General features: G+C 65.2%; 53 protein-coding genes and 1 tRNA gene (2 of these 54 running past the window's edge). 30 read left to right on the top strand and 24 right to left on the bottom strand.

Features of this window, described 5'->3' with window-relative positions:
- The 12 genes from K254_RS0109335 to K254_RS25300 form a co-directional block, all read left to right on the top strand.
- A protein-coding gene (locus tag K254_RS0109335; RefSeq protein ID WP_035749170.1) for a pyruvate, water dikinase regulatory protein crosses the window boundary here: on the top strand, positions 1–82 show its end. It extends 734 nt beyond the left edge of the window; only the last 82 of its 816 coding nucleotides appear in the window; its start codon lies off the left edge, out of view; its stop codon occupies positions 80–82.
- A gap of 142 nt (positions 83–224) precedes the next feature.
- Positions 225–2,612 (top strand): phosphoenolpyruvate synthase, encoded by a 2,388-nt coding sequence (gene ppsA / locus K254_RS0109330; RefSeq protein WP_026555138.1) that lies wholly within the window; start codon positions 225–227, stop codon positions 2,610–2,612.
- A gap of 73 nt (positions 2,613–2,685) precedes the next feature.
- On the top strand, positions 2,686–3,708 hold the full coding sequence (locus tag K254_RS22610; protein WP_051389016.1) for a LysR family transcriptional regulator: 1,023 nt from the start codon (positions 2,686–2,688) through the stop codon (positions 3,706–3,708).
- A gap of 152 nt (positions 3,709–3,860) precedes the next feature.
- Complete coding sequence (locus tag K254_RS22605; RefSeq protein WP_196810902.1) at positions 3,861–5,246, top strand: MFS transporter; 1,386 nt, start codon at positions 3,861–3,863, stop codon at positions 5,244–5,246.
- On the top strand, positions 5,246–6,454 hold the full coding sequence (locus tag K254_RS0109315; RefSeq protein ID WP_026555137.1) for a CaiB/BaiF CoA transferase family protein: 1,209 nt from the start codon (positions 5,246–5,248) through the stop codon (positions 6,452–6,454). Before K254_RS22605 ends, K254_RS0109315 begins: the two co-directional genes overlap by 1 nt.
- A gap of 38 nt (positions 6,455–6,492) precedes the next feature.
- On the top strand, positions 6,493–7,641 hold the full coding sequence (locus tag K254_RS0109310) for an acyl-CoA dehydrogenase family protein (RefSeq protein ID WP_026555136.1): 1,149 nt from the start codon (positions 6,493–6,495) through the stop codon (positions 7,639–7,641).
- A gap of 50 nt (positions 7,642–7,691) precedes the next feature.
- Positions 7,692–8,459, top strand: a complete 768-nt coding sequence (locus K254_RS0109305) for an SDR family NAD(P)-dependent oxidoreductase (RefSeq protein ID WP_026555135.1) — start codon at positions 7,692–7,694, stop codon at positions 8,457–8,459.
- A 38-nt stretch (positions 8,460–8,497) separates the two neighbouring features.
- On the top strand, positions 8,498–9,661 hold the full coding sequence (locus tag K254_RS0109300; RefSeq protein ID WP_026555134.1) for a thiolase family protein: 1,164 nt from the start codon (positions 8,498–8,500) through the stop codon (positions 9,659–9,661).
- Between the two features lie 39 nt (positions 9,662–9,700).
- Positions 9,701–10,510, top strand: a complete 810-nt coding sequence (locus K254_RS0109295; RefSeq protein WP_051389015.1) for a crotonase/enoyl-CoA hydratase family protein — start codon at positions 9,701–9,703, stop codon at positions 10,508–10,510.
- Positions 10,511–10,663: 153 nt separating this feature from the next.
- Entirely contained in the window at positions 10,664–11,440 is a 777-nt protein-coding gene (locus tag K254_RS0109290) for an electron transfer flavoprotein subunit beta/FixA family protein (RefSeq protein ID WP_026555132.1), read from the top strand.
- 11 nt (positions 11,441–11,451) lie between these two features.
- On the top strand, positions 11,452–12,435 hold the full coding sequence (locus tag K254_RS0109285) for an electron transfer flavoprotein subunit alpha/FixB family protein (protein WP_026555131.1): 984 nt from the start codon (positions 11,452–11,454) through the stop codon (positions 12,433–12,435).
- A 569-nt stretch (positions 12,436–13,004) separates the two neighbouring features.
- On the top strand, positions 13,005–14,300 hold the full coding sequence (locus K254_RS25300; RefSeq protein ID WP_231391799.1) for a cytochrome b/b6 domain-containing protein: 1,296 nt from the start codon (positions 13,005–13,007) through the stop codon (positions 14,298–14,300).
- A 129-nt stretch (positions 14,301–14,429) separates the two neighbouring features.
- Here K254_RS25300 and K254_RS0109275 read toward each other — a convergent pair whose 3' ends face one another.
- Both K254_RS0109275 and K254_RS22600 read right to left on the bottom strand, forming a co-directional pair.
- Entirely contained in the window at positions 14,430–14,681 is a 252-nt protein-coding gene (locus K254_RS0109275) for a hypothetical protein (RefSeq protein ID WP_026555129.1), read from the bottom strand.
- 236 nt (positions 14,682–14,917) lie between these two features.
- Positions 14,918–16,429, bottom strand: a complete 1,512-nt coding sequence (locus K254_RS22600) for an NCS1 family nucleobase:cation symporter-1 (RefSeq protein ID WP_081709986.1) — start codon at positions 16,427–16,429, stop codon at positions 14,918–14,920.
- A 252-nt stretch (positions 16,430–16,681) separates the two neighbouring features.
- On the opposite strand from K254_RS22600, the gene K254_RS0109265 reads away from it, so the two are divergent.
- A complete protein-coding gene (locus K254_RS0109265) occupies positions 16,682–17,593 on the top strand; it encodes an MSMEG_6728 family protein (RefSeq protein WP_026555128.1) in 912 nt (303 codons plus the stop codon).
- Positions 17,594–17,613: 20 nt separating this feature from the next.
- Here the strand turns inward: K254_RS0109265 and K254_RS0109260 are convergent, their stop codons facing one another.
- Positions 17,614–18,399, bottom strand: a complete 786-nt coding sequence (locus K254_RS0109260; RefSeq protein ID WP_026555127.1) for an isocitrate lyase/PEP mutase family protein — start codon at positions 18,397–18,399, stop codon at positions 17,614–17,616.
- 143 nt (positions 18,400–18,542) lie between these two features.
- Here K254_RS0109260 and K254_RS0109255 point away from each other — a divergent pair, with 143 nt between their 5' ends.
- Positions 18,543–18,821 carry a hypothetical protein gene (locus K254_RS0109255; RefSeq protein ID WP_026555126.1) on the top strand — a complete coding sequence of 93 codons (279 nt, stop codon included), beginning with the start codon at positions 18,543–18,545 and terminating at the stop codon, positions 18,819–18,821.
- A 179-nt stretch (positions 18,822–19,000) separates the two neighbouring features.
- On the opposite strand, the gene K254_RS0109250 is transcribed toward K254_RS0109255, so the two are convergent.
- The 5 genes from K254_RS0109250 to K254_RS22590 form a co-directional block, all read right to left on the bottom strand.
- The gene (locus K254_RS0109250) at positions 19,001–19,963 is read right to left on the bottom strand and encodes a ribokinase (protein WP_026555125.1); all 963 of its coding nucleotides are present in this window, start codon (positions 19,961–19,963) and stop codon (positions 19,001–19,003) included.
- 112 nt (positions 19,964–20,075) lie between these two features.
- A complete protein-coding gene (locus tag K254_RS22595; RefSeq protein WP_035749167.1) occupies positions 20,076–20,984 on the bottom strand; it encodes a nucleoside hydrolase in 909 nt (302 codons plus the stop codon).
- 65 nt (positions 20,985–21,049) lie between these two features.
- Positions 21,050–21,913: a carbohydrate ABC transporter permease gene (locus K254_RS0109240; RefSeq protein ID WP_026555124.1), complete on the bottom strand. Its 864-nt coding sequence runs from the start codon at positions 21,911–21,913 to the stop codon at positions 21,050–21,052.
- The gene (locus K254_RS0109235) at positions 21,910–22,728 is read right to left on the bottom strand and encodes a carbohydrate ABC transporter permease (RefSeq protein WP_196810901.1); all 819 of its coding nucleotides are present in this window, start codon (positions 22,726–22,728) and stop codon (positions 21,910–21,912) included. The genes K254_RS0109240 and K254_RS0109235 overlap by 4 nt, the downstream gene beginning before the upstream one ends.
- A 134-nt stretch (positions 22,729–22,862) precedes the next feature.
- Positions 22,863–24,164, bottom strand: coding sequence for a sugar ABC transporter substrate-binding protein (locus K254_RS22590; protein WP_196810900.1), 1,302 nt, complete (start codon positions 24,162–24,164; stop codon positions 22,863–22,865).
- A 172-nt stretch (positions 24,165–24,336) separates the two neighbouring features.
- On the opposite strand from K254_RS22590, the gene K254_RS22585 reads away from it, so the two are divergent.
- Positions 24,337–25,317 (top strand): LacI family DNA-binding transcriptional regulator, encoded by a 981-nt coding sequence (locus tag K254_RS22585; RefSeq protein WP_035749165.1) that lies wholly within the window; start codon positions 24,337–24,339, stop codon positions 25,315–25,317.
- Between the two features lie 91 nt (positions 25,318–25,408).
- Positions 25,409–26,557: an adenosine deaminase gene (locus K254_RS0109220; protein WP_026555122.1), complete on the top strand. Its 1,149-nt coding sequence runs from the start codon at positions 25,409–25,411 to the stop codon at positions 26,555–26,557.
- A 94-nt stretch (positions 26,558–26,651) separates the two neighbouring features.
- On the opposite strand, the gene K254_RS0109215 is transcribed toward K254_RS0109220, so the two are convergent.
- Both K254_RS0109215 and K254_RS0109210 read right to left on the bottom strand, forming a co-directional pair.
- Positions 26,652–27,617 carry an acyl-CoA thioesterase gene (locus K254_RS0109215; protein ID WP_026555121.1) on the bottom strand — a complete coding sequence of 322 codons (966 nt, stop codon included), beginning with the start codon at positions 27,615–27,617 and terminating at the stop codon, positions 26,652–26,654.
- Positions 27,618–27,839: 222 nt separating this feature from the next.
- Complete coding sequence (locus K254_RS0109210; protein ID WP_026555120.1) at positions 27,840–28,739, bottom strand: LysR family transcriptional regulator; 900 nt, start codon at positions 28,737–28,739, stop codon at positions 27,840–27,842.
- A 128-nt stretch (positions 28,740–28,867) separates the two neighbouring features.
- Between K254_RS0109210 and K254_RS0109205 the strand changes: the two genes are divergently transcribed.
- The 6 genes from K254_RS0109205 to K254_RS0109180 all read left to right on the top strand — a co-directional run bounded on the left by K254_RS0109205 (position 28,868) and on the right by K254_RS0109180 (position 35,595).
- Positions 28,868–30,319 (top strand): aldehyde dehydrogenase family protein, encoded by a 1,452-nt coding sequence (locus K254_RS0109205; protein WP_026555119.1) that lies wholly within the window; start codon positions 28,868–28,870, stop codon positions 30,317–30,319.
- A gap of 2 nt (positions 30,320–30,321) precedes the next feature.
- Positions 30,322–32,040: a hypothetical protein gene (locus K254_RS0109200; protein ID WP_035749163.1), complete on the top strand. Its 1,719-nt coding sequence runs from the start codon at positions 30,322–30,324 to the stop codon at positions 32,038–32,040.
- Positions 32,037–33,029: a membrane dipeptidase gene (locus K254_RS0109195; protein WP_026555117.1), complete on the top strand. Its 993-nt coding sequence runs from the start codon at positions 32,037–32,039 to the stop codon at positions 33,027–33,029. The genes K254_RS0109200 and K254_RS0109195 overlap by 4 nt, the downstream gene beginning before the upstream one ends.
- Positions 33,022–33,765 (top strand): hypothetical protein, encoded by a 744-nt coding sequence (locus K254_RS0109190; protein ID WP_026555116.1) that lies wholly within the window; start codon positions 33,022–33,024, stop codon positions 33,763–33,765. Before K254_RS0109195 ends, K254_RS0109190 begins: the two co-directional genes overlap by 8 nt.
- Positions 33,762–34,142 carry a RidA family protein gene (locus tag K254_RS0109185; protein WP_051389010.1) on the top strand — a complete coding sequence of 127 codons (381 nt, stop codon included), beginning with the start codon at positions 33,762–33,764 and terminating at the stop codon, positions 34,140–34,142. Before K254_RS0109190 ends, K254_RS0109185 begins: the two co-directional genes overlap by 4 nt.
- 91 nt (positions 34,143–34,233) lie before the next feature.
- The gene (locus K254_RS0109180) at positions 34,234–35,595 is read left to right on the top strand and encodes an MFS transporter (protein ID WP_051389009.1); all 1,362 of its coding nucleotides are present in this window, start codon (positions 34,234–34,236) and stop codon (positions 35,593–35,595) included.
- Between the two features lie 104 nt (positions 35,596–35,699).
- On the opposite strand, the gene K254_RS25665 is transcribed toward K254_RS0109180, so the two are convergent.
- From K254_RS25665 to K254_RS0109155, 5 genes are all read right to left on the bottom strand, one after another.
- Positions 35,700–35,849: a hypothetical protein gene (locus tag K254_RS25665; protein WP_155848487.1), complete on the bottom strand. Its 150-nt coding sequence runs from the start codon at positions 35,847–35,849 to the stop codon at positions 35,700–35,702.
- Positions 35,850–35,882: 33 nt separating this feature from the next.
- Positions 35,883–36,188, bottom strand: a complete 306-nt coding sequence (locus tag K254_RS26450) for a PfkB family carbohydrate kinase (protein ID WP_155848486.1) — start codon at positions 36,186–36,188, stop codon at positions 35,883–35,885.
- Positions 36,189–36,267: 79 nt separating this feature from the next.
- Positions 36,268–37,077 (bottom strand): Cof-type HAD-IIB family hydrolase, encoded by an 810-nt coding sequence (locus tag K254_RS0109165; protein WP_035749161.1) that lies wholly within the window; start codon positions 37,075–37,077, stop codon positions 36,268–36,270.
- Positions 37,078–37,114: 37 nt separating this feature from the next.
- Positions 37,115–37,996 carry a pentapeptide repeat-containing protein gene (locus K254_RS24810; RefSeq protein WP_051389008.1) on the bottom strand — a complete coding sequence of 294 codons (882 nt, stop codon included), beginning with the start codon at positions 37,994–37,996 and terminating at the stop codon, positions 37,115–37,117.
- Positions 37,993–40,413: an ATP-binding protein gene (locus tag K254_RS0109155; protein ID WP_081709982.1), complete on the bottom strand. Its 2,421-nt coding sequence runs from the start codon at positions 40,411–40,413 to the stop codon at positions 37,993–37,995. The genes K254_RS24810 and K254_RS0109155 overlap by 4 nt, the downstream gene beginning before the upstream one ends.
- Positions 40,414–40,735: 322 nt before the next feature.
- On the opposite strand from K254_RS0109155, the gene K254_RS0109150 reads away from it, so the two are divergent.
- Positions 40,736–43,804, top strand: coding sequence for an alpha/beta hydrolase family protein (locus K254_RS0109150; protein WP_026555110.1), 3,069 nt, complete (start codon positions 40,736–40,738; stop codon positions 43,802–43,804).
- Between the two features lie 14 nt (positions 43,805–43,818).
- Positions 43,819–44,163: a hypothetical protein gene (locus K254_RS0109145; protein WP_026555109.1), complete on the top strand. Its 345-nt coding sequence runs from the start codon at positions 43,819–43,821 to the stop codon at positions 44,161–44,163.
- Positions 44,164–44,549: 386 nt separating this feature from the next.
- Here the strand turns inward: K254_RS0109145 and K254_RS0109130 are convergent.
- Positions 44,550–44,625, bottom strand: a tRNA-Arg gene (locus K254_RS0109130).
- Between the two features lie 247 nt (positions 44,626–44,872).
- Here K254_RS0109130 and K254_RS24805 point away from each other — a divergent pair.
- From K254_RS24805 to ettA, 3 genes are all read left to right on the top strand, one after another.
- Positions 44,873–45,499: a single-stranded DNA-binding protein gene (locus tag K254_RS24805; RefSeq protein ID WP_051389007.1), complete on the top strand. Its 627-nt coding sequence runs from the start codon at positions 44,873–44,875 to the stop codon at positions 45,497–45,499.
- A gap of 133 nt (positions 45,500–45,632) precedes the next feature.
- Positions 45,633–46,022 carry a DUF6993 domain-containing protein gene (locus K254_RS26145; protein ID WP_231391797.1) on the top strand — a complete coding sequence of 130 codons (390 nt, stop codon included), beginning with the start codon at positions 45,633–45,635 and terminating at the stop codon, positions 46,020–46,022.
- A 96-nt stretch (positions 46,023–46,118) separates the two neighbouring features.
- Positions 46,119–47,801: an energy-dependent translational throttle protein EttA gene (gene ettA / locus K254_RS0109115; protein WP_026555107.1), complete on the top strand. Its 1,683-nt coding sequence runs from the start codon at positions 46,119–46,121 to the stop codon at positions 47,799–47,801.
- A 94-nt stretch (positions 47,802–47,895) separates the two neighbouring features.
- On the opposite strand, the gene K254_RS0109110 is transcribed toward ettA, so the two are convergent.
- From K254_RS0109110 to K254_RS0109095, 4 genes are all read right to left on the bottom strand, one after another.
- Positions 47,896–49,110, bottom strand: a complete 1,215-nt coding sequence (locus K254_RS0109110) for an RNA polymerase sigma factor (protein WP_196810897.1) — start codon at positions 49,108–49,110, stop codon at positions 47,896–47,898.
- Between the two features lie 112 nt (positions 49,111–49,222).
- Positions 49,223–49,603, bottom strand: a complete 381-nt coding sequence (locus K254_RS22565; protein ID WP_051389005.1) for a YciI family protein — start codon at positions 49,601–49,603, stop codon at positions 49,223–49,225.
- A 163-nt stretch (positions 49,604–49,766) separates the two neighbouring features.
- Positions 49,767–50,441: a DUF2278 family protein gene (locus K254_RS0109100; RefSeq protein WP_026555105.1), complete on the bottom strand. Its 675-nt coding sequence runs from the start codon at positions 50,439–50,441 to the stop codon at positions 49,767–49,769.
- 77 nt (positions 50,442–50,518) lie between these two features.
- Positions 50,519–51,427: an acyl-CoA thioesterase gene (locus tag K254_RS0109095; protein WP_026555104.1), complete on the bottom strand. Its 909-nt coding sequence runs from the start codon at positions 51,425–51,427 to the stop codon at positions 50,519–50,521.
- Between the two features lie 103 nt (positions 51,428–51,530).
- Here K254_RS0109095 and K254_RS0109090 point away from each other — a divergent pair, with 103 nt between their 5' ends.
- The 3 genes from K254_RS0109090 (at position 51,531) to K254_RS0109080 (ending at position 53,887) form a co-directional block, all read left to right on the top strand.
- Positions 51,531–52,037, top strand: a complete 507-nt coding sequence (locus tag K254_RS0109090; protein WP_026555103.1) for an acyl-CoA thioesterase — start codon at positions 51,531–51,533, stop codon at positions 52,035–52,037.
- Positions 52,034–52,705, top strand: a complete 672-nt coding sequence (locus K254_RS0109085) for a hypothetical protein (protein ID WP_026555102.1) — start codon at positions 52,034–52,036, stop codon at positions 52,703–52,705. Before K254_RS0109090 ends, K254_RS0109085 begins: the two co-directional genes overlap by 4 nt.
- 288 nt (positions 52,706–52,993) lie before the next feature.
- The gene (locus tag K254_RS0109080) at positions 52,994–53,887 is read left to right on the top strand and encodes a hypothetical protein (RefSeq protein WP_051389004.1); all 894 of its coding nucleotides are present in this window, start codon (positions 52,994–52,996) and stop codon (positions 53,885–53,887) included.
- Between the two features lie 68 nt (positions 53,888–53,955).
- Here the strand turns inward: K254_RS0109080 and K254_RS22560 are convergent, their stop codons facing one another.
- The 4 genes from K254_RS22560 to pepN all read right to left on the bottom strand — a co-directional run.
- A complete protein-coding gene (locus K254_RS22560; RefSeq protein WP_035749869.1) occupies positions 53,956–54,375 on the bottom strand; it encodes a globin in 420 nt (139 codons plus the stop codon).
- A gap of 110 nt (positions 54,376–54,485) precedes the next feature.
- Positions 54,486–55,199, bottom strand: coding sequence for a mechanosensitive ion channel domain-containing protein (locus K254_RS22555; protein WP_051389003.1), 714 nt, complete (start codon positions 55,197–55,199; stop codon positions 54,486–54,488).
- Positions 55,200–55,264: 65 nt separating this feature from the next.
- Entirely contained in the window at positions 55,265–55,735 is a 471-nt protein-coding gene (locus K254_RS0109065) for an OsmC family protein (RefSeq protein WP_026555099.1), read from the bottom strand.
- A 151-nt stretch (positions 55,736–55,886) separates the two neighbouring features.
- A protein-coding gene (pepN, locus tag K254_RS0109060; RefSeq protein ID WP_026555098.1) for an aminopeptidase N crosses the window boundary here: on the bottom strand, positions 55,887–57,435 show its 3' portion. It continues 1,004 nt past the right edge of the window; 1,549 of the gene's 2,553 nt are visible here — the last part of the coding sequence; its start codon lies off the right edge, out of view; its stop codon occupies positions 55,887–55,889.

Raw genomic sequence — 57,435 nt, 5'->3', positions numbered from 1 at the left:
CATCCCCTATCTGAATTCCGCCAGCATGTCCGTCGAGGAGATCTCGGCGGTGATCCTGGAACGGATGGGGCTGCGGCACTAGCCACTATGCGGGCGGGCCGCAATGGCCGCCAGGAGCATTCTCAAATGTGACGCAGCCAACATAGCCAGCGCTGTTCTGCCCTGCGACCATGTACTGGTGTGGCTGTCACCCAGCCACTACTTGACTGCAAGGAGCACTGACAATGACGACAGACATCCTCTGGTTTTCCGAGCTTGGCCTCAAAGACCTGGACCGGGTGGGCGGCAAAAACGCCTCGCTCGGGGAAATGGTCGGGAACCTGACCAGCGCCGGGGTGAAGGTACCGGACGGATTTGCCACGACGGCGGATGCCTACCGGCGGTTCCTGCGGGAAACCGGCGTCGAAGCGAAGATCGCCGCCATCCTGGCCGGCCTGGACACCGACGACGTCCGGGCCCTGGCCGCGGCAGGCTCGGCCATCCGCGCCCTCATCGTTCAGACGCCGTTTCCGGCGGATCTGGAAGAGCAGCTGCGTGCCGCCTACGAGACGCTGGTGGCCAAGCACGGCGGAGCCTCCGCCGAGCTGTCCTGGGCGGTGCGCTCCAGCGCCACCGCCGAGGACCTGCCGGATGCCTCCTTCGCCGGGCAGCAGGAGACGTTCCTGAACGTCCGCGGCATCGAGAACATCCTCGCCGCCGTGAAAGACGTTTTCGCCTCCCTCTACAACGACCGTGCCATCGCCTACCGCGTGCACCACCAGTTCGAGCACCTCGATGTCGCCCTGTCGGCGGGGATCCAGCGCATGGTTCGCTCCGATGTGGGCGCCTCGGGCGTCATGTTCACCATGGACACCGAATCCGGCTTCCAGGGCGCCGTCTTCATCACCTCCTCCTACGGCCTCGGCGAGGCAGTGGTCCAGGGGGCCGTGAACCCGGACGAGTTCTACGTCTACAAGGACGCGCTCAAAGCCGGCCGTCCGGCGATCCTCAAGCGCGGCCTGGGCGAGAAGGCGTTGACCATGGTCTACACGGCCAACGAGGAGGTCGGCCACACCATCGAACTGGTCCCCACCGATGCGCAGCTGAGGAACCGCTTCAGCATCACGGACGACGACGTCCAGCAGCTGGCGCGCCACGCCCTCGCCATCGAGGAGCACTACGGGCGCCCGATGGACATCGAGTGGGGCAAGGACGGGCTCGACGGCGGGCTGTACATCCTCCAGGCCCGGCCCGAAACGGTGGAGTCCCGCAGGTCCGCCGGCACGCTCTCACGCTACCGGTTGGAGGGGACCGGGCCGGTGCTCGCCGAAGGCCGCGCCATCGGCCAGCGGATCGGTTCCGGACCCGTGCGCGTGCTGGCCTCCATCGACCAGATGGCCGAATTCAAGACCGGCGACGTGCTGGTGGCCGACATGACGGACCCCGATTGGGAACCGATCATGAAGCGCGCCTCGGCCATTGTCACCAATCGTGGCGGACGCACCTGCCACGCGGCGATCATTGCCCGGGAACTGGGCATCCCCGCCGTGGTCGGCACCGGGGATGCCAGCGTGGCCCTGGCCGAGGGCGCCGAGGTGACGGTGTCCTGCGCCGAGGGCGAGGCCGGGTTCATCTACGAGGGGCTGTTGGACTTCAGGGTGGAGGAGACCGAGCTGGACAGCCTGCCGGAAGCACCGGTGAAGGTCATGATGAACGTCGGGACCCCCGAACAGGCGTTCACGTTCGCCCAGCTGCCCAACCACGGTGTGGGGCTGGCCCGGCTTGAGTTCATCATCAACCGCCAGATCGGCATCCACCCCAAGGCGCTGCTGAACCTGGCGGACCAGCCCGCGGACGTCGCCGCGGTCATCCAGGAGCGGATCGCCGCCTACGACGGGCCGCTGGACTACTACGTGAAGCGTCTGGCCGAAGGGGTGGCCACGATTGCTGCGGCGTTCGCGCCGGAGCCGGTGATCGTGCGCATGTCGGACTTCAAGTCCAACGAGTACGCCAACCTCATTGGCGGCCCGGCGTATGAGCCGCACGAGGAGAATCCGATGATCGGTTTCAGGGGTGCCTCGCGCTACCTTGAACCGTCCTTCCGGGACTGCTTCGACTTGGAATGCGAGGCCCTGGCGTATGTGCGCAACGAGATGGGATTGACCAACGTCAAGCTGATGATTCCCTTTGTCCGCACCTTGGAGGAGGGGCAGGGCGTCATCGACCTGCTGGCCGAGAACGGGCTCCGCCGCGGTGAAAACGGGCTGGAGGTGGTGATGATGTGCGAGCTGCCCTCCAATGCCCTGCTGGCGGATGAGTTCCTGGAGATCTTCGACGGCTTCTCCATCGGTTCCAACGACCTGACCCAGCTGACTCTGGGCCTGGACCGGGATTCGGCGATTGTGGCGGCCAGCTTCGACGAGCGCAACGCGGCCGTGAAGAAGCTGCTCAGCATGGCCATCCGGGCCGCGAAGGCCAAGGGCAAGTACGTGGGCATCTGTGGGCAGGGGCCCAGCGACCACCCCGACCTGGCCGAGTGGCTGGTGGGCGAGGGCATCGATTCCATCTCGCTCAACCCGGACACGGTGGTGGACACCTGGCTGCTGCTCGCGGCCATGGCCCCGGTCGCCTAGAGGGCTTTCGCCGCCGAATGAGTGGTGGCCCCGTTCCGGAGGACGGGGCCGCCACCATGCCATGATGTTAGCCATGAACCTTCGGCAACTGCGCTACTTTCTGGCCATCGTGGACCATGGTGGCGTACATCGGGCGGCCGAGGCTCTTCACGTCGCGCAGTCCTCCCTGTCCCAAACCATGCGGGCCCTCGAACGCGATCTTGGCACCGAGCTGTTCCACCGGATTGGCAGGGGGATCGTGCTGTCTCCGGCGGGGGAGGGGCTGGTGGGGCCGGCGCGGTCCATTCTGCGCGAGGTGGACAACGCCGAGCGCGCAGTGACGGAGATTGCCGCCCTGCGGGCCGGGACCATTGACATCGCCTCCCTGTCCGATCTGGCCATCGACCCGGTGTCGACATGGATGGCCAACTTCCTCATGGCCCATCCCGGCGTCCAGTGCCGTGTTGAAGAAGGCGACAACGTCCCAGCCGTTGCGGAAATGGTGCGCACGGGATCCTGCGAGCTCGGTTTTGTCTCGACGCCGCCGGTGGGCGATCTGGAGTGCAGCGAGCTCGTTGAACAGATCTTTGTCTTGATTTGCCCGCCCGGGAGCGAGGACCGCTGGCCGAACCCGGTGCCGATATCGTCCCTGCGCAACGAGCCGTTTGTCCTGGCGCAGCGTGGCACGGGTACCCGCGAATACATCGAGCAGATCCTTCGCGAGCATGGCGTCGAACCCCGCATTGCCGTTGAAATCCGGCAGCGGGAGGCCATCCTTCCCCTCGTGCTCTCCGGATGCGCGGTGGGCATCGTTCCGTTGCGGGTTGCTGTCAACTTTTGGCACCGCGGTGGGGTGGTGCGGGAACTCGACCCGGCCCCGGCCACCAAGATCTTTGCCGTGACAAGGCCCGGCAAATTGACCGGCGTGGCCGAGGCCTTTCTGGCCGCTGCGCGGTCCTCCCTGGATGGGTGGGTTCGTGCCTTGGAGCCTGCGGAGGGCGTGGAATCGTCGTTGATCGAACGCGCTTCGGCGGCCCTGGATGTGTGGGATCGTCGTGCCGTCCGCCGCACCCTTGACAGTGGGGACATCCGCACGGCCGCAGAAGATGACCGATAGGTAATTACAGTCATACCGTCCGAATACTTGTATTGGACGCGAACGGTCGCCGGGCCGTTAGATAGTTGCATGGGCATGTGAGGCAAATCTCAGCCCCCTCAACTTCTCAGCACACCGTAGTGCTATGCACCACTCGACCGGCAAGGACTCCTATGGGAAATCAATCGGAAGTGCTCAAACCCGCCGAACAAACCGACAGGCCCAAGGCCACGATGACGCCGGCGCGGGCCTGGGCGATCACGGCCCTGCTCGCCATCTTCCTGTTCATCAACTACGCCGACAAGTCATTGCTCGGCCTGGCGGGCTCGCAGATCAAAGTCGACCTCGGGCTCACCGCCGCCGAATATGGCATCGTGCAAAGCGCCTTCTACTGGCTCTTCGCGGCCGGCGCCCTCATCCTCGGAGCCCTTTCAAGCCGTGTGAACCTGCGCTGGTACCTCGCCATCCTGATGCTGGTGTGGGTGGCCACGATGGTCCCGCTCATGGGAACCATCGGGTTCAGCGCCCTGCTGGTCTGCCGCGTCATTCTCGGCTTCGCCGTCGGCCCCGCCTACGCGCTGGCCAACCACTCCGCCCAGTCCTTGTTCCCGCCGGAAAAGCGTGCCCTCGCCTCCGGCGTGGTGACGGCGGGTTCCTCGCTCGGCCCGTTGGTGATGGCCCCCGTCCTGACCTGGATCATCGTGGAGTGGTCCTGGCACACGGCCTTCGGCGTGCTCGCCGTCGGCGGCATCATCTGGGCCCTGCTGTGGCTGATTTTTGGCGGATCCTCCAAGGTGCAGCGCAAAGCCAAGCGTGGAGCAGCCGAAGCGGCCGAAGCGGCCGGCGCTGCTGAAGTAGAGCCGGCGAAGGCCAAGGCCAACGAGCCCGTCAACGTTCCGTACCGTGTCCTCCTGGGCACCACCACGATCATCGGCATCGCCCTGCTGAACTTCTTCAGCTACTGGTCCACCAGCCTCAAGGTCGCCTGGCTTCCCGTCTACCTCACGGAGGGGCTCGGCTACGACACCATCGCCGTGGGCCGCCTGATCGCCCTCCCGTTCGCCACGGCAGCTGTGTTCTCGATTGCGGCCGGCTTCTTCTCCAACTGGCTGTACAAGCGCGGCTACTCCCGCCAGGTCTCCCGCGGCTATCTGGCCGGCGGCCTCGTGGCGGGGGCGGGCCTGTGCATGTGGGCCTTCACGGTGGTTCCCCAGGGCATCTTCCAAATGGCACTTGTCACGCTGGCCTTCTCGCTGAATACGGCCTCCATCGGCGTTGGTTTCACCGCGCTCGGCGATCTGGTCCACAGCAAGAAGCGCGGCGGCATCATGGGTGGCATTGTGGCGATTTCAAGCCTCGCCGGCATCGTTTCCCCGCTGTTCCTCGGCTTCACTGTCGGTTCAGGAGCCACTGTCGTCGAGGGGTACGAACAAGGCTTCGCCGTCGTCGGCATCATGATGGTCGTCGGCTCCGTCGCGGCCACCTTCTTCATCCGTCCCGACAAGGACCTCGCCAAGATCCGCGCATGGGCGGACAAGAACACTAAGGAAGTCCTCTGATGAGTTTGCCCCTGCAGGGTGTCCGGGTCGTTGACTTCGGCCAGTTCATTGCGGCCCCGGCCGCGACCCAAATGCTGGCCGATCTCGGTGCCGACGTCATCAAGGTGGAGGCCCGGGCCGGTGACTCGGCGCGGTCCATCGGCGTCCACGGCCAGGCCATGATCGATGCCTTCAACCGCGGCAAGCGCAGCATTGTCCTGGATCTGAAGCAGGCGGACGGCCTCAGGGTCGCCGAGGAGTTGATCGCCCGTGCCGACATCGTTATCCAAAACCTCCGCCCCGGCGTCATGGAGTCATTCGGCCTGGGCGGAACCACCGTGCTGAAGAAGCACCCGCATCTGGTCTACGCCAGCATCACGGGCTTTGGCTCCACCGGCCCCTCCAAGTTCCGCGCCGGGCTGGACATCACGGCCCAGGCCGAAAGCGGGATCATGCACATGACGGGCGATCCCGACGGCGAACCGCAGAAGGTGGGCTGCCAGATCATCGATGTCGCCACCGCCTATGCCGCGGCAACGGCAGTTCTGGGGGCCTATGTGAACAGGCTGCGCACCGGCGTGGGCGAGGTCATCGAGACGTCCCTGCTGGAGGTCGCAACGCATGTCCAGGCCCCGATGCTGGGCGCCTACTTCGCCACAGGGGTGGAGCCCAAGCGGTTCGGCAACGGCCAGCCGACTGTCGCCCCGGCCGCGGACATCATGACGACCAGCGACGGCGCCTTCATTGTGTCGGCCTACTCGGAGGCCCACTTTGCGCGGCTGTGCGCCTTGATCGGCAGGGACGATCTTCCCCAGGACGAGCGGTTTGCCACCAATGGCCTGCGGGTCACGAACAAGGCGGCCCTGCTCCGCGAACTGCGTTCCGCGTTCGCCGAGACCACCACGGATGAGGCCCTTGACCTGCTCACGGCCAACGGCGTCGTGGCCGGCCGCATCAGCACCTACGGGGACGTGGCCAGGAACGACGACGTCAAAGCCTCGGGCATCCTCATCACGACGACGGGCGCCCTGGGCGACGTCGAGACGGTCGGTGCCCCGTGGCAGTTTGCCAACGCCGGGCCCCGCAGCACCGCCGGCGCCCCCGCACTGGGCGAACACACCGCAGAGGTCCTGCGCGAACTCGACTACACCACCGATGAAATCGACAGCCTGGCCGACGCGGGTGCCATCGGCGTCCCCGCCGCGGCGCTGGCCTCGGCCGGCCACTAATCCACCCTTCATTTCCAGCTCTATCAAGGATTCATTTCATGGAACGCACCATATTCAACGAAGACCACATTGCCTTCCGGGAGGTCGTCCGCGACTTCCTCCAGAGCGAAGTTGTGCCCCACGTGGACGAGTGGGAAGAACTGGGCACCGTTCCGATCGAGGTGTACCGCCGCACCGCTGACATCGGCATCAACGGCCTGCAGATCCCCGAGGAGTACGGTGGCGCCGGTATGGACAGCTTCCTGTTCAACATGATCGCCTTCGAGGAAATCGGCTACGCCGCCTGCTCCCTCGGCGGCCTGCAGGTCCACCTCAACACCGTGCTGCCGTACTTCCTCCACTACTGCAACGAGGAGCAGCGCCAGCGCTGGTTCCCCGGGTTCGCCGACGGCTCGCTGATCGCCTCCATCGCCATGACGGAGCCGGGCACCGGCTCGGACCTCGCGGGCATGGCGACGACGGCGGTCAGGGACGGCGATTCGTTCATCCTCAACGGCTCCAAGACCTTCATCACCGGCGGCACCAACGCCGATCTGGTCATCGTCGTCGCGCGCACCAGCTCCGACAGCGAGGACCGCCGGAGCGGCCTGACCCTGCTCGTCGTCGAGGACGGCATGGAAGGCTTCACCAAGGGCCGCAAGCTGGACAAGCTGGGACTGCGCTCCTCGGACACCGCTGAGCTGGCCTTCGTCGATGTCCGGGTCCCCGCCGCCAATGTGCTGGGCGAGGTCGACAAGGCGTTCGGCATGCTCAGCCACAACCTTGCGCAGGAGCGGCTCTCCATCGCCATCACGGCGCAGGCGACCGCGACGGCGGCCCACAACCTGGCGCTGGACTACGTGAAGGAACGCAAGGTCTTCGGCAAACCGGTGGCCCACTTCCAGAACACCAAGTTCGTCCTTGCCGACTGCGCCACCTCGCTGCAGGCCGGCCAGTCGATGATCGACCAGGCTGCCGGGGCGCTCGACGCCGGGAAGCTGGCGCCGTCGGATGCCGCCAAGGTCAAGCTGTTCGTCACCGAGGCCCAGGGCAAGATCGTGGACCAGTGCCTGCAGCTGCACGGAGGCTACGGGTACATGCGTGAATACCCCATTTCCCGGCTCTACGCCGACGCCCGCGTCAGCCGCATTTTCGGCGGAACCAGCGAGGTCATGAAGGTTGTCATAGCCAAGTCGCTTGGTATCTGACCTTCATCGACTGACGCACCCTCCGACGAAAGAGTAGAAAGGCGCAATAGATGCGTATTGAAGGAATCCATGCAGTGGTGACGGGCGGCGCTTCGGGCCTGGGCCTGGCCACCGCGGAACGGTTGGCCGCCAGCGGGGCGCACGTGACGATCATGGACCTGCCGACGTCGGAGGGGGCCGAGCAGGCCGAGCGGCTGGGGCCGCTGGTTCACTTCGCCGGCGTTGACGTGACGGATGAGGACCAGGTGCGGGCGGCGTTCGCGCACGCGGGCAGCATTGAGCCGGTGCGGGCCCTGGTGCACTGCGCCGGCCGCGGCAAGCCGATGCGCATCCTTGACCGCGACGGTGCCGTGACGCCGCTGAGCTCCTTCACGGACATCATCAACCTGAACGTCATTGGCACGTTCAACATCCTGCGGTTCGCCGCCGAGCAGATGGCACGGAATGAACTGCTGGACGGGGACCGCGGGGTCTGCGTGCTGACCGCCAGCGTGGCCGCCTATGAGGGGCAGATCGGCCAGATCAACTACGCCACGGCCAAGGCCGGCGTCGTCGGCATGACTCTGCCCGCGGCACGGGACCTGGCCAAGGTGGCCATCCGGGTGTGCACCATCGCGCCCGGCACCTTCGCCACGCCTCTGCTGACCAACAACGGCCGTCCGGACATCGTTGATGCGCTGGCTGCCAGCATTCCGCACCCGAGCCGGCTGGGCGATCCCGACGAGTTTGCCGGGCTGGCCGAGCACATCATCAGCAACGGCATGATGAACGGCGAAACCATCCGGATCGACGGCGCCATCCGCATGGCCCCGCGCTAAACCACCCGCCGCTGGATTTTTTAGATAGAGGAGAAGTAATGCGCGACGCTGTTATTGCCGCCGCTGTGCGAAGCCCCATTGGCCGGCGCGGGGGATTCCTGGCCGAGGTCCATTCCGTTGACCTGTCCGCCGCAGTCCTGAACGCCCTCGTTAACAGGACGGGGATCGACCCGGGCCTGGTGGAGGATGTGATGTGGGGCTGTGTTGGCCAGACGGGCGAGCAGGCCAGCAACATTGCCCGCAACGCCGTGCTGTCGGCAGGCTGGCCGGAGTCCGTTCCGGGCACCACCATCGAGCGCCAGTGTGGATCCAGCCAGCAGGCCATCCACTTTGCCGCCGCGTCCGTCATCTCGGGCCAGAGCGACGTCGTCGTGGCCGGCGGCGTCGAGAACATGACCCGCATTCCCCTGGGCACCGCGCGCCGCAACGGCCCCGGCGACCCCTTCAGCGAGCAGTTGCTCGCCCGCTATGGCGGCGTCGAACTCAACCAGGGCAGGGGAGCCGAGATCCTTGCCGGCCGCTACGGCCTGTCGCGTGGGTGGCTGGACGAGCTGGCCCTGGAATCCCACCTCCGTGCCGGTGCCGCCCAGGATGCCGGCCGGTTCGAAGACGAGATTGCTCCCATCGATACTGCTTCAGGACGCTTCACGCGTGACGAGGGCATCCGCCGCGAGTCGACGCTTGAGAAGTTGAACAGCCTCAATCCGGTGTTCGGCGAGGACGGCCTGATGACCGCCGGCAATTCATCGCAGATCTCCGACGGCGCCAGTGCCCTGATCGTGACCACCAGCGAGAAGGCCCGTGAGCTGGGCCTGACGCCGCTGGCCCGCATCCACACCGCCGTCGTCGTCGGCGATGACCCGGTGGCCATGCTGGGCGCTCCGGCGCCGGCAACGGCCAAGGCGCTGAAGCGGGCCGGATTGTCATTGGGGGACATCGGCACCTTCGAGGTGAACGAGGCCTTCGCCAGCGTTGTTGGCGCCTGGCTGCGGGAGACGGGCGCCGAGCGGGATCTGGTGAACCCCGACGGCGGTGCCATCGCCCTGGGCCACCCGCTGGGCGGATCCGGTGCCCGCCTGGCGACCACCCTGGTGCACCGCCTGGTGCGCGAGGGCATCCGCTACGGGCTGCAGACCATGTGCGAAGGCGGCGGCATGGCGAACGCCACCATCTACGAGAACCTGCGCTTCTCCGCCAACTGACCGCCGCGGTCCCACCCCTTGATCGAAAGAGCAGCAACAATGACAGCCAACACATCCTCCGCCGGTGGCGGCACCCTTCCACAGGACGAGGCACAGCTGCTGGTGGAGGAACACGGCAGGGTGCTCGTTTTGACCATGAACCGTCCGTGGTCCAGGAACGCCATGTCCCTGCAGCTCGCCCAGGAACTGGCCGACGCGTTCGAGGCCTTTGACGCCAATGAAGGCCTCAGCGTGTGTATCATCACCGGGGCCGGGGGCACCTTCTGTGCGGGGATGGACCTGAAGGGTTTTGCCCGCGGGGAGATTCCCGTGGTTTCAGACCGCGGTTTTGCTGGATTGGTCCAGCGTCCGCCGCACAAGCCCGTCATTGCCGCCGTTGAGGGCTATGCCCTCGGCGGCGGGTTCGAGATTGCCCTGGCTTGCGACCTGATTGTCGCCGCCAGCGACGCAGCCTTTGGACTGCCCGAGGTCAAGCGCGGACTGACAGCCAATGCCGGCGGCCTCCTGCGGCTCCAGCACCGCCTGCCGTACCACTTCGCCATGGAACTGGTGCTCACCGGGCGGATGCTGCCGGCCGCTGAAGCCGCGGGCCTGCACTTGGTCAACCGCGTGGCGGCTCCCGGTGGCGCCCTCGAGGCTGCCCTTGAACTGGCGGCGGACATCGCCAGGAATGCTCCGCTGGCCCTGGCCGCCTCGAAGCAGGTGCTGGTCAATTCCGTCGATTGGCCGGTGGGGGAGAAGTTTGCGCGGCAGCGCGAGCATGTCGGTTCCATCGCCGCGACGAACGACGCCGCGGAAGGCTCCCGGGCATTTATGGAGAAGCGGGAGCCGGTGTGGACCGGATCCTAGGCTAGACAGCCAGCCCCGCCGGGGGGCGCATCCCAGAAACCTCACGTCACGACACGGGCGCCACCTGCGAGGAAGCGCTCCGGCTTCGTAGACTCGACAGATATTGGACTTGCCTCTTCTTCTGAGGCAGGCCGGCCACAGGAAGTTCTATCGATGAAGATTATCGTCCTAGTAAAAGAGGTCCCCGATACCTATGGGGACCGGAAACTGAATCTTGAAACGGGCCTTGCCGATCGGGCAGCCAGCGATGTGGTCCTCGACGAGATTGGCGAGCGGGCGCTGGAACTGGCCCTGAAGTACGCTGACGCGAACGACGGCGCCGACGTTGCCGTCCTCACGCTGGCCCCCGAAGGCGCGACGGCCACCATCCGCAAGGGTCTTGCCATGGGCGCTGACCGTGCCGTCCATGTCTGCGACGAGGCCCTGCTGGGCGCCGATCTGGGGCTCACGGCCGAGGCCCTGGCCGCCGCGATCCGGCGCCAGGGGTTTGACCTGGTGGTCACCGGCAATGTGTCCACCGATGGATCGGGCGGCATGATTCCGGCGATGCTGGCCGAATTGCTCGACGTACCGCACGCCACAGGCCTCAGCTCCGTTGAAATCGGTGACGGCGTCGTCTCCGGAACCCGGCCCGTTGAGTCCGGCGTCCAGCAGGTGTCAGCGGACCTCCCGGCAGTCATTTCCGTTACCGAGGCGCTTCCCGAGGGACGGTTCCCCAACTTCAAGGGCATCATGGCCGCCAAAAAGAAGCCCTTTGAGGTGCTCACCCTGGCAGATCTGGGGGTCGCGGCCGACAACCCGGAGATGGCGCGTTCGATCATGCTGACGGTGGCGGAGAAGCCCCCGCGCGCGTCCGGCGTGAAGATCCTGGACGAGGGCGATGCCGGCGACAAGCTGGCGGACTTCCTCGTAGCGAACCGACTGGCTTAAGGAACACCAACATGACTGACTTTCCCCGCGACGCCATCCTCGTCGTTCTTGAAACCTCCGCCTCCGGTGTCCTTGAAGATGCGGCTCCCGGCCTCCTGGGCGCTGCAGCTGCCGCTGGCACCCCTGTGGCCCTGGTGCTCGCCGCACCCGGTGCCGGAGGATCGGCTGCCACGGAGGCTGCAGCCCTTGGCGCCGCCCAGGTGCTGATCGCCGAGTCCGCGGATCCCGCCGCGCTGGGGGTCCCCGGCGTCGACGCCCTGGCCGCTGCCGCCGAGCGGGTGCGCCCGGACGCCATTCTCATCTCACATTCCCTCAACGGGCGAGATCTTGCCGGCCGCTACGCCGTCCGTTCGCGGTCTGCAGTGTCCGCCGACGCGATTGACGTGGCACGAGATGAGGAGGGCGTCGTCGCCCACCACTCCGTCTACGGCGGGGCCTACAACGTGGCCTCGACGGCCACCTTTGGAGCGCCGGTCATCACCGTCCGGCAGGGTTCCATCGACGCGCGTGCTGCGGCCCAGCCCGAAGTGTCGGAGACGCTGACAGTTGTCCCCTCCGGGAAGCCGGCCGCACGGATCGACTCGTTCGAGGAAGTTGTTGGTTCCTCGTCGCGGCCCGAGCTGCGTGGCGCCGCCAAGGTGGTTGCCGGCGGCCGCGGCCTGGGCTCGCAGGAGCAGTTTGAACTCGTCGGACAGCTCGCCGATGCCCTCGGCGCCGCCGTGGGTGCCTCCCGTGCGGCCGTGGATGCAGGCTACATTCCGCAGTCCCACCAGGTTGGCCAGACCGGCGTGTCCGTGTCTCCGCAGTTGTACATTGCCCTCGGGATTTCCGGGGCGATTCAGCACCGGGCCGGCATGCAGACGGCCAAGACCATCGTTGCAGTGAACAAGGACGGGGATGCTCCGATCTTCGAGGTGGCCGATTTCGGCGTGGTTGGCGACGTGTTCAAGGTGGTGCCGCAGCTGATCAGCGCGCTTGAGGCTCGGAAGAAGTAGTGATGGCACCCTTGTCCCAGTCCATTCGACGCGGTCTGCCGCGTGTGCCGGGCGGCGAGCCCTGGCCGCCGGCCGGCCAGGCGCCGGCGCGCTTGCTTGTTGAGGAACCAGCGCCCCTGACCGCTGTTTCAGTGTTTGGCGCCGCCCCTGCTGCGGCCGACGGCGTGGTGCCGGCCGCGGTGGTTTCTACCGTTGCAGCTGAGGTTCCCGTTGTGAACGGCGACGCCGTGGGGGAGCGGGCCCCTTCGGTCCCGCCGAGTTCCATTGCTCCACCGACTCCCGTTGCCCAAACGGATGTGCCGGTGGCGCTGGCGCCCACTAGTGCACCCGAGGTCGCCACGGAGGCGCGGCCGTTGCGCCGCGGGCTGCCGCGAGTTCCCGGCGGCGAGCCATGGCCTCCAGCGGGCGAGGTTCTGGTGCGTGTTTCACCTCCGGTTCCGTCTGCAACTGCTTCGCCAACCAGCATCACATCAGATGAGGCGGCCGCGGTCATGCCCGGCGCCGACTCTGCTGGAATCTCAACTGCGCCTGCATCTGGCGTTCCCGCGGCAGCGATGCAGGCAGTACCCGTGGCGACAGCGGCGGCAGTGGTGCCCGCCATCGCGCAGGATGCTCCGCCTACGGCACCGACCCTGGGCGCCACGCCGCTTCGCCGTGGGCTTCCCCGCGTCGCAGGCGGTGAACCGTGGCCTCCCGCCGGGCTTGCCCCCGCCGCCGTTCCCGTCATCGTCGCCTCTGCGGTCGCAGAACTTCCCAATGTGGAGCCGGTTGCCGCGACCGTCGTCGTCGAGACCATAGTGCCAGCCGTCGTCGCCGAACCCGAGGCGCCCGGCGTCGTCGAGCCAGTTGCAGCGACGGTGGCCCCTGCAGCAGAGGCGCACCCTGCCCAGGTCCCGGCTCCGTCTGCGCACGTGGTGGACCCGGTGGCCGCCGCGAAGCCCGCAGCGCCCACGGCCCCCGCGAAGCTCTATGGTTCGCGCACCCTGGCCCAGTGGATCAAACGCGTGGCTCTTCTCGTCGTCGGCGCCCTAGCCGCCGCCGGGATTCTTGTCCTGGCCGCGCGCGGTGTCACGACGCTGCCGGGCGTGCCGGATTTCCTCGTGCAGTACCCCGGTGAATACCACCTGCCCGACACGGCCGAGCCCGGCTTCCCCTGGTGGGCGCAGTGGGCACATTTCCTCAACTTCTTCATGATGGTGCTGATCATCCGCTCCGGCTACCAGGTGCGCACCCAGACGAAGCCGCCGGCATTCTGGACGCCCAAGCGCGGCGGCAAGAAGGTCAGCATCAACCTGTGGCTGCACCAGTCGCTGGACATCCTGTGGCTGCTCAATGGACTCGTCTTCATGGTGCTGATCTTTGCCTCGGGCCACTGGATGCGGATCGTGCCCACCAGCTGGGAGGTGTTCCCCAACGCACTCTCCGCCCTGCTGCAGTACATGACGCTCGACTGGCCCGTGGAGAACGGCTGGGTGAACTACAACAGCCTGCAGCAGCTCATGTACTTCCTCGTGGTCTTCATCGCAGCTCCGATCGCGGCGGTCACAGGTGTGCGCATGAGCGAGGTCTGGCCGAAGAACGCGAAGAAGCTGAGCAAGATCTACCCGGTGGAGGCCGCCCGGGCGGTCCACTTCCCGACGATGCTCTTCTTCGTGCTGTTCATCCTCATCCATGTGTTCCTGGTGTTTTCGACCGGCGCCCTGCGCAACCTGAACCACATGTATGGCGGCACCGATGAGGTGAACTGGACCGGGTTCTGGCTCTTCGCTACAGCCATCGCCGTCACGGTGGGAGCCTGGTTCGCCGCCCGCCCGCTCGTATTGGCGCCCATCGCAAGGCTGTTTGGCTCGGTGAGCAGCCGCTAGCCGTACTCGGCCTTGACGAAGGTGACACCAAGGGCTTGAACCAAGGAAGGCCTCCGTGCCGCGTGGAACTGTCTAGTTCCTGCACCGCACGGAGGCCTTTCGTGTCCCCAATGTCATGGCCAAGCAGAGTTAGAGCAGAACGCGGCCGCGGGCCCACAGGCGGGCGGCGATGAGGTCCAGCTGGCGTCCGACAGGCCCGTCACACAGGTACCGGGCGCAGGTGGACTCCGGATCGCAGGTCCGCGCCGCCCACTCGCTGACCATGTCCTCGTAGCAGTGCTCGATCCGATAGTCAGTGGAGGGGACGTCGAGCTCGCTGGCGATCGCCGATTGGAGATCTTCGCGAGTGAACTGGAAGGTTTCTGAGGGGTTCGCGGCCATGGCAAGCTCCTGAAGCTTCCGATTCCGGCCCCATGCACGGAATCGTTGTCTCATCATGGGGCAGAAAACCGGCGCTGAATAGGAGCGCGTGGACACGGTCTCGCATCGATCAGGTCTAGGAGCCCAGCACGTCCCAGGGGGCGCAAACACGAGAGGCCCCCAACGACTCTGTTGGGGGCCTCTCATGTGGTTGCGCCTTTGCAACCGAACCTGCATTCCAGCTGGTGCCGGGGGTGCTAGTGGACGCTGGGGACGGCGATGGGCTCGCCGGAGACGTCGTGGAAGGTGCGGTTGCGGTCCGCGATGGCCAGGTAGACGATCGCGGCGATGCCGGCGGCGAAGAACCAGGAGAAGGAGGACAGGGCGGCCAGGGCCGGGACGAAGGCGATCAGCAGGGAGATCGTCGCGGCGACGGCGAAGGCGATGATGGCGCGCGGGTTGAAGCCGTTCTTGTAGAAGTACGCGCCGTCCTTGACCTCGGTGTAGAGCTCGGGGACGTTGACCTTGGCCTTGCGGATCAGCCAGTAGTCGGCCATGATCACGCCGAACAGCGGGCCGAGCAGGGCGCCCAGGCCGCCGAGGAAGTAGACGATGACGACGGGGTTGTTGTAAAGGTTCCAGGGCAGGATGACCAGGCCGATGAGGGCGCTGATCAGGCCGGCGCGGCGGAAGTTCAGCCGCTTCGGGAACAGGTTGGTCAGGGCGTAGATCGGGGCGACGAAGTTGGCCATCAGGTTCACGGCGACGGTGAGGATCAGCAGGGCCAGGGCGGCCATCACCAGCAGGAACGTGTTCGGGATGGTCTCGACAATGTCCGAGGGGCTGGCGATGATCTGGCCGTTGATCCGGTACTGGGCGCCGGCGAGGACGACGACGATGCCGCCGAACAGGAGGGTGTTGATCGGGATGCCCCAGAAGTTGCCCTTGACAATGGACTTGCGGGTCTTGGAGGAGCGGGTGAAGTCGCAGAAGTTCAGCACGAATGTGGCGTAGATGGAGACCCACAGGGCGCCGGCGCCGAAGATTTCACGCCACATGTCCCCGCCCTGCAGGGCGTTGTCGGTGGACCAGGAGATGGAGGATCCGGCCTGGAAGAACATCCACACGGCCAGGGAGACCATGGTGACGAGGATGACGGGGCCGGCGAAGGCCTCGTACTTGCGGATCATGTCCATGCCGTAGGAGACGATGAAGACCTGGATGATCCACAGGCCGATGAAGGTGATCCAGCCCAGGGAAGACAGGCCCAGGATGGAGTTGGTGTCCATCTCCTTCAGCGAGGGGACCAGGGCGATCAGCAGCACGCGCAGGACCAGGGAGGCCAGGTAGGTCTGGATGCCGAACCAGGCGATCGCGACGGCGCCGCGGATCAGGGCCGGGATCTGGGCGCCGTGGATGCCGAAGGCGATGCGGCTCATGACCGGGAACGGGACGCCGGTCTTGTGGCCCATGAAGCCGGAGAAGTTCAGCAGGGCGAAGAGCAGGATGGCGCCGATGCCCAGCGCGAGCAGGATCTGCCAGCCGCCCAGGCCCAGGGCGAACAGGCCCAGGGCGAAGCCGTAGTTCCCGAGGGAGTGAACGTCGTTGGCCCACAGGGTGAAGATGCTGTAGGCGGTCCAGCGGCGTCCGGCGGTCTGCGTCGGGGCGAGGTCCTGGTTGTAGAGCTGGGGACTGGTGGGCGGGAGGTGCTTGTGATCCAGGTCCGCAGCTGAACCTGCGACGGACGGGGCATCGTGGGTAAGTGTCATGGTGGGCCGATCTTGTAGTTCCTCACCTCAGCGTGAGGTAGAACACAACTGTAGGTAATTAACCGTTGATTCCGCAATAGGGTATTTGATTTCCACAATGCGGAAGTGATGATTTGACTTTCGGCGATGTGGCTCTGGGAGGCGGTTGCAACCGCGCGATTCCGAGCCCATCCGCGGGTCTGTGTGGGAAGTCTCCACCGCTGAAACGGCCCCGCAATTGGCACAGCGGTCGCGGGGCGTCAGACTGAATGGATGCAGACTTACCTCCCATACCCCGATTTCCAGCAGAGCGCCGCGGCACTGGACACCACCAGGCTCGGCAAGCAGCGTGTTGAAGCGCTGCAGATCCTTCGTGCGCTGGTGATCCCCGGGTACGGCCGGCAGTCGCACCCCGCCATCCGCATGTGGATGGGCTACGTTCCGGCGCTTACCAAATACGCCCTGGCCATGGCTGACGAGTGGATCGCGCGCGGCAACCCGGACAACACCCGGGACAGCATCAAGGAGTTCGCCCCGCAGGCGGCCCACCCTGGCTATGCGGACAAGATCCCCATGCCACCGTGGCTGGGCGAAGAGGATTTCCACCTCAGCCACCGCTCCAGGCTGCTGCGCCAGGACGCGCACTTCTACGGCGAGGCCTTTGCCGGAACCCCCACGGATCTGGAGCTCATCTGGCCCGAGCCTAGGCACGAGTTCATTCCCGAAGATCCCTACGACGACTTCGTCTGGGTCCTGCGTGCACCGCTGGCCGACGGCGTGGACCCGGCCACGATCGACAAGGTCGGACTGCCGGCCTGGGGCAAGCCCAAGCCGGTGGTTGCCGAGACCGATGACTCCGACGCGGCCGACGACGAGGCTGTCTCCCGCCGCCCTGTGCCCAAAGCTGTCCGCAAGGCCCCCAAGCAGCTGGTGAAGAAGCCCACGCGCGGCCGTCTGATCCAGGACGAGGCCTTCCGGACCGTCCCCGGCAACACCACGGTGCTGATTCCGTTGGATGGGGGAGCGAGGTTCGCCGTGGGCACCGTCCTGGGCCGCCCGATCACGCTCGACGACGGCCGCTTTGGCCGCAGCTTCGAAGTCAGCCAGATCATCGACCGCAAGGACTTCGACAACCCCGCCCTGCTCCAGGATCCCCGGGTCTTCTTCCCCATCCCCGCGCAGTAACGCGCATCCGGTGATTGAGCTCAGCCCCCGTTGCCCCGATTGAACTCCACAAGCCGCGATTGCATTTCCCAGTAGGGCGTGGCGGCCGGGACCTCCCTGCCGTCACGCAGGGCGTTGACAGCGTCCACCGCCGCGTCCACAGCGGCACGGTACGGCAGGGAGCCGGAGCTCACTCGCCGGACACCCAGCATTCCCAGCTCTGCGACGGTCAACGAGGGGTGTGCCAGCACATTCACCGGCAGCTCGATCCCTGCGGTGATGCTCCGGATGTGCTCCGGATCCGTTAGCCCCGGGACAAAGATCCCGTCCGCCCCGGCGTCGGCATAGGTTCGGGCACGAAGCAGGACGGCGTCCACTGTGGCTTGTTCGGCAAACCAGAAATTGTCCACCCGGGCATTGATGAATACACCCGGGGAGAGCCGCTTGATGGCGGCAATTTTGGCGGCGGCGATGTCTGGATCCACCAGATGCCCATCCGCGCTGTCTTCTAGATTGACCCCGGCCATGCCCAGGGCCGCCAGCTTGGCCACGAAGTCGGCAACCTCTCCGGCGTCGTCGGAGTAGCCGTCCTCGATGTCCGCCGTGACGTGGACGGGAAGGCGGCACAGCTGCGCCACCAAAGCGGCCGTAGCCGCCTTGCTGGACCCGCCGCCGTCGGGCTGGCCGGCACTGGCCGCAACACCAAAGCTGGTGGTACCGACGGCGGGGTAGCCTGCCGCCGCAAAGGCCAGGGCGGATCCGACGTCCCAGGCATTGGGCAGCAGGAGCGGCGCGCTGCCGTGGTGGAGTTCCCGAAAAGTCGCCATGTCATTCCCGTTCTGTGCCAGCCGAATTGGTGGATTCGTCCCCAGTCTACAAACGCTGGTGGAAGACGCGCTCGGCGGGGCTCTGCCCTTGCCGGAGGCCTGACCCATCAGGAGGATTGACGGCACATCCAGGAGGTCCTCCCATGGCGCAGCTTGGCAAGTTTGAGATGTATCTGATTGGGGAATTCTTGGATGATTACCGTGCCGGTGCCATGACCCGGCGCACCTTTACGCGACGGGTGGCGTTCATCATGGGCAGCATGGCTGCAGCCGGGGCGGTCCCCGAAGCCAAGAGTCCGCTCTCTGTACGCGAGGGTGCCACCGGTTTGCTGACGGCGACAGTACGGTTCCCATCCGGGGGAACCGATATCAGCGGCTACCTGGTTCGGCCAGTACGTCTGAGTTTTCGCTCGCCAATTTGAGCTGGCGTCCTTCTGTCCCGGGACGGGAATCGGACTGCACCAGGAGAACCTTGGCGGTTCAAGTCCGAGAAAAATAGCGGGTCAAAGACGCGTCCCGCAAATCCATGCTCCGGATGGTGGGTGCGGAAAATTATTGCCAGGCACCCACCACCTGAATCGCCCCATTGGGAGATCCGGTCCTACACCTGCAGTTGTGAATTCCAGTCCTGGAGCTGAGCGCGATTGGGGTAGGAGTTTTGTGCCCCATGGCCGGTCGCTGCGTATGCGGCGACCGTGACGGCAAACCGTGCTGCGGAGGCCAGTGCACTTCCCTTGGCCAGTTCAACAGCCAGGGCGCCGGCAAAGGCATCTCCACAACCGGTTGTGTCCACGGGGATGACTCTCGTGGCATCAACAAAAACAGGCTGGATGGGCCAGGCCTGCAGGTCTTCCAGGACGATGGCACCCTCGGCACCGCGTGTGACGACGGCGTTCTTGGCTCCGGTTTCTCCGAGCAGGGCACCAATCAATTCCCAGGGGCGCTCCCGCGGAACCTCGTGCATGCCGACGGCGGCGAGGACCTCCAACTCGTTAAGGACCACTACGTCGATCATCGGCAGCACGCTGATGGCCTCAGTCGTAAAGGGCGACAGGTTGAGAAGCACAGTCGCACCGAGATCAGCAGCGTTGCGGGCGGCAATCCCAACTGTCTCAAGGGGGACTTCAAGGCTCAGGCACAGGACGGCAACCCCGCCCAGAGAGGACAAGGACTCCTGGACCAGTCCCGGCCGGAGATGGGCGTTGGCACCCGGGGAAACGACGATGACATTCTCTGCGGAGTCGTCAACCACAATCAGCGCGGTCCCGGTGCCGCACCCCGGCTCGATGCTGATAAGGTCCGTACGCACCCCAGAGTCCGTGGCAGCGTTCTTCAGGTAGGTGCCGTCGTCATCGTCGCCCACGGATGCGATTAGATGCACGGATGCTCCGAGGAGCGCAGCGGCGACGGCCTGATTGGACCCCTTTCCGCCGGGCCGGCGGCTGATGCCCTCTCCAATGACGGTTTCACCCGGTGCAGGGAGTCTGCTGGTGTGAACAGTCAGGTCGGAGTTCATTGATCCGACCACGACAATGGTTCCGGTTGTTTCATGGTGTGTGGTCAAGGTGCGTCTTCTTCCAGCTCTAAAGTCACCGAGTACAGATCGAGGATCTTGGATCCGTGGGCGTAAGGAACGACAGTCGCCGCCCATTTCCTGGTTGTTTGGGACACCGGAGTCAGTCAATTTCGTGAAGCTGGAAGGTGCCGGCCTTGACGATTCTTGAGCTGATTTCAGCGGCGACTGATTTTGCATTGAGGCCGGTTACCCGGCGGACTCTGCCGTGGACATTGGGGGTGAACGTACTCAGCCCGGCGGATTCGCCTCCGATGGCAATGGAGACTGTACCGGGGGTTGAGAGGTCGAAGAGATCGGGCCGGAGGAGGGTCAGGACGGTGATGGGGTCGTGCGGCACATTCCATTCTTCGTTCCAAAATGCCCACCATTGGCGGATGTCGGCATCAAGGGCGGCTCCCAGGGGGCCGGCGGCGGCGATGAGGGCCAGTTGATCGCGGCCCATTTCCACTTGGCGCGTGACTTCCAAACCGCTGACGGTGATGTTGAGGGCCGAGTCGAAGACTACTCGTGCCGCTTCGTCGTCGCTGCGGAAATTGTGTTCAGGCTCGTTCGTATCGAAGGCTCCGCCCATGATCCACAAGTGCCGCACGTTCCGTTCGAACGCTGGATCGGCGTCGATCGCGGCGGCGATGTTGGTCAATGGACCGATGGCGACGACGTCAATTTCGCCAGGCTGTTCCGAGACTCGGCGCACGAGGTTGGCGACGGCGTCTTCATCCTGGTGGATGTCTTCCGTATCCAGTCCATCGTGCAGGGACCCTTCGTGCCCGGGCCACCACACTTCGCGCCCCGATCGGGGTGTCTGGATCCCGCAATATACGTCCACGGTGCGGCCGGCGAGTGCACCGAAGCGTTTGGCGAGCCGTGCTCTTAGGAGGGTGTCGCCATAGACAGTAGTCACTGCGAGCAACTCGGCCTCGGGCGAGCCAAGGATGAGGGCGAGGGCGAGGGCGTCGTCGACATCGGATCCGATGTCGGTGTCAAGTATGATGCGGTGCTGGGCGCTCATGATGTCTTCCTTATGGGTTGTGTGCCGGGCATGGCTGCGCCAGGCCGGCGTGGCTGCAATTGGGGCTACTTGAGCCCGGTGGTGGAGACGGACTGGATGAAGTAGCGCTGGAATCCGATGATGATGGCCAGCGGAATCACGGTCAGAACGATGGATCCGGCAAACATCACCCCGTAGTCGACATTGAATTGCCCCTGCAGGTTCGACAGTGCGATCGGTCCCAGGATGTGCTGGCTGTCGGTTCCGTTCAGCAGCGGCCACATATATGACTGCCATTGGAAGAGGAAGAGCGTCAGCCCTGCCCCGATCAGTGAGGGTACCGACAGCGGGAGGTAGATGCGGCGGAAGATGCCCCACCACCCCAATCCGTCCAGCCGGCCGGCCTCGACCAAGTCCTTGGGAATGGCGAGGAAAAAGGTCCGCAACAAGAAGATGGCCATGCCGTTCCCGAGTCCGGGAAGGATCAGCCCGGCATAGGTGTTTTGGAGGTTCCAGTCGCGGAACAGATTCGCCAAGGGGATGGCGATTGCGTCGAAGGGGATCAGGAAACTCACGACGACGACGATGAACACCGCGCCACTGCCTCGGAAGGGGATGGCTGCCAGGGCAAACGCTGCCATGGAGCAGATTGCCAAACCCACGACGACGGTGATGGCACTGACGATCACCGAATTTAGGGTTGCGAGTCCGAGATCGCTGTGCAGGAGGGCGGCGTAGTTGCTCAGCGTTGGCGTTGCGGTGAAGAACGTCTCCCATTGCAAGGGATTCAGGTAGCGGAATGTATCGCCGCCGGGGCGAAGGGAATTCACGAAGGTCCACCACAGGGGGAGGAGAAACAGTAGGCCGATGCAGGCTCCCAAGACGCTCAATCCGAGGTAGGCGAGGGTGCGCCGCCTGGGGGTGCCGGTGTGGGCTGTTGCCGCGCTCATGCGGCATCAGAGCTGCGAAGGAGCCGGAACTGCAGGGCAACGATGATGAGTGTGAGGAGCACGAGAATGATCACTTCTGCTTGGGCCTTGCTGAGGTCTCCGAGCGTGTAGGCCCGAGTGTAGATGTCGTACATGAGCAGGTTGCTTGAGCCTGATGGCCCGCCTTTCGTGAGGATCTGGACTGGGGCAAAGATCAGGAAGTTGGAGACCGTGTCGGCAACCAGGACGAAGGCCAGCGGGCGGCGGACCAGGGGAAAGGTCACCGACCAAAGTTTCCGCCAGGCCGAGGCGCCGTCGATGGAGGCCGCTTCGTAGAGCTCGGATGGAACGTCGTTGATGCCAGCGATCAGGAAGAGCATCCAATAGCCGATGCCGATCCAGCTCAGCAACACCATGATGGAGGCCAGAGACTGCTGCGGTGAGGTCAGGAACGGTTGGGCGGGCAGGCCCAGGAGCGCAAGGAAGGAATTTCCCAATCCATCAGGCCGGTAGATGACGCTCCAGACGACGGCCGAGACTGCTGGAGGAACGGCTATCGGCAGAACGACCAGTGAGCGCCAGATCTTTGCCCCGGCGGCCTTCCTGGTATAGAGCACGGCGAGAAGGAAGGCCGCGCCGATCTGGAGCGGATTCACGATCAGGGAGAAAACGAGCGTCACCAGCAGGGCGTTGGTGAAATCGGCGTTGCCAAAAAGATCGCCGTAGTTGCCAAGGCCGACGAAGACTGTTCCGCCCTGAAGGAGGCTTTGCCGAAAGAGGCTTTCCCAGAGGGCCACTGCCGCTGGCGCGATCCTCAACACGATAAGGCTGATCAAGGCCGGAGCAAGGAAGGCGAGGGCTATGAGGGACGGGGAAGCGCGTCGTCGACGGCTCCGGGTGGTCGGAACTTGGCCCGTGGCCGTGGTCTCTGGAGTCTTCCTGCGGTCGAATACTTGTGAGGGTGCCATTATTAGAGCTGCTTCCAGGCATCGTTGATTTGCTGGGTGGCCTGCTTGAGTCTCTCGTCTACCGGTGATCCGTTGCGGATGTCGGCGAAGGCTTTGCCCATGAGTTCTTCGAACTGGATGTAGCCCACACTCACAGGTCGAGGTGTGGCCGTCTGGGTGTTTTCATGGGCGATCAGGTTGGCCAGACCCGTGGTCTTGGCGCCGCCGAGGGCTTCGAGCTTGGGAAGATAGTGGGCGGTCGCAGCCGTGTTGGCGGGGATGATGGTCGTCGCATCGGTGGTGGCGAGGTTGCCGGCCGGGTCAAGGGAAGCGAATTCCAGGAACTTCTTGGCGGCGGCCTTGTTCTTGGATGCCGGGTTGATGCCCCAGGACCAGGAACCGGTGGGCGTGGCCTGGCTTCCGCCGGCGAAATACGGCATTGGGGCCACACCCCAGTCAATATCTGATTTGGCGAAGTTGCCGATGTCCCACGGTCCGCCCACGAAGTACGCCACCTTGCCTGAGGTGAACAGCGGGCTGGTCTGGAATCCGCCCACACCCCGTGGAGACAGTCCCGAAGAGAACGTATCCGAGTACCACTGCATGGCCTTCTCCCAGCCAGTATTGGTGATGTCGGTGGTCAGCATCTTGTCGCCGGTGATTCCGGAGCCGCCTCCGAGCGATTCCGCGAGCGGTTGCAGCTGGTAGTAGGCCTCAACTTGTTCGAGCAGCAGCCCGAACTGGGTCCCGGCTGCCTGCGCAGCCTTGCCATCCTTGGCGATTTGTTCCCAGGTCATCCGTTGTGCCGGGTCGATGGAGGGGTAGGCAATTCCTGCCGCGTCCAGGGACTTCTTGTTGAAAAACATGAGCTGCGTTGAATTCCACACCGGCAAAGCCCACAGTTTGTCCTGGTACAGATTCACGCTGTATTGCGCGTCGGGAACGGCCGCCTTGGTCTGCTCCTTGAGGGTGCTAAGGTCCTCCAGAAACCCTTGGGCTGCGAGCTGGGAGAGCCGGGGTTGGTCGACTGTGTAGAGGTCGATCGTGTCGTCCTTCGCGCCGAGTCGTTGCTGCAAGGTCGGGTTCAACTGGTCAAAGGGCACCTGGGCGTACTTGACGGTGATGTCTGGGTTTTTCGTTTTGAACGCGGCAATGACCGGCGCAAAAGTGGTGGGATCTTCGGAGCCCAGCAGGTTCACGGTTCCAGTTCCGGAGCCTTCGCTTCCGATCGCAGGGGCTGAATTTGGGGAGCTCGTCGAGCAGCCCGCAAGGAAGAGTGCTCCGGCCGCAAGCAGCGACGTCGCTGCGAGAAGTTTGCGCTTCACGGGAAGCCTTTCTGATGTGTGGTGGGTGATGCCTTGGAGCATCTAACCGGTTAGACTACTCGTGGATGAATGCTTTGACAAGAGATTTCTTTTGTGACCGCCCCAATTCCGAGGCCAGTATGATCAACAGATCTACGCGGTTAGACTTTGAAGCCCAGAAGGGAAGGACACCATGCCAACAGCCAGAGACGTCGCCAAGCTTGCAGGGACATCCAATGCGGTTGTCAGCTACGTTTTCAACAACGGTCCCCGTGCCGTGTCAGCCGACGCAAGGGAGCGCGTACTGCGCGCCGCCCGGGAACTCGACTACAAACCCAACGCACTGGCGCGGGCGTTGAGTGCGGGGAAAACCAGATCAATCGGACTTATTGTTCCGGACATTGCAAACCCCTTCTTCGCCGAGCTTGCGCGGGCGGTGGAGGTTGCGGCAGCTGCCCGGGACCACTTGCTTCTCATTGGCGATTCGGCAACCGTCGCGGAGCACGAGCGTCGCCATATCGAATCGTTCATCGAGCGTCAGGTTGACTCGCTCATCCTCATCTCGCTTCTTGACGAACCTGATCTCAAGGCGGCGCATCTGGCGCGGCTTCCGGTGGTCGCACTTCATCCGCTATCCGAGGGCCAGCTCGCGTCATCGCTGACCATCGACTATGAGCACGCGGCCTATATTGCCACCCACCATCTCCTGGAGCAGGGCTATGCCAGCATTGGATTGCTCAATGGGCCTGTGGACTCTGTGGGAACCCGGCAGCACGCCGCCGGGTTCGCGCGTGCCGTGGCAGGATCTGCGGTTCGTGTGGCCGAACGGTCCTCTGCGATTTCCCGGGCGGCGGCGGCGGAAGCCAGCATCGAGTGGCTTCGTTCCCCTGATGCCCCCCGAGCGATCTATGCCACCACCGACGAGCAGGGGCAGGGCGTTCTCTTCGCCGCGTATTCGCTTGGACTTCGAGTCCCTGAGGATGTCGCGGTGGTGAGCGTCGATGGCACCGAGGCCGGAGCGTACTCTGTGCCACCCCTCTCATCCATCAGCCAGCCCACCCAAGCCATTGCCCGGCGGGCCGTCGAGATTCTCGTCGACAGAACAGCCGACGATCCAATTGTGAACGAAATCTTCAACTTTGAATTGATCGTTCGCAAATCTTCCAAGGCCTAGCTGCATAGGCCGGACCGGCCGGCGCAATCCGCAGGACGTTGGCTGCAAAACCCCAATTCGTAAAAGCAGAACCGCGAGGAGCACCCAGAACATGGACACGTCCCCCGACTCACTCAGTTTGGCTGCGGCGGAGGCCGCGCTCAGGCCCCTGCCCAAGGTGTCGCTCCACGACCACCTCGATGGGGGACTGCGGCCCGGGACCATCATTGAACTCGCGGACGAGGCGGGTCTCGCCCTGCCATTTGCCGACGGCGCAAAGCTGGGCGCATGGATCGCCGAGCAGTCAAACGCCGGCTCACTCTCCGACTACCTCAAACCCTTCCACGTCACCGGAGCCGTCACACAAACCCACCAGAGCCTCGCCCGCGTGGCAAAGGAGTTCGTCCAGGACCTCGCCCACGACGGGGTGGTCTACGGCGAAATCCGGTGGGCCCCCGAAAACCACCTGCGGCGCGGGCTGTCCCTTGACCAGGCCGTCGACGCGGTCCAGGAGGGGATTGAGGCTGGAATCGACGACATCACACGCACTGGAAGGAAAATCAAAGTTGGCCAGCTGCTGGCGGCAATGCGCCACGATTCCAGGGCACTCGAGATTGCGGAGCTCGCAGTCCGGCACCGCAACGACGGCGTGGTGGGCTTTGACATAGCCGGCGCCGAATCAGGGTTCCCCGCTTCCCGGCATGCCCAGGCATTTGACTATCTTGCCGCCGGATTCCTTCCCGTCACCGTGCATGCCGGAGAAGGTGACGGACTGGAGAGCATCCGCTCCGCACTGTTCGACGGCCGAGCCCTGCGCCTGGGGCACGGTGTCCGGCTGGCCGAAGACATAACCGCCCACTCTCAGGAAACCGGAACCGGCTTTCTGCTCGGCGAGCTGTCCCAATGGGTGAAAGACCGCCAGATCGCCTTGGAGATGAGCCCCTCCTCAAACCTCCAAACCGGGGCCATCGCCCCATGGGGCACCGATCTGAAAGACCACCCGTTCGAGGTGCTGTACCGGCTCGGCTTCCTTGTCACCGTGAACACTGACAACCGACTCATGAGCAACACCACGCTCACCCGGGAACTTGCGCACCTGGCGCGGGCATTCAACTATGGTCTGGCGGACATCAAAACCTTCCAGCTCAACGCCGCATCAGCAGCCTTCCTACCCCTGGACGAACGCGAAGAACTCAAAAATGACATCCGCGCAGGATTCGACGGCGCACTACTCGCCACCAAACCAGCCGTCCGGTTGTGAAGTCCCACGCACAAGCTCAGTGATCCGGTCTGGTGAGGACGGCAGCGTCCAAAAATGAAACGGGTCCAACCGTCTGGTCAGCCGTCGTCGGATTCTAGGCCGGCAGCAGGTGGTTGGGGAGCCTGTTTCCTGGCGCAGTGCTGCGGATTTCGAGCAGATCAAGGGCGTGGTCGTGCAGGCGCTTGTCCTCATCGGAAACGGGAACCCAAGGAGGAACCGGCACCGAGTTGCCGGCGTCGTCCCGAGTCACCATCACGGTCAGGCAGTAGGTGGTCAGGTTCATCTCCCGTCCTTTGGGATCCCCCGAACGGACGTGGACCGCGATGTGCATGCCCTTTGTTCCCGTATAGACCAGGCGGGCCTCGACTTCCACCACATGGCCGATCAGCAGCGGCCGGTAGAACCGTACGCCGCCGGAGAACACCGCCACGGTGTCGCTGCCGCAGTAACGTGATGCGCACACATACGCGGCTTCATCGATCCACTTCATCACGATGCCGCCGTGGACCTTTCCACCCCAGTTCACGTCCGTGGGGGAAGCCATGAATCTTAGGACCACGCGCTCGGCGGTTCCCGCATCGGTGTATTCCTGGGCCTTCATGGCCGCCACGATCTCTTCCCGGACCTTGATCCGGGCCACAGCGTCATCGCGCTGTCGAATCTGCTCCGGCGTGGCAGGTTCAAACGGCGTCACCGGGACGGGTTTCCCATCCTCGCCCACGGCCACGAATATCACCACACACTGACTGCGCATCGTGGGGACTCCACCCCTGGGGTCGCCCGAGGACACCACGGTGCGAATATGCATCGACGACCGGCCGGTGTAGACAATGGTTGCCTCGACCTCCACCATGTCGCCACTGTTGACAGGGTCCGCAAAGTGGATGTTCCCCACATAGGCCGTCACACAGTAGGACTTAGCCCAGCCCACCGCAGCGGCATAGGCTGCCTTGTCCACCCACTCCAGCACAGTGCCGGCATCCACCGAGCCGCTGTGTCCGACGTCGGTGGGGGCGGCAAGGAAACGAAGAGTCACGGAATTGGCGGCAGTCTCACTCATGAAATGAGTTTATCGACGCGGTGGAACGGCCAGCTGCCTGCGGGTCGCAAACGCTGCTTCTGCCGTCATAGTCGACAACAACGCGACCGGCAGCTGGTGGCCAATCCACGCCCCAAGTCGATCAACCTGCCGCCGTGAGGGTGCCTTAGTCAACGCATCTGGGCGATGCGTATCGTGGCGGCGAATGTTCGACGACGTCACAGACACCTTTCGTCCCCTGAGCTAATCAGGGTCGGGGATCCCCATTGTTTGCCGGCAGGCTTCCTTGACCTTGGCGACGAGGGGCGAGTCAGCCATGTCCTGGCTGCAGATCAGGCTGACGCGGGAGACCGCGCTGGTGTCCTGGATGTCCAGATAGGCAATGCCGGGGATAGCGAAGGCCCGAAGGGACTCGGGGACGACCGCGATCCCCAAGTGCGCGGCCACCAGCCCAAGGATGGTCGGAAACTGGACGGCCTGCTGCGCAAGATCGAAGTCGACGTCGGCGGCGTGGAGCAATGCGGCGATGTGGTCGAAAAGCCGTGAGATCCGGTCGCGCGGGAAGGCAATGAACCTCTCGCCCTTCAGCTCGCCAAGCGCGACCGAGTGCCGGGGAGCCAGCCGGTGGTCCGCAGGAACGGCCAGTACGAGTCGTTCATTTTGCAGGAGCGTGGCCTTCAGGCCCGGCACAGCGCGGACTTCGCGGGCGATTCCGACATCCAGCGCTCCGGCGGCAATAAGGACTATCTGCGCGTCGGTGGTTTCCTCGCGGAGCTCGAGGTCGATGCCGGGCCATTGCGATCGGAGTTCCCGAACCACCGGTGGAAGGGCCGAAATTGCCGCCGATGAGACGAACCCCAGACGAAGCCTGCCGATTTCGCCGTCCCGGGACTGCCGAAGTGCCGCGGTCATGGCCCCAAATTGGCCCAGGATTTTCCTGGCGTGTGTCAGGAGCAGTTCGCCGTCGGCGGTGAGCTGCACGTTGCGGGAGTTGCGCACGAACAGTTGGGTTTTGCATTCCTCTTCCAGTTTGCGGATCTGCTGGCTGAGGGGTGGCTGGGCCATGTGGAGCCGTTCGGCCGCACGGTTGAAGTGCAGTTCTTCGGCCACGGCAACGAACAGCTCCAGTCGGCGAAGGTTCATACGAACAAGACTAAACACATATTGATGCGAGTCAAATGAATACTTCTTTGGGATGTGATCCGGGTCTACCGTTGATGGTGAGGACAATCACAGATCGACAAACACTAAGAGGTTCCAGAATGCCCGTCATGACCAAGCCCGCCAGTAGCTTCATCAACGGCAGTTGGGTTGAAGGAAGCGGTGACGCTACGTCCCGGTTCAACCCGTCGGCACCGGGGGAAGCGGTCACCACCTACCACCAGGCCGGTTCCAAGGAGCTGGCGCAGGCGATTCAGGCGGCCGCCGCCGCCGCCCCTGCGTGGGACAGCCTGGGGATTCTGGCCAGGGGCCGGATCCTCTCGGCTGCGGCAGCCCTGATCCGGGAACGGGCCGAAGAGATTGCCCGGGTCATGACGGACGAGCACGGCAAGACGCTGGCTGAGTCGAGGATGGAGGTGGACGCCTCGGCCGATACGTTCGACTACCACGCGGGCTCGGCCCGGAATCCCATCGGCACCGAATACCCCTCGAGCCACCCTGATGAGCGGATCCTCACGGTGCGGCGCCCGCTGGGCATCGTAGGGGTGATCACGCCTTGGAATTTCCCGCTGCAGATCCCGGCGTGGAAGATCGCACCGGCATTGCTGCACGGCAACACGGTGGTCTGGAAGTCCGCAAGCCACACCCCTGGAGTGTCGGTCCTGCTGATGGACATTCTGGCCGACGCCGGTGTTCCGGCCGGTGCCGCGAACCTGCTCCTTGGCCCCGGTCCGCTGGGCTCTGAACTCGTTTCCCAGCCGAGCGTTGCGGGCGTGACGTTTACCGGATCCGTTCCGGTGGGCCACCATATCCGGGGGATTGTTTGTGGACGTGGTGCGAAACTGCAGATGGAACTGGGTGGACACAACGCCACGCTTGTCCTGCCCGATGCCGACGTCGAACTGGCCGCGTCCAGCGCTGTCAATGCCGCGATGGGTTCCACGGGGCAGAAGTGCACGGCCACCCGGCGGATCATTTTGGTCGGCGGCGGCCACGAGGCGTTCCTGGAGCGGGTGAAGGAGAAGGTCTCCGCACTGGTGCTGGGCCCGGGCACGGACCCGTCGGTGCAGATCGGCCCGGTTGTCTCCGCCTCCGCCCGCGATGAAATCAATGCCGCGATCGAACAGGCCATCAGCGAAGGCGGGGAAATTCTTGCCCAGGCTCCTGCGCCTGCCTCGGAGGGGTACTACGTCCGACCCACGGTGCTGACCGGGCCGGCCTCGATGACGATCTGCCGCGAAGAGGTCTTTGGTCCAGTTGTCACAGTGCTTCGGGCAGCCACCCTTGACGAAGCCATCGCGTTGGCCAATGACACTGCTTTCGGCCTCACAGCCGCGGTATTCACCAGCGATGAGCGCGCCGCCCGGCAGTGCGTCACATATCTTGATGCAGGCCTCGTAAAGGTCAATGCTCCCTCGACCGGATCCGAGCTTCATGCCCCCTTCGGCGGCATGAAGGACTCAACATTCGCCGGCCCCCGGGAGCAGAACAGTGCCGTCGCCGCGGCATTCTTCACCCACGAAAAGACCGCCTACCTGCGCCTGGCCCCCGAGAAGGCATGATCATGATGCTTCAGGATGAACGAACCGTGCACGAGCTCCGGTCTCCGGAGGAAGTGCTCTCCGGCGCCGACATGAACGGTGCCTGGGCCACCCGGCACAGCTTTGCCCGCACCATGCTCCGCCGCGCGGCCGCACACCGTTGGACGGTGGCCAAGACCCGGCTGGATCTCGACGAGCTGGGACGGGGGACCGCCGTGTACACGGTCAATGCCGAGGGCTTCGAGCTGAACTTCATCGCCTTCTGCCAGGTCTTGGAAGAAAGTGATCGCACCGACCGGGTCATCGCCAAGTCCTGGGACATCACGGCCGCCCTCGTCGACGGCGAATTGACGCCGGAGCGCGAAGCCGACCTCCGCCGCAATGTCCCGTTCCAGGAACAAGGCCGCACCGACCCGGAAACGATCATCATGACGCGGGCCAACCGCAGCGCCCGCTTCTTCGACTACGTCAGCGACTGCCTCTCCACAGGGACCCAGCCCGACGTCGACAAGATCGGCCCCAGTCCCTACCTGATCCGGAGCACCGCGTTCTACGGCAACGGCAAATTCGGGCTCAAGGAACTGGCCAACATCCCGGCCGGCCACCCGCTGTCCGTCCCCTACCGTTCCCAGATGCTCGCGGCCTGGCTGCTGCGCGAGCTCAGCATGGAGCTGGTGGAGCACGTTGCCGGAGCCAAGGCGCTGGCAGCCGGCACCGTGGCCGTTCCCTTGGATGCGGCCTGGGCCAAGTACTTCGGGTTGGGCAACGCCACAGGCCTGGGCATGGTCCCCTTCCTCGTCAACCACCCCGGCTACCTTGATGCCTGGTGCCGGCTTCGGGAGGTTCCCCTGATGGCAGGGCTTGCCGCCAGCTACGCGCCGGGCCACCCGGACTTGGTCCGGATCGTTGACCTGTTTGAGAGGGCGGACCGGCATCTTGCGGAAAAGTCCGACCTCAAGACGGTCCCGTTCCTCTCGACGGACTTGATCAGGCCCCAACTCCACCAGCTTCGCTCGGAACTCCAGGCGTACATGGCATCCAGCCAGGAGTCCGCCCCGGTGCTGGCCCGTCTGCACGCCATGGCGGCCGCACTCAGCCCGGAAGTCCGCGGCATCTTCGCCTCGATCGTCGTCGAACTCCAGACAGACTTTGATCAGGAAGCCGAAGCCCTGCTCACTGTGCCAGGTTCGCCACCCTTCAACCCCGCCATGGGCTGCCGTGAACTGCGGGAGCTTCTGCAACAGAACTATGGCTGGGCGCGAAGCTATGACTTTGCCACGCCGGAACGCTCCAGCTACTACTGGTACTCCTCCGCCGACAGCGAGGAACCGCGCCGGGCGCAGCGGGCAAGGCTGGCCGCCGGCACTGTGGAGCACTGCACCGACATCGCACGCCGCATCAACGCTCTGGCCACCGATTTGGCGGGGCTCCCCGCCGAGGCCAGCGTGGCCGAACTCCTGCTGGCACATCCGTGCCACCGGTTCGCCGTCGAACGGATCCAGCAGACCCGGTGCTACCAATACGGCGAACTGCGCGACAACCTTCTGGATGCGGAATTCCTGCCGCTGAGCACCCAACGCTTCCAGTTGGCCACCTACGGGATGAACAACTTCAGCCCCCAGTCAACCGACTGGGTCCGCGTCACCCTGTTCAGCGGAGCACCGCGTGTGGCGGACATCCTGAACGGAACCGACGATGACGACTGGCTCTTTCCACTGGCTCCCGAAGGAGGGAACGCATGAGCGTCCACCGGCAGGCAACCGTCGTTGACGGCCTGCAGATCAGCAACTGGAGCCGACCGGTCCTGGAGGAACTACGCACGGGCGGCGTCAGCGCCGTCAACGCCACCTGCGCCGTCTGGGAAACCGCCAGTGAAACCATCCGGTCCATAGCCCAATGGCTCGAACTGGCCAACCGCAACCCGGATCTCTTCTTCCTCGCCACCAGCGGCGCTGACATCGAAGCCGCCAAACAGCAAAACAGAATCGCCGTCTTTCTCGGGTTCCAGAACACCAGCCCCTTTGAAGACGACTACCGGTATGTGGAACTCTTCCACCGGCTTGGCGTCCGCATAGCCCAGCTGACCTATAACAACCAGAACCTGGTCGGTGGCGGCTGTTTCGAAGCCGAGGACGCCGGACTCACCCGATACGGCCGTGTCGTTGTGGCGGAGATGAACCGTGTCGGGATGCTCATCGACCTCTCCCACGTTGGATACCGGACCAGTCGCGAAGCGATCGAGGCCTCCACCGTCCCCGTGGCGATCACCCATTCCAACCCGCTCTGGTTCTTCGATACACCCCGGAACAAACCCCACGACGTGATCCAACCGATGGTTGACCGCGGGGGAGTCATCGGCTGCTGCCTTTACCCAACCGTCAGCGGCGGCGAACACGTGACCATCGAGGGCTTCGCCGCCATGGTCTCGCGCATGGTGGACCAGTACGGGCCCTCCCACGTCGGCCTGGGCAGCGACTGCACCCGCGGCTGGGACCACGAATTCGTCGGCTGGCTCCGCAACGGACGCTGGCAGCCCACGGCACCGGAACATGCGCCCACGTGGCCCACCTGGCCCAACTGGTTCACCGGGCCCGAAGACTTTCCCCGTCTGACCGACGGGCTCATCGCCGCAGGTCTCACGGACGACACCATCGCCGCGGTTCTGGGCGGCAACTTCAGCCGCCTCTTCGCCGAGGTCATGGACAACACGAAAGAGAAAGCCCATGTCTGACACCAACACCCTGGCCGCGGGCACAGCCGGTGTGCAGGGGAGCGCCTTCGCCTCCGTCCAGCCCCGCGAGATCACCGAATCAGCCTTCCGCGCGCTGTGCGCCGCGGGCGCGGACCCTGCCGAAGCCCGGGAAGGGGGACTAGCCGTTCTGCGGGCCGAAGCCGACTCGCAGAACGGGCTTGCCCTTCTGGAACAACTGATCGATGCGGGCTGGGCCCAGTCCATGAGGGCCGCCGGCACCAGATCGACGTCGTGGGCCGGTGTCAGCGTCCTCGAACTGGACTGCCCGCAACAGCCGGCACTGCGTTCAGCGATGCAGCTCATTGACCTGGCCGCCAGTGGCAGCGCCGGCGAAGTGCGCGTGGCACGAACCACGGCTTCCGGAATCCCGCGCCAACTGTGGAACGACCTTCTCCTGCGCCGCAGCGCAAGCCTGCAGCGCACCATCATTGTCGCCATCTCCAACGCCGCGGCCACCGACGGCGGCGGCAGCACGGAATACCTCACCGTCCAGAACGGTGCAGTCGCCTCGGCAACAGAGCCGCCCGCCGACGCCATTGCCTCGTCGCTGCTGCCCACCTTGGACGGGAACGACACGGTCATCGTCGTTCTGCCTGGCACCACCGAGTTGGTCCACCTGGACGCCGGCATCTCCCAAAAACCCTTGAAAGTACGTGAAGAAGAATGGCACCGCATATACCAGCTCTCCCGGAACTACCTGATGGCGGACCAATGAGCACCATCGAGCGCACCCAGTTCACCGACGGCAAACCCCGGCCCTACTCGGCCACTGCCGCCGTCGGAGGCATCATCTTTCTCTGCGGGCAGGTGCCCACCCGTCCCGATGGATTGTGCCCTGCCGATATCGCAGGGCAGGTCATTCAAGCCTTCGACAACCTGGAGCGGGCGCTGTTGGCCGCTCGTTCAGACTTATCCAGCCTCCTCAAGCTCACCGTGTACCTCGCGGATCTGGACGAGTTCGAGGACTACAACGCCGCCTACCTCACCAGGCTCAGCGGCCATCCCCTGCCTCCCCGGACCACCGTGCAGGTTGCGCGTTTCCGTGGCGAGAAGCGCATCGAAATTGATGCCGTCGCAGCCGTAACAGCCTGACCGGACAACGGCCACGGATCTGTTGGGTAACCACCGTTGCTTTCCCATTACTCAGATCGGAACCACCATGCTCTCGCACGCACCATCCCCCATGCCATCACCCGCCCCGGCGCCCAGGCCCCAAACCACCATCGATTCAGCACCCCTGAACGCGTTCCACAAACGCCTGACCCTCTTCAGCTCCGGCGGGCCGTTCCTGGACGGCTACATTTTGGCCATTATCGGCATCGCCCTGGTCCAGGTCATTCCCCAATGGCAGATGAACGAGTGGTGGAACGGGCTCATCGGCGCTTCCGCCCTGATCGGGGTGTTCATTGGCGGGCTGGTCTTCGGCAACATCACCGATAAAATCGGCCGCAAACTCATGTACACGATTGACCTGGTTGCGATCATCGTGTTCTCCATTGCGCAGTTCTGGGTCAACGAACCGTGGCAGCTGTTCACCCTGCGCCTGCTCATCGGCATCGCGGTGGGCGCCGACTATCCCATCGCCACCGCCTTGGTCGCCGAATTCGTCCCGGCGAACTGGCGGGCCCGCCTGCTGGGCGGCCTGAATGCCATGTGGTTTGTTGGGGCCACCGTTGCCGCGTTCGTCGGCTACTGGCTGCTGTCACTCGAAGATGGCTGGCGCTGGATGCTCCTGTCCTCGGCGGTGCCCGCAGTGCTGATCCTCATTGCCCGGGCCACCATCCCGGAATCCCCGCACTGGCTGGTTGGCAAGGGACGCCAGCAGGAGGCCCTGGACATCCTGAAGAAGGCCATCGGCGAGGGGGCAACGCTGGAGGGGATCACCGCCCACGACCCCAATGCGGTCAAACTCAGCACCAAGAAGGCATTCGCCATGGTTCTCACCGGCGGCTACCTGAACCGGGTCATCTTCATCTCCATTTTCTGGACCTGCACCATCGTGACCTTGTTCTCGATCTACGCGTTCGGACCCCAGATCCTATCCCTGTTCCACCTCGAATCTGGGAATGCAGCCAACATCGGCTACGGCTTGATCAACCTGTTCTTCTTGGTGGGCAACATCGTCGCCCTCCTCGTTGTCGACAAGCTCGGCCGCCGTCCTGTCCTGATCTGGGGATTCCTCCTCTCGGGTATCGGCCTGTTGTTCCTGGCCATCTTCCCCGCCGCGCCACTGGGCCTGATTGCCCTGGCCTTCGCGTTCTACGCCATCTTCAACGGTGGCCCCTCGATCCTGGAATGGATCTACCCCAACGAATTGTTCCCCACCAAGGTTCGTGCCACCGCCGTCGGCCTGTGCACAGGAACCAGCCGCATCGGTGCCGCCATCGGCACCTTCGCCACACCGCTGGCCCTCACCCACCTGGGTCTTTCCGGAACCATGTGGATTGCCGCCGGGATCGCCCTGGTCGGTGCGGGTACTAGCTACTTCATGGCACCCGAAACCAAGGGCAAAAACCTCGAAGACGCAGCCGCACTTTCCAACTGACAGTACCCCCGAGGCGGGAGCTGTGGCCTTTCCCAGGCCATGCCGCTTCCGCCACGGGGCCGCGTGATTCCACTGCATCCGTCCGAAAGCAGCCGGGCCGGGCCTCATGCCAACGCCGGCATGGTGGCCCGGCACAGCTCGCGGACCTCGCGCTCCAGCTCGGCCAGCCGGGCCTCGGCGTCTTTGTTGGAGTCCATCACCAGGCGGATGGCTCGCTGGCGCAACTCATCGGGGTACTTCCTGGGTGCTGGCATGGCTCTGACCTTTCAGGGGATCAATAACCTCCACTAAACGGGACGGTTCAGTTGCGAAACCAGCCGATCGACTGTTTCCGAGGGGACAGCGTCGAGTCGCGGTCCGCTGGCGTGCCTGGCCATCGGACCGAGGACCTCGCTCGTAAGCGTCAGGTTGTCTCGTGTCCGGCCGGGGACGGCGAAAGTATCGACGAGAACGCCGTCGCCCTCCGCCACTGCGCGGAACCTCTCCTCATCGAGGGTGCCGAAGAGCGAGTACGCGTGCACTTGCGCTCCGAGCGTCGTCGCGAAACGTGCGACATTCATTCCCTTGCCCGCAGCGTGAACGCGCCAGGACATCACACAGCCGACCCCACCGGGATCGATGCGGTCGACAATCCCTCGCGGTCAAACCCTGGGCTAAGAGTTACTGTGCGGATCACGCTCCGGCCGCGGCGAGCCAAGTCTCGAGGTAGACCGCCACACCATCGTCATGGTGGCTGCCGGTAGTGATAGTGGCCGCGTCGAGCACGGCCTGCTTGCCGTTCGCGACCGCGATGGAGGTTCCCACGGCAGCGAAGGCGGGGATGTCGTTGTAGTTGTCGCCGAAGAAGTAGCAGTCGCTCTTGCCGTAGCCAAGCTCTTCGGCGGCGGCCTCGACGCCAAGGCCTTTCGAGCATGCCGCATTGGCGATCTCGAGGTAGGTGTCTTTCGAACGGTAGGTGACGACGCCAGGCTCGGTGCTCAGGAGCGCCTCGATCCCGTCGACCAGTGACTGCTCGCCCATGCACATGACCTTGTGCGGCGGGTGCGCATCGACCCGACCGGAGGAGATGTATTCCTTCGACGTCATCGAATGCGGCGATACCCCGGTGTTGTTGATTTCACGCGCGGTCCACGGATCGTTTCCCCAGACGTGCCAGTCCTCACCGGCGAAGAAGCTCGCATGCAGGTCGACGTCGGTGCAGTATTCGGCGATCCTGCGGGCGTGCTCGGGGACAATCGCGACATCGTGCACGACCGTGCCCGAGCGGGACAGCACGAGTCCGCCGTTGTAGGCGATCAGCGGTTCATCGGCACCGTCGTACAGCCGCTCGAGGATGCGCATGGACTCCGGCATGCGCGAAGAACACAGCACGAAGGCGTGCCCCGCCTCACGGATCGCCCGGACAGCCTCGATAGTGCGCTGGGACAGCGTGCGGTCCGGGTTGAGCAATGTGCCATCGATGTCGGTGCAGAACATGGCCATGGGTTGGGTCTCCTCATGCGGGTGGATTCTTGTCGGGTCAGGTGTGAGGCAGGACGGGCAGTTGGGTTCGATCGTCGACGATTGGTTCGCGCAGGACGAGTCCTTCGACGTTGCAGTCGCGGAGGTCAGCGCCGCGCAGGTCGGGGGTCTCGAGCGTCGCATTCCGCAGGTCGGCGGCCCGAAGATCGGCATCGCGCAGGTCGGCGTCCTTCAGTCGACCTCCACGCAAACTGGCGGCTCGTAGATCCGTCCCGCGAAGAACGACGGCGGTACCCCTGCAGTCCGAGAGATCGGCACGGCGCAGATCCGCTCGCTCCAAGTCTGCACGGTCGAGCACGGCTCGTGGAAGCCGGACGTCCGCGAAGGACGAATCGGCGATCCGAGCGTCAGTAAAATCGGCATCTGAACCGGCAATACGAGCGAGATTCGACGCAGTCCAGTCCACATCCCGTGCCTTGAGTGCGTCGACGGTCGCGCCGTGCAGATTCAGACCGACCGAACTGGAGCCGCTGAGGTCGACCCGCGCCAGATTTGTCTTTCTCAGGTCTGCGCGGGTGAGATCGGTCGAAGAGAGATCGCCACCGCTTAGATCGCGCCCGGCAAGGATGATGCCTGCCAGATTCCGTCCGGGCATGCGGATCTCCGTCAAGTCCGGAGCTGCAATGAGGGTCTGTACGAAACGCTGCTCCTCGGCGGAACGGCGCTCTCGCTCCGCTTCTGCCCGCCCGACGAGTGCCTCCACATACAGCACGGCGACGCCGAGAACGGCGCCGACTCCGAGATTTATGCCTAGGTCTGAGAACTTGTTGCCCTCAGAGGGGCCGAGGGCCCACATGGTCATCCCGACCACGAAAATGACAGCGATGACAATCAGCGCGGGGAGGCTCGTCGAATGGAGCTTCGCCCAGCGTTGCCTCATGCGGTGACTGCCTCGGCCTTGATCGCATCGCGGATCAAGGCCGCGCGATCCTCCTCGCCATTGGCGTCGAGCTCGATCGCGATCACCTCCATCAGCTCGTTGCGCACGAGGTCCCGCGCGTCTGTGGCCGACGTGAACCACTCGAGCGCGCACTCCAGATCACCGGTTCTCAGCGCGATCTCACCGAGCACGATCTCGGTCTCGCGAATACCCTGGACGTAGCCAATTGATTGGTGCCCGCGCAGGGCGCGCTCCGCCGTCGCATTCGCCTCGGAGAATGCCTCGTCATCCTTCGCGAGAGTCATGAGGAATGTCGCCTTATACTGCCAGCCAATTGCCTGGGACCGGGCCGAACCGACCTGCGTGCTCCACGAGATGACACGCTCGATGTGTCCGAGCGCCTCGTCGGCCTTGCCCGCCCGCCGCAGCGTCTTCGCATAGGGAATGAGGAACCGGTGGCTCGCCACGCGGCTGTCCACAGTGTCGATGGCCTGCCGGTAAAGGCTCTCTGCAACCGAGAGATCGCCGGACACTCGTGAGAGTTTCGCCTTGTTCCGCAGCGCCCGGGCCCGCAGGGGGCCGGGCGCTAGATTCCCATGCATCGCGAACGCTTTGTCGACGTGCGCGACGTACTGGATCCGATGATTCTCTGCACTGGTTGGTGAAATACCCGCCTGCCGCTCGTACTGGCGTCCGTGGAGTTCGGCCAAATCACACAGCACTTGGCACAGAGCTTCGGTGTCATCGAGCGCCTCGGCCAACCGTCGACTCTCTTCGTAGGCCTCAAGCGCCTGGTCGACTTCCCCTTCGAATAGGAGCACATCGCCCAACAAACCAAGCGCCACAGCTCGGATTGAGGCGGGATTCTCTGCGCCAGTCAGCTGTGAGAGCAAACGCCCGGCGTCTGCAACCTCGCTCGCGCTCAAACAGGCGTTCACAAGCTCAAGCTGGATTGAAGCCCTGGAGTCGTCTCCGCCGAATACGACTCCGTCCGAGGACTCCAACACTTTGCCGAACAGTGCGGCGGCCTCGGATGACGCCCCGGTGGCCTGCGCGTTGCGTGCCGCCCGGAGCAGGTACGGGAAGGCATCCGCGTGCTTGGCGGCCAGATACAGGTGCTCGCCGATCAAAGCGTCCCAGTCCTCGTTCGAGCTCGCTCGCAGATTGGAGATGACCTCGGCGACCTGAGCGTGAAGACGGCGCCTACGCAATCCACTTAGCTGCGAATAGAGCACATCGCGGATCTTGCCGTGCGAGAACTCAAAGGACTCGTCGCTTGTCTGGAGCTCCCGAATCAAGTCGACGTCTAGAAATTTCTCCAGATCCTGCAGCAGTTCGTCCTCGCCTGCCTCCATCAGCCCGTGGAGCACGGCGAAGGCGAACCGCCGCCCAACTACGGCCGCGAGCTCAAGCTCGTGCCGTTCGTCCACGGCGAGCAAGTTCAATCGGGAGGCGATGACCTCTTCTACAGAGTCGGGGATGTCCCATGATCCAATGTCGCCGTCGAAGAGCCAGACATCGTTGGTCTGGCTCAGCGAGACACGGCCCGACCTAGGGTCAGGGGAGCAGAGCATCCGGATCAGTTCTCGGGTAAAGAGCGGATTGCCTTCGGTCTCTTCGTAGAGCTTCTTTGTGACCGCCTCAGGCAGGTTCGTGGGGCCTCCGAGCAGAGACTCCACGAGCGCTCCGAAGCCGGTGCTGTCGAAGCCCCGGATCTCGTGTTTCTGGTAGATCCCTTCCATACGCCGCGCCGAAGCGATGACGGGACGGACCGGGTGCGCCGGCTCCGCCACCCGGTCGGAGCGAAAGGCCCCGAGAATGACGACTGGGCCTTCGCTGAGGCGCGAGACCAAGCAGATCAGTGCATCGGCGCTGCCAACGTCCAAATGTTCCAGGTCATCGATGAAGAGCAGCTTCGGCGAGGAGCCGGCTTTGCGATAGTCGCCCATGATCACGTTGGTGAACGTGGCAACGATGGCCTCTCTGCGGCTTGACGGGTCGGCAGAGATCGATTCACTGACAGCCGCCATCTCGACCTCGGGCGAACCGGCGCCGAACTGCCCGGCGACAACATCTCCCACGGGGCGGCCGTCCGCCATCTGTCGTACGAGTTCCCTGACCGGGAAGTAGCTCATTCCTTCGTGAAAGGGTTCGCATGCCGTGCGGACGCAGATGTACCCCAGTTGCTCCGCTGCCATCAGTACGGCCTCGGCGAGTGCAGATTTTCCTGCTCCGCTAGTGCCGCTGAGCATGATCACCGCTCCTGCGGGACCTGCGTCTCGTCTGCTTACGCGCTCAAGTGTCCGGCTGATCAGCGCCAACTCAGCGTCACGGCCATACAGTCCGCCGACAATATTGCGATTCACAGACACCCCAAGACGCCCCACATCGCACCGGATCGGCGATAGTTTGCTCATGCTATGGGGACGCTCGGGCCAAGGTCAAGGCCTCGTGTTGCCTCATGGAAAACCGCCGCCACGGTGTGTGTCGGGAATCGGTTGCCGAATGTGGGATACGCCCTTTTCCATGGCGCCGACGACGGAGCAGAGCCAGTCTGCGGCGAAGAAGTGGCGCCCGCGTGCCGGGCCGCGAGCCGGGCGGGCACCGAGATGCGGGCCGTCCCTGTCCGCAGCACCGTGCCCGGCGTAGAATTCGAGCACCAATCGGCCGGTCCCGCGTTCCGGGGCCGGTGGTTGTTCCAGAACAGATCGATGGTGTTGGACCAGCGAAAGTGGACGTGTGGTGGCCGCTACCCTCGTGCCGGTGATCCACGAACGGATCGCACAGTGCACTACGTCAGTCCTTGTTGAACGCCTGGTGCCCGGGGCGCAGCTGGTGGTCTCCGTTGACGGCACGGAATACAGCGCCATTGCCTCCGGATCATCGGTGCAACTGGCGGTGCCACCGCTGGCCGGCCGGGCGGTTCTGAGGGCCAGGCAGGATGCCGGATCGGGATTCACCCCGTGGTCCGCGGACGTGGAGGTGGAGGAGGCCCTGCTTCCCCCGGCCACATCCCCCCGGCTGCCGGAGGAGGTGGGCACGTGCCGCCAGTGCGTGCACGTGTCGGGGCTGGTTCCCGGCGCCGTTGTCGAACTGGTCCTCCAGTCCACCGGCGGCATGGTGGGCACGGGGACCGCCGACGGCGCCGGCACGGCCTGCGTGGACGTTGACCTGTCCGCCAACCAGGGCAAGGGTGCTGATGTGCTGGGTGCCCGGATGGTGGTTTGCGGCCAGCCAGGGCCCTCCTCCAGCGCGCCGGTCACCGGCCGGACAAGGTTGGAAAAGCCGCAGGTTCTTGGACCACTGTTTGGCTGCCAACGCATGGTGCCCGTCAGGAACCTCACGCCAGGGGCCAGGGTGCGCTTCGAGATGGGCACGGATGAGCTGGGCAACCTGTGCTCTTGTGAAGCCGCCGTCAACGCCTGGATTGGCAGCGACTTGGTGGCCGGGCGGCAGGTGCGCGCAGTGCCCTATTGGGACTCGGCCCAGTGCAGCGGGGATGGACCGCCCAGCGACTGGGTGCCGGTGGTCCCCCCGGACGAGCGGATCAAGCCGGTTGTCCTTCCGGCCCTGGTGGCCGGGGACCGCACCATCCGGGTTGGCAACCAGATTGCCAACGCCACGGTGGTGGTCCGGATCCGTCCGGATGAACACAGCGATTTCGAGGAATTCGGCCCAGCCGCCACCAGCGAGAATCCGGAGTTTGGCCTGAACGCGCCGCTGGCGCCCGGCAATGTCGTCACAGTGGTGCAGACCCTGTGCACCGTCGCGGTGGAATCGGACCCCGTCACGGTGCTGCCGGGTCCCGCTGTGGTCCTCCCGCCGGTGGTGGTGCCGCCGGTGAACCGCTGCGGTGCGGGCGTCCTCGTGGCGAATCTGCATCAGGGGGCGCTCGTGCGGGTCTTTGCCGATGGCATCCCGGTGGGCGCCGCCTGGGCCGGGGAGCGGAGCAGCGTCGAGGTTCCGGTGAACGTTGCGGCCCACATGGCCATCACCGCCACCCAGGTGGTCGGCGGCGTCCCCAGCCTGCCCTCAAGCCCTCCCGTCGAAGTGGGCGTGGCCGAGCCGGGAGTGCCACGCATTCTGGAACCCGTCGCCACGGGGGACCGCATGGTGTGGGTCAGCCATGTGACCCCGGGGGCCCGCATCACCGTCTGGAGCGGTGCCGTGCAGCTGGGCAGCGTGGAAGCCACGGAGCCGGTGGTGCAGGTGCCTGTTGCGGCGCTGGCCGGCCCCGTCCATGCGACGGCTCTGCTGTGCGGAACAGTTGCCCGGGGGAGGGATGTGCAACCCATCGCCCCGCCGTCGGGCACCGGCGGTTTCAGCCAACCGGGCGAAGGGCCCAAGTCGTACGCGGACTTCCCCGTCCCGGCCGGCGTTGACGGCGCTGCGTTCACCATGCCGATCCAGGGCCAACTGTACTTTCCCTCCAACGACGGCAAGACCTGGCCACACGGCGCCCGGAAGGCCCCGCTGGTGGTCATTGCCCACGGATATTGGGCGCCAGGGGTGGGCAGCTATCTGGGCTACGACTACCTGGGCCGGCATCTGGCCCGCTGGGGGATGGCGGTCTTCAGCCTGAACTTGGACGTGGTGAACGGGGAAACCAATCACACCGATGCGCACCAGTACGCCCGGGGCGAGATCATCCTGCACGCCATCGATGCGCTGGCCTCCGACCCCGGCCTTGCGGGGAAACTGGACACCTCACGGGTGGGATTGGTGGGGCATTCCATGGGCGGGGAAGGAGTGGTGCTGGCCCAGCATCTGAACGCGAGCGGGGCGCGGGGCTACGGCATACGCGCCGTGGTGAGCATTGCGCCCACCAACTACCGCACCGAGGTCAGCCTCCGGGACGCCAAGTACGTGCAGATCCTCGGATCAATGGACCTGCTCAGCCGTTCGCTGTTGGGGTCGGAGTGGCTGAACGGTTTCAGGATCTACGACCGGGCCTTCTCGCCCAAGTCCCACACCTGGATCTACGGTGCCCGGCACAATGCCTTCAATAGGGTCTGGCTCCAGAACGGCGATACCTTCGAGGCAGGGTGGGCGGATGCCGCCCTGCCGCCGTCGGAGCACGAGAACATTGCGCGCACCCTGATCAACGCCTTCTTCCAGGACGTGCTGTTCACCAGGCACGCTTATGCGGGCTATCTGGAAGGCACGGTGCTGCCGGAATCCCTCCGCCAGCTGGAGGTGTACGTCCAGCACCGGCACGAGCCGCGCACGGTCATCGACAATTTCGGCGATCCGGACGAACAGGCGGCGCTGGCCGCCCAGCCGCTGGACAAGACGGCGAACAGCCTGACGCTGCCCGCCACGGCGGAGGGGGCCGGGCTGCTTTTCTGGGACGATGTCCAGCACACCGCCTCCGGGGCGGCCACGCCCCATGAGACGCAAAGCACCGAACTCGCGTGGAACCCGCCAATGGCGGCGGATGTCCGGTACAGCACCGCTGCGGGCGGGCTGGCCGCAACCCCAGACGGTGCCCTCTCGTTCCGGGTGGGCCAGTTCTACCCGGATGACTCACTCAACCCGGCCGGCGCCGCCGCTGATCTGTTGGTGACCCTCGACGACGGCGGCCAGCAGGCCACCGTGCGCGCCGGTGCCATTGGTGCCATCCCGTACCCCGATGTCCGCCCCGCCGCGGCGGGGCTGTGCCCGATGCGGTCCATCAGGATCCCGATGGACGCTTTCACGGCGGCCAACGCCTCCTTTGATCCTGGATCTATCCAACGGATCATTTTCTCCCTCACGGCCCGGCCGACGGGGCGCATCTTCGTCGACGACATCGAAATCACCAGCTGAAGGGAGGGGCAGACATGGCACAGGAGCGTGACCTCGCAGCCGGATCCGGCCGTCAGGAGACCCAGGGGCGCCGAGCGTGGATCCGCGTCGACAAGGCTGCGGCCAGTCCCGCTACCACCCGGGGCGTGTACGACGTCGCCATCACCGGTGTGAACCTGCACATGGCAGTGGTGCCGCCGCGGATCATGGTCGGCGGGGTGCCCCTGCAGCAGCTGTCCTTCGAGCCGGGCGGCCGCAGGATCACTGGAGTTCTTAGGGGCGCGCCGGAGGGCGGCAGCGTCAGCGTGGACTACGGCTTCGCCAGCGCCGGGACAACACTGCACTGGATGGAACATGGTGGTCCCGCCCCGACAGGCTAGGCGGCCCGGGAGCGGCCACACCGGCACTGGGCCGGCACACACCTATGCAGCAACATCGCCCAAGGCCGCGCTGGCAGCCACGGTCCAGGACCGGCATTTCCGGATGCGCATGGACCGGATTGACACGCACGGAACCGCCAGCGCGCGCTACGCGGGCAGGCACCGGCATCGGGGGATCGGCCGGTCCTACAAGCATCAACCAGTGCGGCTGCTCACGGTGGACAGCGATGTGATCGTTGTTCGCTAGGGTGTGGGCGAGGTCCCTGCCGAGTTCGTATTGGATGAAGCCCGGGACTACCAGACCAAAAAGAAACACCCCGGTCCGAAGACCGGGGTGTAACCGATGTCGCGGGACATGGTGGGAACCATGTCCCGAGACATCATATTGGTGCCCCGGGCGGGAATCGAACCCACGACCAAGAGATTAGAAGGCTCCTGCTCTATCCGCTGAGCTACCGAGGCGTTGGCCCTGGCGAGCCTGCTGTTGCAGGACGCTGAACCGGCATTCACTCTATCAATACGTCAGGACTGAATACGCATTTGACGTTGCCCTGGCCCACGGCAAATTGATGCCGAGTCCTGCACAGGTCCCGGGCTGCACAAACGAGTCCACATCCCGGCACTGCCGAGACCCGGGCACGACCGATCGGCGCTTAGCTTGAATCATCCATTCGCGACCGCCGCGGCGGTGTCCAGGGAAGGCAATGACATGTCAGACAGCATCACGCTCCGCGGTTTCGTGGCCAGCGACGTCAGGATGATCATCAGCGAGCAGGGGGTGCCCATTGCCTCGTTCCTGCTGGGCTGCACCGAGCGCCGGCAGGACAAGGCCACCGGCCTGTGGGCTGACGGCGACGTCAACTGGTACCAAGTTTCGACCTTTCGCTTTCTTGCGCAGAACACGGCGTTCAGCATCAAGAAGGGGGAGAAGGTGCTCGTCACTGGCCGATTGAAGCTGCGGCACTGGACCAAGAACGACGGCACCATGGCGGCGTCGCTCGATCTGGCTGCTGAGTCGCTGGGCCATGACCTCAATTTCGGCACCGCCGTCTACCAGCGGCAAAACGCGCAGCGCCGCGAAGATGAAGCGATGCGCCTGTCCGGGTCAGCGCACCATGACGCGATCCCGCACACTGCAGACAGCCCCGCCATGGAACGGACCATGGGGGAGCGCGACGGCGACCAGGACGAGTTCGAGGACGAACCTGATGAGGCGGCCAGCGCCGAGACGACCACGGACGGTGGAAGCGGCGGCGCTGACGGCGAGGACACCGATGAGTCTGAGGAATTCGACCCCATGACGGGTGAACTTCTTGGTGCCCAGGCTCCGTTCTGAGCCGTGGCAGAATGGCGGGGTGACTTCGGAACAATTCCCGGCGCCTAGCCGGAAGCAATCCACCCGCCTAGGCCTGCGTGCCGCTGCAGCCGCAGTGGCACTCGCCGCAGTCCTGGGCGTCAGCGGATGCTCTATGTTTCCCAACAACAACGGCGCCGTGCCGAAGCCCACCGCCACGTCGCAGCCAGCAGCGACCGACAACCCGCTGGCACCTCCCAGTCCGCCGACCCTCACAGAGCAGGTCAGTGCCGCTATCACCGGTCAGCTCACCAAGCTGGCCGCCGTCAACGGCAAGCCCACCCGGGATGAGATGAAGGCAGCGATGGTGGCCGCCGGCGTCGTCCTCGACAATGTTGAGGTTTCGATCGACAAGACGCCCACCGGCCTGGCCGTCGATGCCATTGAAGCCGCCACCAAGACGGACAAGGACTGCGTCATCGGCCAGGTCCGCGACGGCCAGGTGGCCGTCACAGTTCTGCCGGTTCTTCCCAGCGGGCGTTGCTTTGTGGGGGACCAGCACTAGGAACCGCCGCCCGCCGGACGGTGCAAGGGCAGAGTGTGCTTAACACCTAGTGGCGGCGAATGTGAGATATACGCCGGCACCCACTAGCCTTGAAGCATGGCGGAATTTATCTACACGATGACCAAGGCTCGCAAGGCCGTTGGCGAAAAACTCATTCTTGACGACGTAAGCATGTCGTTCTTCCCTGGTGCCAAGATTGGTGTCGTTGGCCCTAACGGTGCCGGTAAGTCCACCATCCTGAAGATCATGGCTGGTCTGGACACCCCCTCGAACGGCGAGGCTCGCCTGAGCCCCGGCTACACCGTCGGCATCCTGCTGCAGGAGCCGCCGCTGAACGAGGAAAAGACCGTTCTGGGCAACGTCCAGGAAGGTGTGGCCGAGATCCACGGCAAGATCGAGCGTTTCAACGCGATCTCCGAGGAAATGGCCAGCCCCGATGCCGACTTCGACGCGCTGCTCGAGGAAATGGGCAAGCTGCAGGAAGCCATCGATGCCGCCGACGCGTGGGATCTGGATTCCCAGCTCGAGCAGGCCATGGATGCGCTGCGCTGCCCGCCGGGCGACTCCGACGTCACAGTCCTCTCCGGTGGTGAGCGCCGCCGTGTTGCCCTGTGCAAGCTGCTGCTGCAGAAGCCTGACCTGCTGCTGCTCGATGAGCCCACCAACCATCTGGACGCCGAGAGCGTGCTGTGGCTGGAGCAGCACCTGAAGAGCTACGCCGGCGCCGTCCTCGCCGTCACCCACGATAGGTACTTCCTCGACCACGTGGCCGAGTGGATCGCCGAAGTGGACCGCGGCCACCTGTACCCCTACGAGGGCAACTACTCCACCTACCTGGAGAAGAAGCGCGCTCGTCTGGAAGTCCAGGGCAAGAAGGACGCCAAGATGGCCAAGCGTCTGACTGAGGAATTGGAGTGGGTGCGCTCGAACGCCAAGGGCCGCCAGACCAAGTCCAAGGCCCGTCTGGCCCGCTACGAGGAAATGGCTGCCGAGGCAGACCGGACCCGCAAGCTTGACTTCGAAGAGATCCAGATCCCGCCGGGACCGCGCCTGGGTGGCGTGGTGCTGGAGGCGACCAACCTGCAGAAGAGCTTCGACGACCGCACGCTGATCGACGGCCTGACGTTCACCCTACCGCGCAACGGCATCGTCGGCGTCATCGGCCCGAACGGTGTCGGTAAGACGACGCTGTTCAAGACCATCGTGGGCCTTGAACCGCTCGACGGCGGTGAGCTCAAGATCGGTGATTCGGTCAAGATCTCCTACGCGGACCAGAGCCGCGGCGGCATCGACCCGAACAAATCCCTGTGGGAGGTTGTCTCTGACGGTCTGGACTACATCCAGGTCGGCAACGTCGAGATGCCGTCCCGCGCCTATGTTGCCGCCTTCGGCTTCAAGGGCCCGGACCAGCAGAAGAAGGCAGGTGTGCTCTCCGGTGGTGAGCGCAACCGTCTGAACCTGGCGCTGACCCTGAAGCAGGGTGGAAACCTCCTGCTCCTCGATGAGCCCACCAACGACCTCGACGTGGAAACCCTCAGCAGCCTTGAGAACGCGCTGCTGGAATTCCCCGGCTGTGCCGTGGTGGTCTCGCACGATCGCTGGTTCCTGGACCGGGTGTCCACCCACATCCTGGCCTACGAAGGCACCCCGGAGAACCCGGCCAACTGGTACTGGTTCGAGGGCAACTTTGAGTCCTACGAGGAGAACAAGATCGAGCGTCTGGGCGCCGATGCGGCCCGTCCGCACCGCGTCACCCACCGCCGCCTGACCCGCGACTAAGCGATTCTCCGCCCGCTGCACCAGCGGGACGCGGATGGCCGGCCCCTTTTTGGGGCCGGCCATTCGGCGTTTAAGGGCCCGGACCGGGATGCGGTTACTCCAAGGAGGCGAGCCGACGGCGGAGGAACTGTTTGTCGTCATCGGCCAGGTCACTGGCCAGCGCCTCACGGTACGATTCTGCGGCCTCAGCGCTGCGTCCAATCCGCCGCAGGAGATCGGCCCGTGCAGCCCAGACCTGTCCGGCGAGCGGTCCGCTTGGTGTCGGCCAGGAGGAATCGAGATCGTCCAGCGCGGCTTCTGGGCCGACGTCGGGGCTCAGGCCGCGGGCGATGATGCGGTTCAGTACGACGACGGGAGCCGGCCAGACCGCGTACAGGCGCTCGTACAGCCGCGTGATGGCAGGCCAGTCGGTGGCCTCCCATGTTGGGGCGGCGTCGTGGATCCCGGAGATGCCTGCCTGAAGTGAGAACCGGCCGCCGCCCGGCAGTGCAGCGGCGGCTAGCAGCATCCCTTCGGTGATCAGGGCCTGGTCCCAAAGCGATCTGTCGGCCTCCTCCAGACTTGGCCGGGCGCCGTCGTCGTCCGAGGAAGGAAACCCGGCTTGGCGGGCCTCGGTGAGCAGCAACAGCGCGAGCAAGCCCTTCGACTCGAGGTGCTCCGGATGCAGCCTGACCAGATCGCGGCACAGGCTGATGGCCGTTGCACGGACGGTCTGCGGCACGTTGCCGGGGCCCGGCGAAGCGCCGTGGCCGACTGTGTACAGCAGGTACAACGTGGTCAAGATGGTGTCGATGTGTGGCACCAAGTCGTTGGAGTCCGCGGGTGGCAGACCCGAAGCGGAGATGCGCTTCTTGGCGCGGGTGAGCCTCGCTGCCAGAGTGGTTTCCGGGACGAGCAGGACGCGGGCGATGTCCGCGGTGCTCTGGCCGCAGACAAAGCGCAAGGCCATCGCCACCCGGTCCTGCTCGCTGAGTTCGGGGGTGGAAATCAGGGTGATCAGCAGCAGGCGCTCGTCTCCAGCAAAGGGTTCGGTCATTTCAGCTGCGTCTCTTTCCATCGGCTCCCGCGCCAGCTGTGGAAGGAGGCGCGCCTGGGTTTGGCGGCGCCGGAGCGCATCGACGGCGATCCGCCGGGCCGTGGTGGTGATCCATGCGGCGGGGTTGCGGAGTTCACCGTCGAGGGCCAGCGCCCGGATGACGGCCTCCTGGACGCAGTCCTCCGCCAGGGTGAGGTCCGAGGTGTAGCGGGCGACGGCACCAACGATCAAGGGCCAGTCGCGGCGGTACACGTCTTCAAGAGAGGCAGGCACAGTCCATTGATACGCCGTGGCCGGGGTCTCGCTCCCCACCAGCCCCCTAACCTCGCTCCGCTCGGCCAGGGAACCCGGCTGGCGTGGCCCCAAGCTCGACCAGCGAATGGGCTCAACCACCGGCGGGGTCGGGGTAGTCGGCTTCGGTCATGACGGGGTAGAGGTCCACATGGCCGCCGCTGGGGATCATGGCGGCCAGGGCGTGGACGTCGGCGTCGTCGGGCAGCTCCAACAGGTAGAAGCCGTGGTTGACTTCCTTGGCCTCGGCAAACGGTCCATCGGTGAAGACGGCCGGTCCGCCGTCCTGCCCGGGGTGGATGGAGACGGCGTGGGCGGCATCGAGTCCGCCGGTAGAGATGACGCGGCCCCCGGCGGCCTCAACCGCTGCCGCAAAGGCGCCATGGGCGGCCATGGTGTCGTTCCACAACTTTTCCGTGACCAGTGAGGGGTCGAATTCGCCTTCAACGATCACTGCAACGTACTGCTTGGTCATGATGTCCACTCCTTGGCTGCGGCGGCCGGAAGTCCGGGGAAGAACCCCGCATTCGAACCGCCTGGGTTGTCGTTACACCACTACGACGAACGGTGACGCCGGAAATCGACAACGCCACCGGAAGGATTCTCCGCCGCCACAAAGACGTTAGGCCAAATGCCCCCTAAGGCAGCGGCCTGCCCGTATTGTCCGTGTGGTCGGATTGCGTCTGGAACTTGTTGCAGAAGGCCCAGTAGGAGCCGTCAGGGAGCTGGAGAATGGTTCCACCGTCCTGCCAGATGGCGTTGGAGGCCGAAAAGTCGGATCCAATGGGATCGCCCTGGTTCTGGTGGATGTTGTGGACCCCGAGATTGCCGTCGTGGAAGGGCTCCCCAAAGACAAACACCCGCTGGGCCTGGGCGATCAGCGGCTCAAGATCCGCCAGCGCATCAGTACTCACGCCGGACTTCCACGGAATGTTGCAGAGGGGCCAGCGGACAAACGGCAGCTGCAGATTGAATCGGTGCAGCGGCCCCGGCCACCAGCGGCACCAGCGCCGGCGCAGATCCGGGTTGCGGATGTAGTCCAGGGCACCTGAGGTGGCATTCGACGCGAGCGGATGCCACCCATCCGCCAGCGCATCCACCCCCTTGAGCATGGCGGGTTTCAGCTTCACCACGCGCCACTGGACGCCGTTGGGCACCGAGTGGCTGTCGACGTCGATGGCACAGTGGTACGTCCCGGAGGGAGTGCCGACCATGAGATTGGCATGGTAGTACTGGCCGTAGTTGTTGACCGGGTCCCGGTAGTAGCTCTGCCGGGTTCCAGCGACGATTCCGTATCCGTGTACCAGTGCCATGGCCATGCCCCCTGTGAAGGCATCCCTGCGAAGGAGGGACGCGACAGCCTAAATCTACGCCCGTGGCAGCGGGTGGACTAGCTGATGCCGGGGGTCCCTGCGGGCAGGCGGATCATGCCCTCCTGTGCCACGGAGGCAACCAGCACGCCGTCGCGGTCAAAGAACCGGCCGGTGTTCAGGCCGCGGGCCCCGGAGGCGCTGGGGGACTCGGCTACATACAGCAGCCACTCATCCACCTTCACCGGCCGGTGCCACCACATGGCGTGGTCCAGGCTGGCGATGCTGAGGCCCTGGGTGATCCAGCTGATGCCGTGGCGGCGCAGCGAGGGCTCCAGCAGCGTGTAGTCGCTGGCGTAGGCCAGGGCCGCGCGGTGGAGGTTCTGGTCTTCCGGCATGGGGCCGATGGTCTTGATCCACACGGCCTGGTGGGCGGTGTGGCGTCCGTCCACGGTCAGGTAGATGCTGCTGTCGATGTGGCGGATGTCGAAGGGGCGGCCAAAGGCCCAGGCCTGCGCCACCGGATGGTCCAGGCCGCCAAGGACGTCGGCAGCGCTGGGCACCGACTCGGGGTCCGGCACGTCCAGCGGCATCGGCTCCTGGTGCTCAATGCCGGCGTCGGGCTTCTGGAAGGAGGCGATCATCGACAGGATCGGCACGCCGCCCTGGTAGGCGTGGGCGCGGCGGGCCGAAAAGGAGCGGCCGTCGCGCAGCCGCTGAACGCCGAAGGTGATGGGTTCGCGGGCATCCCCGGGCCGCAGGAAGTAGGCGTGCATCGAGTGCACGGGTCTGTCGTCGTCGACGGTCCGGATGGCTGCCATGACCGACTGGGCCAGCACTTGGCCGCCGAAGACGCGGTCGCTGACGGGGTTGCGCTCGGACTTGCCCACGCACAGTTCTTCATCGGTCCGGGCGCCGTCGGCATCGCTGAGATCCAGCAGGGACAACAGGGATTCCATCGGGTCCAGCCCCGGGGATGCATCAGTCATGATGTGACTCTATGTGGCGGACGGGCATGGTTCAAACACCGCGGGGGCGCCGGGCCGCGGGCTCCGGCTTGGTGGGACCGAATGCCTTTGAGAGGATGAGGGAATGGCAACAGTGATCCAAATTCCCCTGCAGATCCGCTTCGGCGATATTGACTCCTATGGGCACGTGAACAACGTGGTCTATCTGCAGTACTTGGAGGATGCCCGCGTCCAGCTCACGCACACCGCCCTGGCCGATGCCGCCGGAGCCGGTGCCGAGCCCCACCACAGCTTTTACGAGCTGGTGGGCCCTGAGCTGTTCATCCTGGTGGGACGCCACGAGATCGAATACCTGCTCCCGCTTCAGTTCCGTCCGACGCCGGTGTTCGTCAACATCTGGGTGACAAAGGTCGGCGGCTCCAGCTTCGAATTCGGCTACAGCGTGGCCGAGGCCGACGGCGGCACCATCTACGCGCTGGCCGCCACCTCCATGGTGCTGGTCAACCGCAGCACCGGCCGCCCCGTACGGCTCACCGACGCCCAGCGCCACGCCCTGGAAACCTGGTCCGGAGATCCGGTGCCCTTCCGGCGCCGTGCCGCGGCCGAGACCGCCCTGGCCGGTGCCAAGTGAGCGGCCTGTCGACGGCGGCGGACGTTCTGCGCCTGGCCGATGCGGGCACCGTGGCCGATCTGCGCACCTTTGTCACCCGGGCCAGGACGGCCGACGACGGCGCCATCCGGCTCCAGGGTGCCGGCTCCGTGCTCGCCGCCTACGTGTGCGTGATGCGCCCCAAGCTCCTGGGCGAGGGGACCCCCACCATCCTGGGCCTGCGCACCATGGCCCTGGCATCGCCGTCGAGCGTTGACGTCACAGTCAGCCTGGCCTCCGTTGCCGACCGGTTGGCACGGATGGAGGGCGAGGACGTGGACCTGCCCGTGCCGCCCATGACCGTGAACGAATCCTGGGCCGGCATCAGCGCACCGCGCGGCGGCTGGGAGCGGCTGGGCGACGTCACGGCCGACACGCTGATCACCGCCGCAAAGAACGGTGTACGCGAGGTGGCCCAGATCATCCCCGTGAATCCGGGCCAGATGATCGTCAACAATGCCCGTGCCTCCGTGTGGGGCCGTCCCATGGCGGATGTCCCCGGCGAGCTCCCCGCGGGCGCAGCCTTCGCAGCGTACGCCCTGGGCTTCGTGGCCCCGGGGGAGGACGCCGTGCTGTTCTCCTCGCACCGCTGGCTGCGCCTGAGCACCACCCGCGGCCACATCCTGGTGCGTCCGCCGTCGATCCTCTGACTTTGTCTCAGTAGCGAACATATTTGCCGCCGGGGAACATGCGTGGACATGTTCGCCGGCGGCATTTGTCTTCCCCACTGCGGTCCCTCCACCGCGCCCGTTGGTCCGCAGCTGTCCACAACCTGGCCTTGAGGACGCCGCTGGCCGCGCTGGCGGTGCCACCCTCGGGGAATGGGACTTCCACCACTTATCACGCGCAGCGATCTCACCCGCGTCGGGCAGGACCCGCGCTCCCTGGCACGGAGGCAGCGCAAGAGGGAACTGACTCGGGTGCGGCCAGGCGCCTATGTGGCCACCTCAGCGTGGGAGGCCTTGCGCGCCGGCGAGCGGTACGGCCTGCGCGTGGCGGCCTTCAACGCCACGACGTCGTCAGCACCGGTGTTCTGCCGGGAAACAGCGGCGCTGCTCTGGGGCCTCTGGACCGTGGGAATGCCGCCGAAGGTGCACATCGCGATGGACTACCGCGGCGGCAGGAGCTGGAACGACATCCGGGTCCACGCCGGCGACGAGTCAATGGGGTTGGTCCAGTTCGGCGGACTGCTGGCCACGGACAAGCTGCGGACCACCCTTGAACTCATCTCGACACTGCCGTTCATGTACGCGGTGGCCGTCTGCGACTCGGCCCAGCGGCCGCCGGGACGGGGGAAACTCCCGGTGGAGCCGGGGCCGGACACTGAACCCCGGTGGACCCACGATGAACCCATGGGGGCGCCGCTGTCCGTGGAGGAGCTGGAGGCCGGCGCCGCCGGGCTTCCCTCGCAGGCGAAGCGGAACCGTGCCCTCGGCATCATTGGGTTAAGCTCACCCCTGTCAGGATCGGCCGGCGAATCGCTCAGCCGGGCGAAGATGCATGTGGCAGGATTCTCCGCGCCGGAGCTGCAGCATCCATTTAACCTCCGGGACGGCAGCACCGCATTGGTCGACTTCTGGTTCCCTGCCCTGCGCATCGCGGGGGAGTTCGACGGCGAGGGCAAATACCTTCGCTCCGATTGGGGCAAGGGTCTGGATGTGGCGCAGCGGGTCCTGGCGGAGAAGAAGCGGGAGAATGCCATCCGGGCCCAGCGCGTCACCTTCGCCCGCTGGGATTGGAAGGAGCTGATGGCTCCGGGGGTTCTCGAGTCCATCCTGCGTGAGGCAGGCCTCCGCCCCGAGCTCCGCCGTCGGACGTCCCTGCAGAAATGAACAAAGATGCCGCCGGGGAACATGCGTGGACATGTTCGCCGGCGGCATTTGTGTTCGTAAGTGGAGAGTTAGTCCCCGGAGTTCACCAGCGAGTGCGCGGCACGCTCAAGGTAGTCCCACAGGGTGGCCTCGTGCAGTGGGGAGAGCTCGACGGCGTCCACGGCGGCGCGCATGTGCAGCAGCCAGCGGTCGCGTGCCGCGGGAGTGACGGCGAACGGCATGTGGCGCATGCGCAGGCGAGGGTGGCCGCGTTCCTCCAGATAGGTGCGCGGGCCGCCCCAGTACTGCTCCAGGAACATGGTCATGCGGCGCTCTGCCGGGCCCAGATCCTCATCGGGGTACATCGGGCGCAGGATCTCGTCCTCAGCGATGCCCTGGTAGAACACGTGCACCAGCTTGGCGAAGGTCTCATGGCCGCCGACGGCATCGTAGAAGGTCTCGGTGATGCCCGGCACGGCGGGCGCGGCACCAGGGCTGCCGGCCGGCATGCCCTTGCCCTGGTCCACGGGGATCAGCCGGGCCAATGGCGTGCCGAAACGGGACGGGATGGGAGTGCCGTCTTCGGCGGTGGGGGTCTGGTTGGTCTCGGTCATGACTACTATTCTCCGGCTTCCTGCTGGATGGGGCGACGTTCGCCCTCCGCGCCGGCGGAGGCGTCGGGCTCGCCGGCGGCCTCCGGGTCCACATAGTTGCCCTGCGAGCGGTTGCCCACGCGCAGGATCTCACCGTTGCGCAGGTACCAGATGGCACCGTCCTCGGCGCGGACGCGCGTGATGCGCAGGCCCACGGATTCCACCACGCCCACCACATCACTGGTCTCGATGACGTCGCCGATGCCGTACTGGTCCTCGATGGTGATGAAGATGCCGGCCAGGAAGTCGCGGATCAGCTGCTGGCAGCCGAAACCGATGGCGATACCCAGGATTCCGATGCTGGTCAGCAGGGGAGCGACATTGACCTCGAAGGCGATCAGCACGTAGAAGCCAACCACCACGACGACGCCGACACTCACCACGGAGTTCAGCAGCGAGCCGATGGTTTCGGCACGTTGGATCCGGCGTTCGGACTCCAAGTTCCGCAGCACGGGATGGGCCCATTTGAACATCCGCCGTTCGGACAGCGCGGTGCCGTTCTGGGCGCGCTTGACCACGCGGGCGATCAACTGGTGGAGGACCAGCCAGATGACGAAGCCGATGACCATGATGATGCCGGCGTCGAGCAGATGCCGCCAGAAACCATCCAGAGCATCGGGCACGGCGTCGGCCAGATCAGTCTGCAGGGGCAGTTGAAGGAGGGTGTTTTGTAGTGCCATCACGGCATCAACCCTAGCGCCGCTTCCTGAAGACCCGCTCCGAGGACACCCGCGGCGGGATTCCGCTAGACAGAGACCTGCGGTTCGTGCAGCACGGGGAAGTTCACGCTCCGGGCGATGAAGCACAACTGTGAGGCCTCATGGTGCAGGCTGGCCGCCAGTTCCAACTGGGCCGGGTCCGTGATGACCAGCTGCGGGCGCAGGGTGGCACTGGTGAACTGGCCGCTGCCATCAGGGTTCAGGAGCATGGTGCCCCTGGCGCTGTCCTGGTACTTGGTGACCACAATCCCGTGGTTCACCGCCACGTGCAGGTAGGAGAGCATGTGGCACTGGGCCAGGGCCGTGAGCAGCAGCTGCTCGGGATTCCACCGGTCGCGGTCGCCGTGGAAGGTGGGGTCCGCGGAGCCGAGCAGCATAGGCAGCCCGGCGGCCGTGACGGAGTGGTCCCGTCCGTAGGCCTTGTAGCCGGAGGTGCCGGTGCCGCGGTTGCCGGTCCAAAAGACAGTGACATCGTAATGGTGTTCGTGGATGGCCATGGTGCCAGCCTAGCGCGAGGGGGCGGTCCGGTGGTCGAGCTGGTCGAGACCTCGCTCCCCAGCCGCTCCCGCAACTCGCAAGCTCGTCGCGGGTCCCTCGCGGCCGTGGCCCCAGGCTCGACCACCGATCGGTGGTCGAGCCTGTCAGGACCTATTGGTCGGCGGCCTGGGCCTTGAGGGCGCGGACGACGCCGTCGCGGCTTTCCAGCACCAGGCGGCGCATGGCGGGGGTTTCCTCGCCGAGTTCGGCCAGGAACGCATCCGTGGCATCAATCGTCTGCTGGGACACCAGCAGGGCCGGGTACAGGCCCGTGACAATCGTGGAGCTGATCTCGTGCGACTTCTCGGCCCACACCGTGCGGATGGAGCCGAAGTACTTGGCCACGTACGGCTCCAGCAGCTCCGTGTCCCAGACCCGCGAGAAGCCCGTGATGGCCGAGCGCTGGGCGGCGTTGGGCATGTCGCCGCGGACGACGACGGCGTCCCAGACGGCCGCCTTGGCCTCGGCCGTGGGGATGGCAGCCGACGCGACAGCTGCAGCGAGTGCACCCGTCTGGGTGTTGTCGCGGGCCAGCTCGGCGTCGACGTCGGACTGGTCCATGCGGCCGCCAGCCACCAGGGAGGTCAGCAGCTCCCAGCGCAGATCCTGGTCCACGGGCAGGCCCTCAAGCACCTCGGAACCGTCAAGCAGCGACGCCACAACGTTGAGCTGTCCCTCCGTCTGGGCCAGGGCCGCGAAGGACTTCACGAACTGCAGCTGGGAATCGGAACCCGGGGCCGCGGCGCGGCCAAGGTCCCGGAGACCATCGGCCGCGGCAATGCCCGTGGCCTTCTGGTGCTCGGGGGCCACGTAGAAGGCCAGCGTGCTGGCGAGCTGGCGCAGCAGCACCGTGACCACCGTGGAATCGGACTCGGAGCCAATGTTGGCCAGCACCAGGTCCACGTACTCGCGGGCGGGGGTTTCGCCGTCGCGCGCTGCATCCCAGGCCGAGGCCCACACCAGCGTGCGGGGGAGCGAGGCGGCAAAGTCCTTCAGGTGCGCCTTGGCCGTGGCCAGGGAGTGTGCATCGAGGCGGATCTTGGCGTAGGCCAGGTCGTCGTCGTTGAGCAGCACCAGATCCGGACGGGCCAGGCCCACCAGCTCCGGCACCTGGGTCACCTCGCCGTCGATGTCCAGCTCCACGCGGTGGGTGCGGACCAGTTTGCCTGTGTTCTCGCCATCGGCGGCTACGTTGTAGAAGCCGACCGCCGCGCGGTGCGGACGGATGGTCGGGTACTCGGCCACGGCGGACTGCAGCACGGCAAAAGAGGTGATGGCGCCGTCGTCGTCCACCTCGATGGCCGGCTTGAAGGTGTTCACGCCGGCGGTCTCCAGCCACAGCGCGGACCATTCCTTCAGGTCGCGGCCGCTGGAGTCCTCCAGCTCGGTGAGGAGGTCAACCAGCTCGGTGTTCCCCCAGGAGTGCTTGGCGAAGTAGGCGCGGACGCCGGCCATGAACTCCTCCTGGCCCACCCAGGCCACCAGCTGGCGCAGCACGGAGGCGCCCTTGGCGTAGGTGATGCCGTCGAAGTTGACCAGCACATCCTCCAAGTCGCGGATCTCGGCCTTGATAGGGTGCGTGGAAGGCAGCTGGTCCTGGCGGTAGGCCCAGCTCTTCTCCAGCGAGGCGAAGGTGGTCCAGGCATCGACGTAGCGGGTG

Source organism: Arthrobacter sp. 35W (assembly GCF_000482545.1).
Classification (GTDB): domain Bacteria; phylum Actinomycetota; class Actinomycetes; order Actinomycetales; family Micrococcaceae; genus Specibacter.
This window is presented reverse-complemented; position numbering and strand designations above follow the sequence as displayed.

Coding starts and splice junctions, on each gene's coding strand:
- K254_RS0109190 (WP_026555116.1), top strand. CDS start 33,022: ATGTCTGACACCAACACCCTGGCCGCGGGCACAGCCGGTGTGCAGGGG.
- K254_RS26450 (WP_155848486.1), bottom strand. CDS start 36,188: ATGTCCTGGCGCGTTCACGCTGCGGGCAAGGGAATGAATGTCGCACGT.
- K254_RS0109165 (WP_035749161.1), bottom strand. CDS start 37,077: ATGGCCATGTTCTGCACCGACATCGATGGCACATTGCTCAACCCGGAC.
- K254_RS22560 (WP_035749869.1), bottom strand. CDS start 54,375: ATGCCGGCCGGCAGCCCTGGTGCCGCGCCCGCCGTGCCGGGCATCACC.
- K254_RS0109200 (WP_035749163.1), top strand. CDS start 30,322: ATGATGCTTCAGGATGAACGAACCGTGCACGAGCTCCGGTCTCCGGAG.
- K254_RS0109260 (WP_026555127.1), bottom strand. CDS start 18,399: ATGGCGACTTTTCGGGAACTCCACCACGGCAGCGCGCCGCTCCTGCTG.
- K254_RS0109195 (WP_026555117.1), top strand. CDS start 32,037: ATGAGCGTCCACCGGCAGGCAACCGTCGTTGACGGCCTGCAGATCAGC.
- K254_RS0109300 (WP_026555134.1), top strand. CDS start 8,498: ATGCGCGACGCTGTTATTGCCGCCGCTGTGCGAAGCCCCATTGGCCGG.
- K254_RS0109310 (WP_026555136.1), top strand. CDS start 6,493: ATGGAACGCACCATATTCAACGAAGACCACATTGCCTTCCGGGAGGTC.
- K254_RS25665 (WP_155848487.1), bottom strand. CDS start 35,849: ATGCCAGCACCCAGGAAGTACCCCGATGAGTTGCGCCAGCGAGCCATC.
- K254_RS0109275 (WP_026555129.1), bottom strand. CDS start 14,681: ATGGCCGCGAACCCCTCAGAAACCTTCCAGTTCACTCGCGAAGATCTC.
- K254_RS22585 (WP_035749165.1), top strand. CDS start 24,337: ATGCCAACAGCCAGAGACGTCGCCAAGCTTGCAGGGACATCCAATGCG.
- K254_RS0109065 (WP_026555099.1), bottom strand. CDS start 55,735: ATGGCCATCCACGAACACCATTACGATGTCACTGTCTTTTGGACCGGC.
- K254_RS0109210 (WP_026555120.1), bottom strand. CDS start 28,739: ATGAACCTTCGCCGACTGGAGCTGTTCGTTGCCGTGGCCGAAGAACTG.
- K254_RS0109180 (WP_051389009.1), top strand. CDS start 34,234: ATGCCATCACCCGCCCCGGCGCCCAGGCCCCAAACCACCATCGATTCA.
- K254_RS24805 (WP_051389007.1), top strand. CDS start 44,873: ATGTCAGACAGCATCACGCTCCGCGGTTTCGTGGCCAGCGACGTCAGG.
- ettA (WP_026555107.1), top strand. CDS start 46,119: ATGGCGGAATTTATCTACACGATGACCAAGGCTCGCAAGGCCGTTGGC.
- K254_RS22600 (WP_081709986.1), bottom strand. CDS start 16,429: ATGACACTTACCCACGATGCCCCGTCCGTCGCAGGTTCAGCTGCGGAC.
- K254_RS0109100 (WP_026555105.1), bottom strand. CDS start 50,441: ATGGCACTGGTACACGGATACGGAATCGTCGCTGGAACCCGGCAGAGC.
- K254_RS22555 (WP_051389003.1), bottom strand. CDS start 55,199: ATGGCACTACAAAACACCCTCCTTCAACTGCCCCTGCAGACTGATCTG.
- K254_RS0109215 (WP_026555121.1), bottom strand. CDS start 27,617: ATGAGTGAGACTGCCGCCAATTCCGTGACTCTTCGTTTCCTTGCCGCC.
- K254_RS0109155 (WP_081709982.1), bottom strand. CDS start 40,413: ATGAGCAAACTATCGCCGATCCGGTGCGATGTGGGGCGTCTTGGGGTG.
- K254_RS22605 (WP_196810902.1), top strand. CDS start 3,861: ATGGGAAATCAATCGGAAGTGCTCAAACCCGCCGAACAAACCGACAGG.
- ppsA (WP_026555138.1), top strand. CDS start 225: ATGACGACAGACATCCTCTGGTTTTCCGAGCTTGGCCTCAAAGACCTG.
- K254_RS0109185 (WP_051389010.1), top strand. CDS start 33,762: ATGAGCACCATCGAGCGCACCCAGTTCACCGACGGCAAACCCCGGCCC.
- K254_RS0109265 (WP_026555128.1), top strand. CDS start 16,682: ATGCAGACTTACCTCCCATACCCCGATTTCCAGCAGAGCGCCGCGGCA.
- K254_RS24810 (WP_051389008.1), bottom strand. CDS start 37,996: ATGAGGCAACGCTGGGCGAAGCTCCATTCGACGAGCCTCCCCGCGCTG.
- K254_RS0109255 (WP_026555126.1), top strand. CDS start 18,543: ATGGCGCAGCTTGGCAAGTTTGAGATGTATCTGATTGGGGAATTCTTG.
- K254_RS0109205 (WP_026555119.1), top strand. CDS start 28,868: ATGACCAAGCCCGCCAGTAGCTTCATCAACGGCAGTTGGGTTGAAGGA.
- K254_RS0109290 (WP_026555132.1), top strand. CDS start 10,664: ATGAAGATTATCGTCCTAGTAAAAGAGGTCCCCGATACCTATGGGGAC.
- K254_RS0109145 (WP_026555109.1), top strand. CDS start 43,819: ATGGCACAGGAGCGTGACCTCGCAGCCGGATCCGGCCGTCAGGAGACC.
- K254_RS0109285 (WP_026555131.1), top strand. CDS start 11,452: ATGACTGACTTTCCCCGCGACGCCATCCTCGTCGTTCTTGAAACCTCC.
- K254_RS22565 (WP_051389005.1), bottom strand. CDS start 49,603: ATGACCAAGCAGTACGTTGCAGTGATCGTTGAAGGCGAATTCGACCCC.
- K254_RS26145 (WP_231391797.1), top strand. CDS start 45,633: ATGTTTCCCAACAACAACGGCGCCGTGCCGAAGCCCACCGCCACGTCG.
- K254_RS0109240 (WP_026555124.1), bottom strand. CDS start 21,913: ATGAGCGCGGCAACAGCCCACACCGGCACCCCCAGGCGGCGCACCCTC.
- K254_RS0109220 (WP_026555122.1), top strand. CDS start 25,409: ATGGACACGTCCCCCGACTCACTCAGTTTGGCTGCGGCGGAGGCCGCG.
- K254_RS0109095 (WP_026555104.1), bottom strand. CDS start 51,427: ATGACTGATGCATCCCCGGGGCTGGACCCGATGGAATCCCTGTTGTCC.
- K254_RS0109305 (WP_026555135.1), top strand. CDS start 7,692: ATGCGTATTGAAGGAATCCATGCAGTGGTGACGGGCGGCGCTTCGGGC.
- K254_RS0109315 (WP_026555137.1), top strand. CDS start 5,246: ATGAGTTTGCCCCTGCAGGGTGTCCGGGTCGTTGACTTCGGCCAGTTC.
- K254_RS0109295 (WP_051389015.1), top strand. CDS start 9,701: ATGACAGCCAACACATCCTCCGCCGGTGGCGGCACCCTTCCACAGGAC.
- K254_RS22595 (WP_035749167.1), bottom strand. CDS start 20,984: ATGAGCGCCCAGCACCGCATCATACTTGACACCGACATCGGATCCGAT.
- K254_RS0109090 (WP_026555103.1), top strand. CDS start 51,531: ATGGCAACAGTGATCCAAATTCCCCTGCAGATCCGCTTCGGCGATATT.
- K254_RS22610 (WP_051389016.1), top strand. CDS start 2,686: ATGAACCTTCGGCAACTGCGCTACTTTCTGGCCATCGTGGACCATGGT.